The sequence below is a fragment of the Magnetococcales bacterium genome (assembly GCA_015232395.1).
GTDB lineage: Bacteria > Pseudomonadota > Magnetococcia > Magnetococcales > JADFZT01 > JADFZT01.
On the sequence record JADFZT010000012.1, the window covers coordinates 1 to 57,671 of the forward strand.

Sequence of the window (57,671 nt, forward strand, 5' to 3'; positions counted from 1 at the left end):
GGCTCTCTCATGGGGGGGCTCACCACCACCTGGCCCAGCCCCTTTTCCTGGCGGCCCACTCCTTATCAAGTAGGGTTAACTTTTTATTGAAATACATTGTTCCGGCAATGACTGCAATAAAGCTGAAGATAGGCAGTCCATGGTTGAATATGTCACCAAATATTTGATTTATTTCAGTCATGACTAATTCCTTGTAGAGGAGAGGAGTCAGTGTGGTGGATGAGTGAGGTTATAATGATGCTGTGAATTCGTGCTAAAATCAAATGTTTGATTGTTTTCCGATTCACTCCTTCCGATGCATCTGACGAATCGCCTCACCATAAAGCTTCTGCTGATCCCCGAAAAATCCCATGTTGCCTTTAAACTCAATGGCATCATGGGGGCAAACGGAATAACAGTAGAGGCACTGGACGCAGTGTTCGCCCATTTTGGTGGTGTTGGTCAGATCCAGGGGGAGCGTCAGGTCTACCGGACAAAATGCCTCGCAGTTACCGCACTCCTGACACTTGTCTGTATGATATCCCAGCCCTTCGAATACCATATCTTCGTCGATAAAGTTGTCTTGCCTGAGGCCCGTCAGATAGAGCAGATGGCCAAACCATTTGGTGGAGGCGAGCCAAGTGAAAAACGGGGTGTTTCTAACCGCCAGGAAATATTTTTGCCGCTTGGGGCTATGGATATAAGTAGCGAGAAAGCCCGCTTTGGGGGGATCGTGGTTGAAGGTCTTTTCGAAGTGATAGTTTTCCACATACTGGATGTGTTCGTCGGTGATCAACCCCTGCCGCACCCCATCCACCAGGGTGGTGATTTTTTTCGGATCAAAACCGACAAATTTGGCCATCAACATATCGATCAGGAACGAATCGGTCCCGGCAAAAATCATGTTGGTGCCGACGGGATGACCCCTCGAAGGCCCCAGCCCCTCCATGGAGATCACCCCATCAATGATATGCAGATGGGGGGGAGCGGCTTTGTTGATGTTGATGATGTTGGCGGCCAACGATTTATGCACCAGCTTTTTGTTGGCCTGACCGATCATGCAGCCGATAAGATTTTTTTGGCAGACGCTCATCCCCACCTCAAAATGGGTCTTGAGCTTGGGGGCGTTGATGAAGAGATCCGCCTCGACACACTCTGAAGCCAGATCCGCCGTAATGCCATCTTCGAATTGCACCGTGTGGGGCTTGGATTGGTTGAGATCGAGAAATTTAACCCCATAGTAGCGGGTGAGCTGGTCGATTCGGAGCCGGGAGATGACATTGATGCCGCTGCGATAAAAGCCGCTGTTGGTCCCTTCCCCCAGGGTGATGTCGGAGTAGCCCAGATCCTTCAAGCTGCGGCTGATGGCGGCCAATATTCTCAAATCCGAGGTGTTGCCGGTCAGCGCATTCATGTTGGAGTTAAAGTTGGGCTTGATTAATATTTTCGCACCCTTCTCCTGAGGGAGGAGGTGTTTATATTCATTCCCCAGAATGGCTTGAACCGCTGCCAGGATTTCCTTGTTGGTATAAGCGGGGGTCGCCGTAAACTGAAACATCAGCTTTTTACCTCTTCCATCAGGTCAGTCACTGCCTCTTCCAGGCGCTCCACATGGAGTTCCTGAATGCAGTGGTGGACGTTCGAATCCAGACAAGTACCTTCGTCGCAAGTGGCCCGGCAGTGGGCATCGATCTCCACCACCCGATGGTGACTGCAAAAGGGGCCGGTCTCGATGCTGCTTGACGGTCCAAAGATCGCTACAATCGGGGTATCCATGGCCGCCGCCACATGCATGGGGGCGCTGTCGTTGCAGATCATCATGGTGGCCCGATCCAACACCGCCGCCAGCTCCATCAACCCAAACTGCCCCGCCAGATCCACCGGCTTGTTTTGCATGCGGCCAGCAATATCCCCCACCAGCTCCTTCTCTTCAGGGGATCCAACCACCACCACCGGCATCTGCCACTTCGCCATAATCCAATCGGAAAGTAAAGCAAAACGATCATTCGGCCAGCGTTTCAAAGCCATGCGCGAGCCGGGATGAATCGCCACAAAATCTCCGGTAATACCATGTTTTTTCAGGATATTGTCAGCGGCCTGTCGGTGGGTGTCGCTAGGGTTCAGGTTCCAGGTGACAGCCGTCGTGGGATCCTCTTCATTCGGGGTATTGCATCCCAAATGGCGCACCATATCCAGGTGATAGTGAATTTTATGGGAAAGTTTTTCGTAGGGCACCATATGGGTCAGAAGATAGTGCCCGCCACCCACCCCATAGCTCACCTTGTAGCGCGCCTTGATGGGCAACACCAGCATGGCGATATCCCGAATATCGGCTCTCGCTTCGATCACCAGATCAAAGTGGCGCTGGCGGATTGACTTCAGAAAGGGAAAAAGCTGATTTTTGGGCGCATCATGAAACCAAAAGGCGTCATACCCCAGCACCTCATCCACATGGGGGTTTTGCTCCAGGATTCCCCGAGCCGAGTGGGAGGAGAGAAAGCTGATTTTGGCGTTGGGAAAGCGATCCCTGATGGGCTTTAAAATCGGAATCGTCATGATCACATCGCCGATATAGGCGGTGCGGATGACGAGGATCGATTGGATTTTGGCAGGGTCTATCTCTTTTTGGCCCCGCATGAGAATACGCGGGAAAAACAGCAGGGAGCCCAGCAAGTCTCCCAGGATGGTCACCCAGCGTTTTTTTTTGTTGATGATTTTATAGTAGGGAACCAATCGGATCGATCCTTGGCTGGCAAGCCCGGCAATAAGAGGATTTTAAGTCCGGAGAGTCACCGAATCAGCGCCCGAACCCCATCCTTGGCCATCAGGAGCAGGTTGAAAAAATGCTCGATGTAGGCGGTTGGCTTGTAGATGTAGGTTTTGGGGTGGAGCAGATTTTCACCAGGTTGCACGATCCCTTCCTCCACGGCTCGGTCGTAGAGGGCGGTGTGGGGCTCCACCCGCATGGAGTTCAGGTTAAAACTCATGCGCCTGCCAAAGGTACGCTTGGCCTTGATCAGGAAGCGGAGCATGGCGAAGGCTCCCGAAAGGGTCTGTCCCGGGGGATTTTTGAAAAAATTGTAGCTGAAGGTCATCCCTTTGGTTTCGCAAAAAAGATCGTAGGCGTCGAGGATATCCTGGTTGGAAAGATTTTTTCCCAGCTTTTCCAGGGTTTCGTCGCTGAAGCCATCCGGGGAGAGGATGACGTTGTCACACCCCGCCTGTTGGCAAAGATCCAGAAGCTTGCGGGTGACTTGTTTTTCGTTAAACCAGGCAGACCATTTAACCTTCACCCCCCGTTTGATGATCTCCTCGCAGATCGCCTCGGCGTGGCGGATGGGGACGTTGAAGATGGAATCGACAAAGGTAAAGCGCTCAACCCCGTGATCGTTGACCAGGGATTCGATCTCATCCACCACCTTGGCCGGATCCCGCATGCGTAATTTTTTGCCGTTCAAAAATCCATAAATACAATAGATGCAGTCAAGCACGCAGCCCCGCTTGGATTCGACGCCGATGGCTTCGGGATTAACCTGATAAGGAGCGAAGGGGACGGGGCTGTTGGCAGCGAGAACAATTTCGTTCATGTCCACCTGCCGCTCCACCTTGCCGGTATAGTGGACGGTCTCCCCCTCACGATAGTAGATCGATTTGACCTGATCCGGGGTTTCCAGATTGTTGAGCAGATCGGGGAAAGTCAGCTCCCCCTCCAGATGCACCCCATATTCCAGTCGGGGCTCTTCCGCCATGATCTCTTCGGCGAACATGGAAAAACCTGAACCACCAATGACAATTTTGGCGTTGGTCAGGGGTTTGATCACATCCAGTGTGGTCTTCAGGTGGGCATAATAGAAGGTCACCGTGCGCTGGTGGGTGGAGTCAATGTTGCGCAGGGAGATGCCCACCACCTCCGGGTTGATTTCCCGAATCACCCGGGAGAGTTCATCGAAGGGCTCCGGCACCATGTTGAGGTCGAGCACTGTGACATCGTGGTCGGGGAGGGCGGTCTTGAGGCTGGCGAGCCCGATGGGATAGACCGGCGGCTCCTTGCCCCCGAGATAGGATTGAATCAGAAGAACTTTCATGCCCGGCGGTCACCCAGATGACGGCGTTGTAGGTATTCAGGCATCCGGTGTTTAAAAGGCCGCACTTTCAGTGATCGCGGCAGGCTGGAGGCCTGGTTTTATTGGTATGTTATTCAGGCCCGGCCCATGACCATTTTGACGGAATGGTTGGCGCTTTTGAGCATCATATAAAAAGCCCGGATGAAGGGTTCCATGGCGCGGTTGTTGAAAATGGCGAGCACCATGGGGCTGACGAGAAATTTAAGCAGGCCTCCCGGAAATTTCCCCCCTTTGGAGAGAGTGATCAGGAGGTTGAGATAGTTATACTCTCGCATGGTGTAGCTTTTGTTGTAGATCTCTTTGTTTTCATCCTGGATCAGCCCCTGCTCTTTGGACATGTCGTAAAGCTTGGTGCCGGGATAGAGCACCATGGCAAAAGGTTGCAGCTTGAAGGGCTTGGGCAGATCAGCAATCAGGCGCAGGGACTCCACCACATCGTCGGTGGTTTCGTTGGGGGCATCGAGGATGAAATCGTAGCTGGGTGGGACCATTTTATCTTTATATTTGTTGATGATATGGGTCGCTTTGAGCACCAGCCGGTTGGACATTTTTTTGCGGTTGTAGAGATCCTGCATCTTGGCGCTGCCGCTCTGGATGCCCATCTGCACATAGACCAGCCCCGCATCCACCAACATTTCCATTTTTTCTTCGGAGATGGTCAGGGGGCTTGCGAGACAGGAGAAGGGCAGCCCGATGCGTTTTTTATACTCATCACAAAATTCCCGCAAATTTTTGCGATTGCGGGCAAAAAAAGCGTCGTCCGAAATCCAGACGAATCCCACAAAGGGCATGTTTTCCTTCACCCACTCCAGCTCCTGCATGATCGACTCGGTGGAGCGCCAACGCAGATAGACCTGGCCTTCATAGAGGCCTTTGATCTTGTCGTTAAAGCAGTAGCTGCATTTATGGGGGCAGCCGCGCCCGGTCATCATCTGGTAGCCGATGGCGCCGATATAGCCGGAAACGGTGCCGCATTGGAGGAAATGTTTCATCAAATCCAGGGTCATGGGAATCACCTGACCCTCGTGGATGATAAAATGATCTTTCACCCCATAGTCCGGCATGGGGAAGGTGTCGAGATCTTTGGTGAGGGCGCGGATGCCGTTTTTAACGACGGTATCGCCATTTTTGATATGGATGTTGGGGACGCTGGTATAGTCCTCCCCTTTTTCCATTCGGTCAGCCAACTCCAGCAGGCTCTCTTCACCATCTCCCACACACACCATGTCGCAATATTCCAGGCACTCTTCCGGGCGGCTGGTGGGGTGGACCCCTCCCCAGATGATGGGTGCTTTGACTTGGCTCGCTTTGAGCTGCCGGGTAATCTGCTGGGCGGGATCAAAGTGATTGGTCATCAGGGTGATGCCGATGAGATCTTCATCCTGGCAGAGTTCCGCTACCTGCTTGAGAACTTCCGGGGTGTAGCGCTCAATGCCGAACTGGAGGTCGTCCCCCAGGGGATCAGGCAAAAAGAGAATCCGTGCCCGGTGGCCGTTTTCCCGCAGATAAGCCGAGAGAATACGCAATCCGTAGGCGGTGATATCCGGATAGGGGGATATGAGAGTGATCTTCATGGCTTCAGATCCTTGGTGCTAGACATGCCAACAGGAGATGGGCGAGGGGGGATAGGTGGCATGATAAAGCCCGAAACGGTCCCCCCCGAGTATCGCCACTTAGGACCAGTTGAACGACCGGAAAGTTCAGAATAACAAAACCAACAGGTCCGCGTCAATGCATTCAACGTATTGAAAACCCAATCAAAATTTATTTTTTGCTGCTCTTTGCCCTGGGAGATGATTTCGTATCAAAGGCTGGATTTTATAGAGTGGCTCATGCATCATGGGATAGGATGGTGTTGGCTTTTTTTGAATGACGGGGCTGATAATCATTGAACAGGTGGTTTTTTACACTTCCTTTAACTCCCCAATTTGACTGGCAAACATGGCTTCAAACTCTTTTTCGACCCCTCTTGATGTCATCGTTGGTGGTGGCGTTTCCGGTCTCACTGCGGCAGCCCGGCTGGCCCGCAGTGGTGTCCCCTCGGTGATCATTGAACGCTCCCCCCATCTGGGTGGTTTTTGCCGTTCGTTGGTGTTGGACGATGTGGTGTTCGATCAAGGCCCCCACATGTTTTTTCCGGGTATGGGGGGGCCGGGGGAAAATTTGATCCAGGAGTTGCTGGCCGATGAGGAGGTTTTCAGGCTTCCCGGACGCTACGCGATTCACGCCGACGGACGCCTCTGGACCTTTCCGCCTCAGTTTAAGGATATTTTGGGTTATCCTCTTTCCTACCAGTTGGATATTCTGAAGGCTTTTTTTAGAAAAAAGAAACCGTTACACCTGCAAAAAACGGTGTGGGAGAGTGTCGCCGCCAAGAGCGGGCAGAAACTTTACGACAAGGTGGTCGGGCCAATGATGCGCTCCAAAACCCTTCATGAAGGGACTGAGGTGCATGCCGACTGGGCCAGGAAGGTGGATCGTACCGTGAGGAACATCAAGGAGCCTCCCCACAAACGCCCCCGGCCGCCATCGTTTTTAAGACGCTTGAAGCAGCCCCAGGCTGATTGTTTCTACCCCAAGGGGGGATTCCAGCGGATTCCCGATCTGCTCTGGGCTGATTATCAAAAAAATGGCGGTGAAGCCCTGCTTGAAACCACGATTGGGAGCATCAACCGCGAGGGCAAGCGGGTCCAGTCGGTCACTTTGGTGGATGGGCGGGAAATACCGGTTAAAAATCTGATCTGGACCGCCAACGTCAATAGTTTGAGCGCTCTCTTGGGCTCCCAGGTCGAAAAGCTCACCTATATCAAAACCATTCTGGTTTTTCTCACCTACGACCAGCCCGAAAACAAAACGCGCCCCTTCAACTACGTCTACTATCCCGACGACCACCTGCTCTTCAATCGCCTTTATCTGCCCCGAAACCTCTATGGACCCTCGGAGCCCGCGGGCAAGGAGGGGGTGTGTGCCGAGATCACCTATACCACAGGGCTCGACGAGCAATCCGACCAGGAAATTATCGACCGCATCATCCAGGATATCGATGGCTTGGGGCTTTTTCCAAAATCATCCCTCAGAAAAACCGGGATCATGCGTCTGGGGGATTGCATGCCCATCTATCCCATCGACTATGAAGAGCAGCTGGCCGGTTTCTATCGAGAAATCCATGAACTGGAAAATCTTTATGCTGTCGGAAGAATGGGGGGCTACTATTTTTGCATGACCCCGGCGGCCATCAATCAGGGGCTCAAAATGGCCCAACACCTGACCGATTCGTCCCCCTGACCAAACGGTAGAGCGATGGTCAGCTGGAGATAACAGGGGCTGACCCAATGGTGCTGCCAACTTTGACCAAGACCCTTGAGCCTGTATGAATCGGCTTACATATCGGAGAGAATGAATCATGGGACTGATGGATTTTGCCCTGGCCACCAAGGGTGCTGACAAAGCCTCTCGCCTGACCATCATCGGGCGGCATGTGTCGGCTGTGGTGCGGCATATGACCTTTAAAAAGGCGATGAATCTGTTCCGGGTGGAGCTGGCCCGCTTTCGGGGGGCCGAGGTGGTAGGTGGTCGCCCCTATATCCTCAAGATCGAATCCACCAACGTCTGCAACCTGAAATGCGCCTATTGTTACGATAATCGCCGCCAACCTGAAGAGGGGGAGCGGGCTTACGGGCGCATGAGTTTTGCTGATTTCCAGAAAATTTTCGATGAGGTGGGGGAATATCTCTTCAAAATCAACCTGTATGGTTTTGGGGAGCCGTTTTTGTTTCCGGAAACCTACGAGATGATTCGCTACGCGACCGATCATAATGTGGGAATGGGGGTTTCATCCAATTTGAACCTCAAGGATGAAGACGCTCCCCGCAAGATTGTCGAGTCGGGTTTGGAGGTGTTGATTTTTTCCTGCCACGGCGTGAGTCAGGAAGCCTATAGCCAGTTTATGGTCAAGGGTGATCGGGATTTGGCATTTTCCACCCTGGCCAAGGTGATGGAGGAGAAAAAGCGTCTGGGATCGAATACCCCGGTGATCGACTGGCAATATTGCGTCACCAGTTTCAACCAAAAAGAGATCCCACTGGCCAAGGAAAAGGCTCGGGAGTTGGGAGTGGATGTGCGTTTTATCCAACCCTTCCTACCGGAGGGCGCTCGGGCGGAGTGGTATCCCAAAGGCCAATCTCCCAAGCCCCCCCCCCCCAGAATGGGCTGCTCCTGGCCCTACCGCTCCGCTTATATCAACTATGATGGCGGCCTGCTGCCCTGCTGCAAGGATACCCGCTTTTTGAAAAACGACTTCGGCAATGTGATTTCAGAGGGATTTGCTGCGGTGTGGAACAACGACGACTATCAATCCAGCCGCCGCCTGATCAAAAGCCCTGGGGATACTTCCATTGAATGCGACACCATGTGCCTGGAGTGCCCGGTGGTGAAGCCGTTTCGTGACAAGCCGAATGCGTGAGGAAGAGGTTGCCTTTATAGGTTATCTATCCAGAAACTCAGTTGAATCAATACTATACGTACAACGGCAACCATAATCAGAGCTGCATTCTGGGTGAGGAATTTCTGGCACACTCCGAATTGAAAATATTTTTCCGTCCAATTGCCGGCAGGTTTCACAAGAGGAGTCACCAGCCCCATTCCATTCGACACGCTTTAAGTTCATTTCTTTGAGTTTTGAGAGATCCATTTTATTTTTTGCATGAAAATGAAGCATTCTAGCGGCAGTATCTGCATCAAATTTAAATTCTAATTTTAAATTTGCAGGGATCCATTTGTTAGGATGGCCTGTTCCAAACAGGAAGTTCATCGCAGCAGGCGCTCTCAGAATATTAATGGTTTTTTTGTCCAATCCTTTCAGGATTTTAGGGTGGCCTTTCATAATGTGATGGAGGATTTCTTTCCCCTGATTTTTGTAGAAATCAAGTGCCCCATCACCTAAACTTCGTTGAAATATTTGTTGTCTCTCAAACTCAATTAGAGTCTTTATGGCGACATCATATTTATGTTTACTTAAAAGGGCGATTATTTTATTTTCTGTTTCAAGAGTTTTTTGTTTTTCATTTTCCAAGTAGTCGCTAACATGACGGTTGGCCTCTGCTGTCATTATATATTTGGCTTTTTCTCCAGTGAGTGCCTTGACTTTTGGCTGGTCAGCCTCAATAAGCCTTATGACAAGCTCTGCCTTTTTTCCCTCTGAGTTTAAATTTCTGGATTGCAGTTCTTTTCGAAGTTCGGCCACCTTGAGAGCTGCTGATAGAGTCGCTTCAAGTCCGATTTGTTCAAGCGCATTTTTTGATTCAAAGTGTAAAAGTAGTTTTGTTGGATTTGTTTTGAAATGATCCAACCAATATTTTCGAATGCTTTTTGCCGTTTTTGGTTTGTTGAATTTGCTTAGGAAAACAAGTTGGTCAGGAGATTCTCTCCAATTGTTTTTCATCCATAATAGTCGAGAAACTTGTCTCTTAGGCGTGTTTTTTTGTGGTGCTGGTTTTTTAAAGAATGTTTTGAATAATTTGAGGAGCATAATAGTTCCAGCTGATCCTTCTTGCCTAAACCCATATTAATAGGGGGGCTGGAATTCAATCCAACCCCCCCATCATCTCACTCAGCCCCATCATCTCACCCGGCGGAAAACCGGGGCGTTGTCATCAGCCGATCAGAAGCTTTCAAACTCGTCATCAGCTCCCATATCCAGAGCAGCCCCCCCTGAAGCAGGTGCTGGAAGGGCTTTGGGTGCTGCCTGGGCAATCCGAGCGGTTGGCTTTTTCCCTTGGGTCTGTCGCCTGGGAGCTGCGGCCTGCTGACCTGTGCGGAAGAAAGAGACCGCCTGGGTCATCATATCCGCCTGGGAGCTCAACTCTTCCGCTGTCGCTGCCATCTCTTCCGAAGCACCCGCATTGCGTTGAATGACCTGATCAAGCTGCTGGATGGCTTGGTTGACTTGGCTGGCACCCTGGTTTTGCTCTTGACTGGCCGCAGCGATTTCCTCAATCAATTCCGCTGTTTTTTGAATATCCGGAACCAGCTGGTTGATAATGCCGCCAGCTCTTTCAGCAACCTCTACGCTGGAGGCTGAGAGTTGGCTGATTTCGCCAGCGGCTGTCTGGCTGCGTTCTGCCAGCTTGCGCACTTCTGCAGCGACCACCGCAAACCCCTTGCCGTGCTCACCAGCTCTAGCCGCTTCGATGGCGGCATTGAGAGCCAGGAGGTTGGTCTGCCTGGCAATCTCTTCGATGATGGAGATTTTTTCGGCAATTTGTTTCATGGCCTGAACGGCCTCTTCAACCGCTTTACCACCCTCTTCACCATCCTTGGCCGCCTTGCTGGCGATGGTCTGGGTGGTGTTGGCATTGTCGGTATTTTGCTGAATATTCGAGGCCATTTCCTCCATGGCCGAAGAGGTCTCCTCAATGGAAGCCGCCTGTTCGGTAGCGCCTTGAGAGAGGCTTTGTGCGGCATCGGAAATTTCGTTGCTGCCGGTTGAGACCTGTCCTGCGGAGTTGGAGACATCCCCAACCACCTGGCGCAGATTTTCCACCATGTTTTTGACCGCCAGGAAGATACCGGTGTCTTCTCCGGCTGTATCCAGCTGAACAGTCAGGTCACCGTCTGCCACCTTTCGGGTGAGTTCGGCAATGTAGGGGGGTTCACCGCCAACTTGGCGCAAAACGATCCGGCTTAAATACCAGGCAATGGCGATGCTGATGAGGATGGCGATTCCGATGGCGATATAGATGGTGGTGAAGGTGTTGGAGACCGTCGCTAGATTGGATTGTTTACGCACCTCCATGAGACTGGCTTCTTCCGCTTTGAAGTCGGTCATGATCTGGCGGAATTTGTCAAAGTAGACCTTGCCCCGGGCTTCCCCTACCAAGTCAGCCATGTCATCCATGGTTTTGGCGTTGCCGATTTTGCGGCGTAGTTCGATGGTCGGCTCGGTAACGTTACTTTTCCAATCACGAATGGTCTGTTCGATCTCGTTGAGTAGCTGCACTTGGGCAGAGTTGTCGCTCACAGTCTGTTTGAGATCTGCGGTGAGACGGAAAAATTTTTCCGATCCCCCTTTATAGGGATCCAAAAAACCTTCCTTCCCAGCCAGCAGATAGCCCCGCATACCGGTTTCCATATCCACGGCAGAGGCCAGAATGTCATTGGCCTGGGCGATCACCTTGTTGGTGTGGGCAACCCACCCTTCATTTTTCCGCATCACTTCCAGGAGAGAAAGATCCGTCTGGCCTTCACTCGCCATCTTTTTCAGCTGCTCGAAGGCCGTCTCGAAATCATTCCGGCGTTGGCCAAGAAGAGAAGCCTCCCGGTCAATGAACGTTTTGATCTGCCCCCGAAATTTGTCGAAGTAGACCTTGCCCCGGGCTTCTCCCACCAAAGCGGCCATGTCGTTCATGGTTTTGGCGTCACCGATATTCCGACGCAGGCCGATGGTTGGCTCAGTGACGTTGGCTTGCCACTCTTTCAGAGTTTTTTCCACTTCCGAAAGGCGGCCCACCTGTTTGGGATTGTCGCTCACCGTCCCTTGAAGTGACGAAATTTGCGAATAGGTGGCCGTCTCACCGCCTCTATAGGGATCCAGGAAACCATCCTGACCAGCCAGCAGATAACCCCGCATGCCGGTTTCCATGTCCACAGCAGACCCAACGATGGCCGAAGCCTCTGCCAGAACCTTATAGGTGTGTTCCACCTGTTTGTTGGTTTCAGAAATTTGGCCGATGTTACTGATGGCCACCATCCCAAGAATGAATAGCAGTGTCACAGGCACAGCCATTCCAGCCAAAATTTTCCCTCTGAGCCCTAAGTCCATTTTATAGGTCCTCTCTAGCTAAGTTCCATTTGAGTTGGGATTGTTGGCGAGATTGGAAGATGAAGCGTGGATGTTGTCAGTAAACACATAAATGATGGTAATTGTATGTCAAATTATCCTGACATTCTATTCATAATGATAGAAATTTTCCAAAGAGTGATGGTTTGATTTGGCGGATAATTTGGCTGGGTATTGCGGTTTGGTGCTGGGGCAGGGGGCGATTGCCCCTCTCTTCATTCAACAACAACCCAGACACAAATATCAAACAAAACAATGTCTTTTGTAAAATTGGCTGAGTCACGAATCGGTTTGTACAGGGGAGGCAATCATGAGAGGGGCCGGGGTAAAAATGCAGGCGCTGAAGAAAGGGGACAGATCGCTCTAATATAGCCATTTCATACAAGAGTTTGACATGCGCCGCTGCTCTTTTTTCGCTATTTCTGCGAATGCGGGAACCCCGGGTGTCTGGCATGAATTTTCCAAATTTTGCACCATTTTCAGCAAAATTGTGGATTTCCTGAAGGTCTGGTTATTTCTTGAGAGCTGTCATAACCTTCTTGGATCCCAGCTTTTGCGGGGATGACGAGTCAGGGAAGGGAGTCCAATTTTCAGGTAAGGCCTGCCATGGTCATCAATTCTCAACGGGTGCACCTTGACGGGGGGACCCAATAAACTTTCAAGTAGAGATATTTTTGACCAAAAAAAAGGTGAACACACCGTAGTGTATCCACCCTTTTCAGCTATCATGCTGCTATCTGCAAGAGCTTCCCCTTGACGGGGAGTTTCCCTCAGATAGTCAGACAAACCCTGATTCAAACAGGGATCAATCTTCGCCGCCAAACTTCATCCGCATGAAGGTGACGAGAGACCAGATCTGCTCTTCGCTCAGGCTGACATCAGAGCCGGGACCAAAGGCTTTCATCTCGGTATCCTTGGAGCCGTCACGGATGATCCAAAAGAGTTGTCCGTCCGCCCGCTTAAAATAGCCGTCTGTCGTGAAGTCGGTGGGTTTCAGGACCATGTCACCGGCAGCGGAGCCTTGCCCGTCACCATCCTCACCATGACATTTTTTGCATTTGGATTTGTACAGACGAGCGGCCTTCTTATAAGGGCGGGTACCCTCTTCCAACTCGTCAATGGGGTTTTCCATGCTAAGAAATTTGCTGGGGGCCTTGGGGGTTACATGGGCCATGGCCACAGCGCCACTCAGAACAATGGCACCGAAGAGAGTCAACGCAGTGATTTTTTTCATGCTTTACAACTCCTTGGTAAGTAAAAAAGGGGCTGAGGAAGTCCCCAGCCCCTTTCTTTGTTTCATCATCTAAACCTGTCGTTTGTCAGCCCACCCGCCTGTCGTCAGGTGACCCGTCGTGCGTCAGGTGATCACTGGGTCTGATCAATAGATGTCGTGCGTGGTGTTGTACACGTTGAACTTACCCGTGGGGGTGTTCAAGCCTTTGATGCGGGCTTTCTCTTTGAGGGTCTTGTCATCCAGGACGACGATTTCGCCTTCCTTGTCCCAGAGGGAAATCCAAACTTCGTCGCCAGCCTTGTTGAACTCCATGTGGACAACCGTCTTCTTAAAGGCGATCTCCTTGGGAGCAGCTTCGGGGTTGTTGATGTCAAAGATGGTCAACGTATTGGACTTGTTCTTGTTGATGGTGTTGTCGCAATAGACGTTGGAACTCTTCGGATGTGTTTTTACGAAGAGGGAGTTACCATCCAGTTCCCACTCACGAACGACGGTCCAGGCGTGAGGCTTGGAAGCGTCGGTGGAGATCATGGAAACGAGGCCTTCGCCCAGATGGACAGTGGCCCAGACGGCACCGTACTCAGGATCGATCCAGTTGGCGCCACGACCAGGATGGGGCTTGGTTCCGGTCTTGATGTTTTTGACCAGCTTGCGCTCTTTGGTGTCGATGACGGAGATGGTATCACGAGCGTTGGCAGCCACCAGGAAGTAACGCTTGGTGGAATCCCAACCGCCGTCGTGCAGGAAGCGCTCGGCGTTGATTTTGGTCTCGGTGATGGTGCCTTCTTCGAGCTTGGAATAGTCAACCAGCAGAACAACACCGGTTTCCTTCAGGTTCAGCACCCACTCAGGAGCGTTGTGGGAAGCAACGATGGAGGCCACGCGGGGCTCAGGATGATACTCGTTGGTGTCGTAGGTGTACCCACGGGTACCGATCACCTTGAGGGGCTCCAGAGTGTCGCCATCCATGATCACATAGTGGGGAGGCCAGTAGTCACCGACAACGGCATACTTGTCTTCAAAGCCCTTGTACTTGGAGGTGTCGATGGAGCGAGCGTCCAAGCCGGTACGAACCTCGGCAACGATGTCCGGGGGGCTGGCCCACATGTCCATCATGGTGGCTTTACCGTCACGACCGATGGCATACATGTAGCGACCGGAAGCGGAGGTACGCAGAATGTGGGTAGCGAAACCTGAGGGGATGATGTTCAGGATCTTCTTGGTGTCGCCGTCGATGATGGCGATTTTACCCACGTCACGCAGCACGACGCCGAAATAGTTCTGCCAGTTGGATTTCGGGGGGGTCTTGGGGCGCTTGGCAACAGGCACATGCACTTTCCAGGACTTTTTCATCTCCTTCATGCCCCACTCGGGCGGCAGAGGGGGATCAATCTGCACATATTTGGCCATCAACTGCGTGTCTTCACGAGTCATGAAACCGGACTTACCCCAACCGGGCATGCCGCCTTCAGTTCCCTCATAAAGAATTTTGTCCAGAGCGGCCAAGGTTTTCATGCGGGTCTTGGAGGGGGTGATGTTAGGGCCGGTGGCGCCTTTACGCAAAGCACCGTGGCAGCCGGAACACCGGTCAAAATACATCTGTTGACCCTTCGCAAAATCGGCCTCAGACAGGCTCGGTACGGGCTGCAGTTTTGCAGCTGCACTTGCGCCAGTGGCCATCCCCAGCATCACAATGCTGGCTGCGAGAGGCGGCAGAATGCCAGACAGCTTCCTCATAGGTAGTCCCCTTTCTCGATGATCGTTGCTGTTTAAAAGTCTTGACCGGATTTTCCGGATTCCACGCTTACTTAATGTTGAGTAACTCTTTACCTCGGAAGGTTCGCCTCCATGACCCTTTCGTTCGAGGGGGAGGGAGGGCAGACATTTCTGAGGCTATCCTTTATAACACAATCAATTGTGTTGTTTTGGTCGTTTGTTTAGATGAAAGGTCCACTCGCAAGATTCTGCCTGATCTTTTGGCCTAGGGAAAGGGCCTTTGAATCACTCGGTGGAGAATATCAGTCTTATGTTGCCGTTCCTTGACCGAAGTTAAAAAAATGGGGAAAAAAGAGCTTCCCGGTTTTTCGTGGCCGATCGTTTTGGAAAGTTCATCCCATACTTTGGAGAAAATACCTTGGAAATCGTGTATTTCACCCTAACCGCCATGATGCTCTATCTGGTCTCCGATTGGATTTTGAATCGCATTGAGGAGAGCCGGGGCGCACGTTTTGAATACCGCTCCATGATCTTCTTCGGCATTATATTAAGCCTCTCAATGATCGTGTTTCAAGGGGTTCAACGCTTTTTTCCCGGCTGATTTGGAAATCTATACCTCTCTATCCATCCGCCCCCCTGACGCCTTTTGAATGAGTCTGGATTGGGGGGGATTTCAGCCTGGGAACCCATGGAAAAAGTATTTCCAAAACAGCTGGTTATATAGGGCTGGCGCACGTTTTGATCAACTCAGGCGAGCGGCCAGGCACGGGAAGTGGCTGCCTGGCTCCAAAGGATATTTCTGTCAGCATGGTCTAGCCTGGGGCGGCTTTTGAGTGGGGTGGGTGAAATGTATTCGGGGGAAGAGGGGGAGGGGGACGATCAGTAACTGGGTGTGAAGCAGTCTCGGGGAGGGAGAGTGAGAGCCAAAGGGGAGCCGATGGGAGAAGGAATGCCCCCCCTTCCTTACCAGGGGGGCTGGTGAGAAGGGGGGCATTCCTTAAATGGAGAGGGTTGGCTGGAAATCAATAGAAAAGGAAACGAGCATTATCCTCATCAAATCCCACCACAAATCCCTGGCCCGGAGCGAGGCTCACCCTCTTCTTGGCGTGAAAGCTGAATTCTGGCTTCAGGGTGCTGTCCCAGAGTTCTACCTCCAACTCATGCTCACCAGCGGGAATGGCATATTTGCCGTAAACAAAGGCTGCCCCATCGGAATGGATGCCCGGGGGATTGTAGATATCCCGAGCCAGAGGTTTCCCATCTATGCGGATTTCTACAATCAGAGGCGAACGTTCCCGGGAGCAGTCCATGGGTTTACGCATGTTGGGGGGCAGTTTGCGTAGCTCCTCAGGGGTTCGTTTGCGGCACTCTTCCACCCGTTGTCCGGCATGGTTGAAGGCCACCTTCAGTTCCGCCTGGCCTTCAGCCAGATAGGTATAAGCTGGCGAAGTGGAAAGATAGTAGATCAGGGCGCAAAAAATGGTATAGGTCAGCCCCTGTCCCAGATACCGGAAAATCTTGTCCATGATGCTACGCCTCCTTCCGGTTTTTAGGGGACTTGGGCTTATCCTTGATTTTATCCAGCCGCTGGCGGAATTCTGCCAATCGATCCGTCAACTGGGAGCTTTCCTGCTGGGCCGCCCAAAAAACATCGATACGTTCTTGATCCGTCCTACCAAAGAGGCGGGGCTCCCGTAGCCCGGAAATCCGATCCAGGGTGATGTGGTTGCCAAAGCGGAAATAACAATCCCCATCCCGACAGCCGGTAACCAGCACACCGTCAATTCCTTTGCGAATTGAAAAGTCGAGGAACGATGGCGGCAACATGGCCGTACACGGCAGCCGTACCACAGCAACTTCTGATGTCTCCAGAGGCATGGGATCCGCCGCAAAATCACAACCGACGACGAGAATCCGATCTTTTCCGCTCAAGGCTGCAATCTTGTCAGTCACCTCCTTGCGCAACGCCTCAGCTGAATAGTGGGGCATCTCAATGCCGGTAAGCAGCCGACCTTTGGATTGACGATAGGGGTTGGAAGAGGTGCAGGCCCCCATGCAGATGCCGCAGGAGGTGCATAAGGAGGCACTGACTGTCGGTTCCAGGAGAAACTTGCGACCATCGCTTCTGGGCTGCATCGTCACCGCACCATAGGGACAGTCCACTCCGCATTGACCGCAGCCGTTACAATAATCCAAATCCACTTCAGCGATCGGTTCGGGTTTTTTCCGTGGCATCCAGGGAAGCATCATCAGGAAGAAAGTGACTCCAGTGGGGATTCCCCAAGCCCAGGCTGGGCCCAGAATGTCAGAAACCGGGTAAATGTTGAGATAAAACCAGTCGAGTTGCAAGACCGTCGGAGCCAGAGAAAGATCTGCTGGACCGTGGCTCACAGCGGGTTTGACCAGGGACAAAACCAACAAGGCCACCATCGATCCCCAAGCAAGTACCTTGGGGGGGTTGAAATCGATGTGGCTGATACGACTGACGTGGGTCCAGAGGAGAAATACCAGAGCCACCGGAAAGCCCAGAAGATGCAGGAAGGCCATGAGGGTGAAAAAGCGGTCGGAAACCTGGTCGCCGATAAAATTGAGGGCCATGGAGCCCAGGGTGATGGGCAGCCAGTCAATCATCTCCGCTGTGACGACGGCAATATATTGGGCCAACATGTCCCACACCAGCCAGTAGCCGGAAATCCCCAACAGCACCACCAACCACAAGGTCGGCACACCGGTAATCCAGGAAAACCAGCGCACACCCCGGTAGCGATCCCGGAAAAATTCTCGGAACATGTGCAAAAAGATGGTAATGACCGCCGCATCCGAGGCATACCGATGCAGGCTACGCATGATCCCCGCCAGCCACCACTGGTCGTGGGTCATATACTCCACAGAATTGAAAGCGTGATCCACACGGGTTTCAAAAAAGATAAAAACGTAGATCCCGCTGACAAGTACGACCCAAAAAAAGAAAAATGTCAGGGATCCAAGGTGATAGAAGGGATTAAGATGATTGCCGAAGGTGCGGTTGAACCACCCTTCCAGCCGGAGAAAGAGGGCATCGCCCGCTTTGCGAATGGGTCTCAAGAATTGGGTCTCCTCGGGGGTGGCTTCCGTTCCGTGTTATGCTTCCAGACTTTTATGGACAGGTTATAAATGAAACAGTTTCAGCTTTTTCTAAAATAGTTGGCCCGGCGCACTTCACGAAAGAGCCAAATGCCAGTAATCAGGATGATGGTGCCACCGATAAACATGCCCACAAAAAATGAATATTCAAATTTGTAGGCGTCCAGGGTGGGGTCGTAGACGGTGCAAAAAAAACGAAAACGCCGAATCATGTCATCCAGAATCGGTTCATCTTCCGAAACCGGGCGACCCAGGATCAATCCCTTCAGGGGTTCCACCAGGCTGGGAACGTCAAAGATCTCCCCGTAGACCTGACGGAAAATGATGCCTTCCTGGTCTACAACGGTCGCTTGAACAATGTGGTCGAATCCCCTGGGGCTGCGTATATAGGAAAATCCCAGCTCCCGGGTGAGGTTTTTGATGGTTTCAGCATCGGTGGAGAGAAAATGCCAACGGGGATCGGAGATCTGCTGCTGACGGGCAAAGGTGGTCATGGCCGCTGGGGTATCAACACGGGTATCGAAACCGATGGTGACGACGCTAAAGGTCTCTTCACCCAAGGCCTCCCGGGCGTTTTGCACCACTTCATCCAGATAGCGGGAGGTCACCGAGCAGACATGGTAGCAGCTGGAATAGACCAGACTGATAATGAGGGGTTTGCCCCGGAAAGAGGCCAAGGCGCGCTTACGTCCCTTGCGATCCTTGAATATATGGTTGGAAACTTTGCTTCCAATCACCTCCCGGCTCAGACGAAAGGCCTCTTTGGCGTCGAAATCGGGCGCGGCTGGTTGGAACAGAGGTGGAAAAACGGTTTTTTCACCGGGGACTGTATTCGTTGACCCAGGGGCTTGCTCAATCCCCGCCCAAGCGTCGTCCGGTGGCAGAAGCCAGATAAAAACAGCCCACACGACAAACAGCGTCGTCAGGCCAAAAAGCCGACCGGATCGCTGTAAGGAGTGGAGGCTGGAGGGATGATTGGGGTGTGCTGTGGTTGTCAAATAGGAAGCCACTGATCCGCCAGGACCGCGCTCAACAGTAACATGAGTTGTACCAGAGAGGCGCGAAAGTTGGACATCGCCAAGGCAGGTCCCGGGTTAAAGGCGAGCTGCAGGCTTTTGGCCAGAAAATATCCCCCCCCCAAAAGCGCACCAGCCAGATAGATCCAGCCCATACCGTAGTAGAAGGGAACCACCGAAGCAGCTACCAAGAGAGCTGTGTTGGAGAGGATGGCCCGGGAGGCGACCTTCTCTCCAGCCACCACCGGCAGCATGGGGATGTGGGCCGAGACATACTGGGGCTTGAGTGCAATGGCCAAGCTCCAGAAATGGGATGGCGTCCAGAGAAAGAGCACAAAGGCGAGTGCAATGGGGAGCGGTGAAAAAACCGGGTCCACCACCGCAGCACCAGCCAAAACCGCAAAGCTGCCTGCCAAACCGCCGATGACGATGTTGAGCCAAGTACGGCGTTTGAGCCATATGGTGTAGACCACACCGTAGAAAAAGGCCCCGAGAAAGACATGTAGTGCTGAGGTTGCATTGATGTAGTACCACACCAACCCAACCGGCATCACTGTCAGAAACAGAAAGAGCGCCAACCACCAGGGGGAGTAGGGTAGGGCACCCGTCACAAAGGGCCGTCCCTGGGTTCGATCCATGACGGAGTCGATATCCCGGTCGTAATAGTGGTTAAGGCCACCAGCTGCACCGGCAGAGAGAATGATCGCCATAGCAAGCAGCAGGGTTTGCCACGTTTCGGGCGCAGGTCCCGGTGTGATGGCAAGCCCCACAAGGGCTGTGAAAACCATGGCTACGCCGATACGTAGCTTAAAGAGGGTCAAGATATTTTTAGCCAAGGTACCCATCGCTCAAGGAAGTATGCCAGGCGAAAAAAAATGTTAAATAGATCAAAGGGTTCCAAACATAAAAAAGAAAAAAATCTATAAAAAGAGTGCCTGAGAAAAATCAGGGTGATGCCTTTAGGAGAAACCCCCATGTTGGGGTGGATCTGACGATCCACCCCAACATGGTGAAGAGGGTACCTTAGCCCATGGGCCAGAGGGAAGCCAGATATTTGGCGTTGATGAAGAAGTAGATGACAAAGCTGACCAGGAAGACCAGGGCCAGGACGAAGGTACCAGGGGCACCGTGGTCGCCGCTACCGTGGGTTTCCACCGGAGTCCGCTCCAGGAGGTCGGGCTTTTCAACAGTGTAGCTGGAGGTGTTCAGAGGCATGCCGAAGCTTTGCAGCAGACCAGCGTTGGGATCCAGCTTTTTACCGAAGACCAGGGAGCCCACTGCGATGAGGCAGAAAGCGCCGCCGCCAACCGCAGCCAGGATACCGCCGATGCCGGAGAGACCCATCATGGTGATGGCGGTTCCAGCAAACTCAAACTGCAGAGCTGCATCGGCAAAGCTTACATCCCAGTGCCGCCGGGGAAGACCCAGGGTACCTGCACCCAGCATGAAGAGAATCAGACCGAGCATGCCAGCAGTGAAAATGTAGGGCTGCCATTTGGCCAGACCAGGCAGGATCAGCTGACGACGGAAGAGCACCGGAATCAGGAAGTAGGTGATCGCCATGAAGGCCAGGGTGGTACCCACCGCAACCGTCGCATGGAAGTGACCCGGTACAAAGATGGTGTTGTGGATGATCAGGTTGATCTGCTCAGTCCCCATCACCACACCGGTGATGCCGCCAATGAAGCCGAAGACGATCAGGGAGAGGAACATGCCCGAAAAGACAGGGTTTTCCCAAGGGGCTTTGCGCAACCATTCAAACATGCCGTTGGTGTAGCCCTTCTTCCGTTGAGCCACCTCAATGGAGCCAGGAACCGTGAGGCCGTGGATCATGGAGGCGAGCACCGCCAGATACATGGCGTAGGAAGTGTTGAAAATCTTCCAGGTGGAGCTGACGCCCGGGTCAACCAGGAGATGGTGAGCCGAAGCGAGTTGCAGGAAGAGAATGTACAGCAGAAAGGCGGTACGGCTGACCTTCTCGGACATGGGCTTGGCGCCGAAAACGATGGCGGCAATGGCATACCAGACAGCCACGTGAGCTGACACGTTGATCTGCTGGGAAGAGTGGCCCAGAGCCCACCAGATGGTGCGATAGATCAGCGGATCAATGTTGGGAATGAGACCTATGGACCAGAGGAAGGTGGGAATCAGAATCACCGCGCCATGGAGAATGGTCATAATGGCGATGATGCAAGCCACCAGTGCGCCGAAAACCACCAGAGGAACCGATCCCTCATAGGTGTTTTCCCGCTTGGCGATCATCAGCGTCGCCAAGAAGATAAAACAGCCGATCAGTGCGCCCACGGCAAAGAGAATCAGACCCAGGTAGAAGATGGGTTCTGCCGGCATGGGCACGTAGGAGGTGAACATCACACTGGAGTTGCCCCGGAAAAAGGCGGCCGTGGTCAGGATCGACCCGCCCAGCATGAGAAGGAACCCCAACCAGCCGAAGCCGGGAGATGCCGGTCTCACCCTGAGAAGGGTGGTCGAGGCAAAATAGAGGACCGCAATCTCAAAAAAGATGATCCAGAATATGAGAATGTTGGTACCGTGAATCGACAGGGCCAGATAGAAGGTTTCCGCATCCAGCAGATGAACGGTGGGCATCCGGGTCAGCATGACCAAGAGACCGAAGATCCCGCCCATCAGCAGGAATACTACGCCCATGACCGCGTGAGCCTTCATCAAAGACTCTGCGCTCCGGTGAAAAAAGAGCCCGGAGTCCGGACACTTTCTGAACATGTTTGCCATGATTAATTCCTTAGCCTCCCCGACTTATTTGACAATGATCTTACCGAGCATGGTGTGATGTCCCACGCCGCAGTATTCGTTGCAGACAACCCCAAATTCTCCGGTTTCGTTCGGGGTGATGGTAATCACCGTCGAGTAGCCGGGAAGAATCTGCAGGTTCATGTTGATGGGCTGCAGGGAGAACCCATGCTGCCAGTCCAAGGAAGAGAGGTGCAGACGATAGCTCTGATCCTTTTGGAGTTCAAGAATGGGATACCACTCCCAGAGCCGGCCCAGCATGTAGATGTCGCTGCCGGGGGGGGGAGCTACCACGGGAATTTCAGCCGCAGACTCGGTGCGCACGGTGTGAGCTTGCACCATCTCTTCGGTCTTGGCTTCAAAGGCTTCAGCAGTGATTTTGTAAGCTTCGTTGGAAAGATTTTGCTTACCAACAATGTGCCAGTAGGGCATCCACAGGAAGAGAATCAGACACCAGACAAGTGAGATTCCAATCCACACGGCTTCGACCTTGTCGATCGGTTGATGCCACCAGATTTTTTGTGAGGGAGGTGTGATTGCCATTTTGTTTCTTTCCCCTTTCTCAACCCTTATTGGGCAACCGGAATCATGACGATTTCAATAATGCCCCAGATTGTATAGAACACTGTGGGCATCAGGACTCCCAGCAAGAGGAGAAGAATAGGATTGTCCAGCAGACGTTGCATGGCTGGGATCTCCTCTTCCGAGCCGGCGCCCGGGTTGTCCGTGTTTTGCATGTTTGCCTCCCTCGTTTCATTTCGTATGTGTGTGCTGATTTAGGATTAGGTCGATACGCATAGTATATTATATGGACACTGCTGCTAAAAAAATTGACATGGGTCAATTGCCCTGTCTTTTTTGTCGTAACTTGGGTCAAACGCCACAGTATATTGTGTTTTAGCATGACAGAAAGCCGGCCTTATAACACAATAAACAAGAGCAATTACGGTCGGCGACCGACCGTTCAACCAAAAGGCGACCCTGTCCAACAGCGGGATCATAACCGGACTCGAAACGGTTTTCCAGGGGGGGAGAGCAAGGCAGACAGAAGATTATCAGAATGAAGAATAATCAGCCTGATCCAACCTCACTCCCGATCAAGGCTTCCACCACCGCACACCAGCCATTGGCAATGTTTTCAGTGTTGTAGCCGCCACCGCCCACAGCCATTACCCGCCCATGACCGATTTTTTCAGCGATCCGACAGAGGCTGGCTGCGGCATGGGCATGGGCTGCCGGGGAAAAACGCATGTGGGTGATAGGGTCGCCAGCGATGGAATCCGCACCACACTGAAGCAGAAAAAATTCTGGCTGGGCCTCTTCCAGGTATCGTTCCACCTTGGGCCACTCTTGAAAAAAAACCGAGTCGTCAGCATCAGGTGGCAGGGGAATGTTGAGCTTGGTCCCCTGGGCAGCCCCCTGGCCGGTCTCATAGGCGTGGCCGGTACCGGGGTAGAGAAAGCGACCATCCGCGTGGAGGTCGGCAAAGATCAGGTCGGGATCGGATTCAAAGGCATAAAAAACCCCGTCCCCGTGGTGGGCGTCGATATCAATATAGGCCACTCGCCGAATATCGTGACGCTCTCTCAAAGCGGCAATGGTGACACCGCAGTCGTTGAAAACACAAAACCCTCCCGCTCGTTCCGGGCGGGCGTGGTGGAGACCGGCAATGGGGATAAACGCCCGCCGACAGGTTCCAGACAGAATGGATTCCATGGCATCCAGGGCAGAGCCGACCACATGGGCCGTGGCTTCATAGACCCCCTGAAAGGCCGGGGTGTCGCCATAATCCAAAAAGCCGTCGCCGGTGAGGGACTGGCGACGCACTTGATCCACATATTCGGGCGTGTGAAAGAGTTCGATGATATCCTGAAGAGCCATGACCGGATCGCATACCTTGACCCGGTTGGGGATGCCGCGGCGGATGGCTTCATCCCAAAAAGCACCCATGCGATGGGGGCCGAAGGGATGACCGTTACCAAAACCGTAGCGGGCGATCTCCTCTCCCACATAGACGCGAACCGTATCATTCATGGCTGATTGTCGGTCAACGAATCATGACCACCTTCTGATAGAGACCGCCGAAATAGGTGACCTTGTCGACACTTTGCAGCTCGACGCCATCAGGTACCCACTCGGTGATTTCGTGATTCCAAACATCCATGGCAAACGGTTCCAGAGACTTCAGAATCGGCACCATGAGGTAACGGAACGGACTCGTTCCTTTGGGGCGATGATAATCGACAAAGATGATCTTGCCACCGGGACGGGTCACCCGCAGGGCTTCGGATATGCTCTTGACCCGGGCGGCGGTGGGTTGTTCGTGGAGCAGAAAAAAGAGCACCACCTGATCGAAGGTGCCATCTTCGAATTCCAGTTGAGTGGAATCCTGGTGGTTGAGAAAAATATTGCGGGAGCCCTGAATTTTGCAGCTCAGATTTTTAAGCTGTACCGGGGCGACATCCACTACATCCAGGCGTCCATCCCGACCCAGGCACTGGCCCAGAAGCGGTGTGAAGTCACCGTAGACACAGGCTACCTGCAAGGTGCGTCCAGAGGCCCGTTCTTTGGCTTCAGTCAGGGCTGCGTCCCTCAGACGGGAATAGTTGCCCCATAAAATCAGGTTGACGAGCCACTGCCGCTCAAAAAAACGAACCCCTTTCGGGTGCAAATAGGCCCACCAATAGGTCTGTTCCAGATAGTCGGGAACACCAAGCTCTGGAGAGATCCGGATAGTCGGAAAGCCTGGCTCCGTCGTGCCGTCGGACTCCTTGTTCACAGGAGCGTAAGAGGCGGACGAATCAACCGTGGTGAGTTTATCCATAGAGGTAACCCCGTTTCCATTTTAGTGCCGAAATTCCATCCATGAATTCCAGGGAAAAAAGCCGAACCACGGTAATGGAGTTGATTGGACGTCACAAGTGAAAATGTGCCACAAACAAAGGCTGATGGCGGGAATAATACGCCTTATTTAGCCGTTTTTGTATGGATAAAACGCGACTTGCAATAATTATTGGACCTGATAATGCCCCGGAGAAAAGGGGGATTCACCCCTGTTTTTTGTCAAAAAGGGGTGTTCTTCTTTTGATGATTGGGTATTTCAAGGTGAGGGTAGGGATGAGGCTTGGAAGAGAGAGAAGGGCAAAAGAGGCGCTTGATAGGCGCTGAAAAAGATAAAAAAAGCCTGCCATCAACCCCGCTCTTGGCCCCCGGCCTGCCAACCCTCATCCAAAATCCCGATCCCTGTGATAGGGGACGACAATTCGTCAGAAGTTGGCCCATGACGGTCCAAAACAGGTGGTTGACGGCAGGCTCCGGATAGCTGATCCGTCCGCCTTCATCCAAAGGGCTTATTTGCCCGCCGCTTCCTTGGCAAACATACCGACGGCCTTGTTCATGTTTTTGAGCAGGGGCAGGTTGGTGTTGGCCAGTTTTTTGAGCTTATCGGCGGAAAAGGAAGTGGTTTTGGGGTCAGCTCCTTCAGCCACGACCGGTTTGAAATCATCCCACAGGCCCTGCACCACGCCCAGCTGACCGCGAATCTCCTGATTTTTGGTTCCAGGCAGATCCAGAGTGGAATCACCATCCTGGAGTCCCTTAAGGGTCCGCTCAAAGAGGGAATAGGTTTCCAGCAGGTTGAGCTTGTTGTTTTCCGTCTCATGGCCGTAGGCCACCATGAGATATTCCTTGCTCATTTTTTGGGTGAGCATCCGCTGCTTACCCGCCAGGTTGATGGTGACAGCCAAGCTCGGGTCGGCTTTGAGACCGGCTTTGGCGGCATCTTTTTCATAGAGCTTGACGCACTTGTTCATGTTTTTGAGCAGAGGGAGATTTTGGGCGGCGATGGCGGCTACCTGATCCTTGGAGACGGTGCCGGAGCTGATGATTTCTTGAACAGGCTTGTTGAACTCTTTCCAGAGCTTTTCAACTTTGCCCAACTGCTTGAGAATGCGCTTGCTCTCAGTGGGAGGAAGCTTGAGTTCAGCGCTGCCATCACGGAGCCCCTTCAGGGTTTTGTCAAACAGGTCGGCCGTGCCCTTGAGGTTTTTGAGGTTGGCATCGGTATCCACTCCCAACGCCACCAGCATCACCTCCTTGCTCATTTTTTGGGTCAGCATCCGCTGCTTGCCCGAGAGGTTGAGAACGGTGCCGTACTGAGCTGCTGTGGGGCCTCCGGCCTGGGAAACAGCAGGCAGAAGCAGGAGGGTGGTCAGGAAGAGCGCGACCAAGGTCACGATCCGGCTGGTGGGGAATGGCTTTGCTACCATAATAAATGCTCCCTTCTTTGGGTGATGGAACGGACCCTCAGGCCCGAATAGACAAACAGTTTCCCCTCTTTGGATGGTTCCCAGAGCCACACCCTTCCCAGGAGGTTTCCCGTGGCCTGCTTCCAGCCGCCGCAACGCTTTTTCAAGCGGAATAAACGGATTGATTCAGCACCTGGGCGTTTTTGTTCCCAAGGTGAATAAAACAGGAGATGATTTTAAGCCAATCACACCCTTGTGCTTTTCTGGTCAGTGGTGTCAGGGGGTGGCTGGGATCTCCTTAAAAACTTTTGAATTCAGCGTCATCCCTACCATCATCCCTACCACTGCTCCCATCATCCTGCCACTCATCTTCAGGTGGTGGGCGTTGTGCGGGTGTATCCGGCTGGTCGAGGGGAACGGGTAAAAAATCGGCGTCGGTATCACCTCCCCCTTGGGCCTGGGCAAAGGGAATCAACCCTTCGGCTTTCAGGTCTTCCATCTCCCCAAAGCAGTCCACGCAGAAGAGATCCACGGTCTCTTTGAGGCGGGAGGATTGGTCGGCCAGTTCATTGCCGGTGTTGGCCATGGAATCGGAGGCGATGGTGTTTTTCTGAATCACCTGATCCAGCTCCTGAAGGGCCTTGTTGATCTGCTGAGTTCCGGTATTTTGTTCGCTGCTGGCCGCAGCAATCTCTTGCACCAATCCCGAGGTTTTTTGGATATCCGGGACCAGTTCCGCCAGTTGCGTGCCTGCTGTTTCGGCGATATTGACGCTGGAGGCGGAGAGCTGGGTGATCTCTCCGGCGGCCACCTGACTGCGTTCGGCAAGCTTGCGCACTTCCGCAGCGACCACAGCGAACCCTTTGCCGTGTTCCCCGGCCCGGGCGGCCTCAATGGCGGCGTTCAAGGCGAGGAGATTGGTTTGGCGGGCGATCTCTTCAATGATGGAAATCTTGCCAGCGATCTCCTTCATCGCATCCACGGCTTTAGCCACGGCTTCACCACAGGATTCGGCGGATTTGGCAGCCTTGGCGGCGATCACTTCAGTCTGCTGGGCGTTGTCGGTGTTGTGTCGAATGGAGTCGCTCATCTCCTCCATGGCTGAGGAGGTCTCTTCCACTGAGGCGGACTGTTGGGAGGCATCCTTGAGGATTCCCTGGGCAGCCGTTTGCACCTCAAAGCTTCCCTGGACGACGGGGGTGGAGGCTTGGGAGACGTTGCGGATGATGTCGCGGATTCTGCCCACAGCGGAGTTGAGGCTGCGAGCCATGTGACCGATTTCATCCTGGCGGCCTTCCATATCCAAGACATAGGTAAAATTGCCTTCCCCCAGCACCTTGGCAAAGGTGACCGACTGTTCCAGGGGTTTGGTAATCATTCGGGCAAAAAGCAGGGCAGTGCCGAGGATGATCAGGATGAACACCCCCAGGATCGAGGCGATGATGTTGCGATTGTTGCCGATGGTTGCGCCGAAGCCGCTGGAGAGATCCTGAATTTGGGTGTTGGCCTGGCTCATCTCCTGGCTGAGTGCCTTGCCTTCATTCAGCTCTGAGGAGAGATTTTTCAGGCCATCCACTTCCAGGGCGATCCCTTCGGTGAATGATTTCATCTCCTTGACGGCTGCGGAGAGACCGATCAACGCCTCCCGTTTCATCCCCTCCTGGACATCGCTTACCTCGTCGGCGATCTCCTCCATCATTTCTTGGGGTTCCCCCTCGGGAAGCTCATCATAGAACTCTTCGACCGTCTCGGTCAGCTCGGTGAGGGTTTCGGAAAGATTTTTGATTTTCCGCTCGGTAATTTTCAACCGCTGATTGGTCTGGGTGATCCCTTCGGCAATATTGGCAAACCGAATCGACGTTTCCGAAAGTCCGCTGTCTGCTGCGCTGATACGGCTTTCGGCCTGTTGGGCATTTTGTACTCCGCTGGCCGCTTGGTTGAGAATCATCTCAAAGCCGGCATCCAGGCGGTTGAAAAAATAGACGGTAAGTGCCAGAACGAGTCCCAGTAGCAGGCTCATCAGCACTCCGTTGCCAATGAGTTTGTGCTTGATGGTCATAATTGATCCCCAGAGGAGCTGAGCGGCTGGAAGGGTGGTGGTGAGGCCCTTCTTCTGTTTTGTTTTTGAGGCCACCAAAATGAATGCCTCAACCGCTAGAGTGCTACAATCTAGACCACCAGCCAAGCCCAATAATTTGATCGGGGTTAATTTTTATGACAACGTGACAATTATCTCAATCACTCCTCTTGAAAGGATACCGCTTCAGCCATCTTCCCAGCTGTTTCCAGGCCGCTTTTTGATATCATTCCTTCCAGACAGGGTTTCGTTATTTCATGGATCCGGATTTTTTTTCAACCTGAATCCGCCCAAGCTACCCTCTTCCAAACCCACCCCCTTTTCCTGGCTCCTCTCTTTCGATACCCTCCCTCCTAAACATCAAGCTGATTTGGACAGGATGCTCCGACGATATGTTTACCAAGGGTTATCTCACCATCCCTGATCTTCTCACCCGGGAGAGCGAAACGCTTTTGATCGACACCCGGGGGGTCGAGGATTTTGAACCGGCCATTCCCGGCTCCAAAACCATCTATATCCTGAAATTATTGGATCGGGTGAAGGAGTTTGAGAAGCGCTATGATCAGGTGCTCCGAAATCGAATGCTGCTCCTCTACTGTAGCAACGAAAATGGCAGCAAAATGGTCCGGGATAAATTTTCCCGGCGCTATGAAGTCCGCTATCTCAAGGGGGGGATGGTGGGTTATCTGGAGGCCGTCACCCGGCTGTTGGGGGAGCATCCCTATGAGAACCCCCAAACCCGGGAGGAGACACAGCTCAAACTTCTCCAGGCCCTCACCAACCGAAAAACCCCCTTCAAAACCTTTCGCAACATTGCCACCCATCTCATCCGATCCAACCCCGGCTTTTTAAAATCATAGGGTTGCACGATGGGGCCTCCTTTGCGGCCTGATGTTTTTGCTTCGGGGAGGGGTTATCCCCGGCAGCTGCCTGAGTTGCTGGGAAAGGCGATGACGCCGGGTATCGACCGGCCATCTGCCAGAACCCCTTTGACCACCACTTGGGATCCCTGCATCACATAGTGGGCTTCGATATGACGGGATTTGGAAAAAGAGTCCCCCACCAAAGCTGATAATCCTCCCAGCAGAGCTGCATCAAAAATTCGCGGAAAGATTCGCACCACTCTCCCCGCTGAAATCCCGTGGCGGTTGCGGATTGTCCGGGCTTCGGAGCGCTCCCCAGGTGCCAGCCCGTTGAGGGATTGGCGGATAAAGGCGCTGTAGCGGTCCGGATCGATCTGCCAGGGGGTGCCCGATGTCGAGCCTTGTTTGGTATAGAGCCCGCTGCCGGTCATCACCGCGATGCGCATGCCGTAGCAGCGGCCCAGTATCTGCCCCAGACGTTCTTTTTGGGTGGAGCTGTTGGGCCAGGCGATCTCGATGGCGGGTCCGGAACCGTGTTCCAGGAGTCGCAACAGGGTGCGTCCAGCGACTGTTTCAGCTGAGCGGTGGGTCACCTGAATGGTTCGGGTGGGGGGGGATGGGGTCGGTTTTGGCGGTGAGGAGTGCACCTCTCTGGGTTGAACGGGTGTGAGGGGCTTGAGGGGCTGGGTAGTTGGGGTGGTGTCGGCCCGGGTAGCGGCTGATTTCCGAGGAGCAAGGGGCTCCCGTTCTTTTAATGCTGGTGGGGTTGATGGCGTGGATTTTACCTTTAGAGGGGTGAGGGGTGCCCTCTGATAGGGTGGCGGGGGCTCTTGGGTTGCCAATGGTTTTTTTGCAGCAGCCAGGGGGGTGATGGTGCTGGTGGTGGCGGTCGTGGGGGTGGGGATCTCCTCCCGGGGTTTCAAGGCGGTGATCTCCAGGTGTTTTTCTGCTTTGAGGCTCACCTTGGCTTGGCGCGGCTTGAGGGGGGCGATTTTTTCCACGGTAGCGGTTTGGGTTTCAGGGGTAGCAGCCCTTTCGGTTGCACGCAGGGGTTGGATCTCCTGCACCGGTGGCGAGGCTGGCTCCGAAGGCTTGGGAGCATCCAGGGTGGCGGCATTGGCTCGGCTTGGCTGGGCGTGATCAATCGGCTTGGCACGTTCAGCCGGGGGAGGGGGAAGAGAGACCATCTCCATGCGGGCGGGATCCATCATTGGATTTGGGGTGGATTCCTGCTGGCGTGTGGCGCTGGGCTCCAGGGTGGCTGGGGGGGTGATATTCTTCGCGGGCTCTGTCACCGAAGGGGTGGGCTCTGCTATTGGCTCGGGCCGTTTTGGCGCAGTTTGGGATTGAATCAGGATCATCAGACCGATCAGCAATGGAGCCAGGGGGGCCAGACGATTGATCATGGGGGTGGCGGTCATGGCTTGCTCGCTCCAGGGTGAATGAATGGTCGTGATGTGATCAGGAGGAATTCTCTAAGGAGATCATGAGAGGCCGAAGGGGATTCCTCCTATGTAATGGGTGCGCTTTGGGAAACCGTGAGAAAAAAGCATTGAAGACTTACTCAATGGTATTTTTCAGATAGAGCAGCTCCATCTCCTGAGCCAGGGCATAAAGCTCCTGACGCCGCTCCCGGGGGGTCATGAAACTTTCCCCTTCAGCGATGCCGATCACGGGCTGGGTGGGGGTGGGAGAGACATATTCAGCGATCACCCCATTGTCAGCAATCAACTGTTCAACCTCCCTTTCCCCCAGCACTTCCGCCCGGCGTTGGGTCACCGCCGGATCCATATCGTCCATGGGCAAGGCGGCCTTGGCGGTGGGAGGAGGGCGACGGGTACGGGGTTGGCTTCGAGGTTGAGTGCGGGGCTTGGCGCGGATTTGGGGCGTGGGCGTGGGGATGGCTTCCGCTTCCATCAGCGCCGGGCTCTCTTCTTGCGTCTCATCAGTCAGGGCTGTTTCTTCCACCATTGTCGGTTTGGGATCAGCCATCCCACCATGGGATTCTTTGCTGGAGAGAGGCTCGCCAAAACCCTCGGTCGGTTTGGTCAGCGTACGGGAATAGGCCGGGTTTCCAGCCAGCACCGGCTGGGGCGTGACATCCCGCTCTTCAAAGTGATGGGGGGTCGCTTCAGGCTCTTGCCCCTGATCAAAACTTGAGAAAGCATCTCCGGAGTTAGTTTGATCTGCTTCGGGGAAGGTGCGAGAGAGATTTTCCAGCACCTCCTGCTCGACACTTTCAGCCATTTTTTGGACCTGGGTCACGGTGGCTTTGGCTTGATCGGGGCGACCGGTCATCTCTGGATGGTTGGTGAAGAGATAAAAAATGGCATAGCCGACGATGGCGTTGAAGAGAATGAATCTCATGAGAGTTCCCCTTGCCGGGCTTCTTGGGGCACCCGGAAGTGTCGTTGATTATGGGCGTGGGTGACCATCAGCAAGGCTCGGAGTACCGCTGAGACCGGTAGTCCCACCACGGTGGTCATGAAGGCCATGGAAAAATGATCGGTCAGCTCCGAGATGATCCCCTGAACGGTTTGAGGGGTGAGTTCCTGCCCCGCCAGGGAGCCGATACCGAGGCTGATGCCGAGCAGGGTATAGGTCAGCGCCAGGGTGGTGATGCCGTTGGCCGCCTGCAATCCCGCTTCCACCCACACCTGATCGTTACGCGCCTCTTCACTCGTGGGCAAAATCCGCACCCAGCAAAAGAGGGTGATGAAGATCAGGGTGGCCATCAGCACGATAAACAGGGAGCCGAATACCCGCTGCAACCAGCCGGTGATTTCTGCCACCCCCATGGAGGAGACCATGGTCGTTGCGGCCAGGAGCACGATGCCCCCTCCCAGGAGATAGCTCAGGGTGGCGCTTCCGGTGTGCAGGGTCTTCAGGGTTTGGGGTTGCAGTGGCAGGCGCATTACCGTCTCCCGGAGCGGGCGTTCATGATGGCGTGGCTGGAGAGGCCCAGCTGCTCCATCCAGTGGTCGATGATCAGCCGATCCTTTTCCAGAGCGGCGTGAACCAGAAAGGTGAGATCATAATTTTCAAAGGCGGTGCGTACTGTCGGCGTGCTGGCGCTGGCGGCACCTTTATCCCGCCACACCAGCCGCTCCAAGCTCGCCAGGCGTCGGGCTGATTCATCCGCCTTGTCCCGACGCTCCTGGGCGGTCATATCCGGGGCGAGCCAGGTGGTGATCAACATCGACCGTTCCCGCTCCATGTTTTCCAGAGTACCGGATTTTGCAGGGGTGGCGGTGGTGATGAATCCCATTGCCAGGAAGGCTGCGATCAATAAATGTCGTTTGCTTTTCATGGTTCGATTCCTTGTCCTGTCCGGTCTGAGAAGGGCTCGCTGAAGGAGCTTTCCCTACTGACGGTTTTAATGATCAGTGGCTGATGAAGAGATCCACCATGGAGGTGACACTTTCCGATTCGATGACATCGCTGTCGGCGAATTCGGCATCGTTGACCTCTTCGGCCAGGGACATGGCATCCAGTGCCACGAGTTTGGCCATGTAGCCGAGAATGGTCTCTTCCTGATCCACCAGGGCATTTTCGGTTTCGCTGTCGGCGATCAGCTGACGGAGATAGCCTTTTTTATCCATCCCCTGACCGTTGATGTCGCTCTCGGAGCCCATGGGGTGGTCGTTGATGGCGGTGACCAGGCGTTCGATGGCGGTTATGTTTTTTTGATATTCCCGACCATAGCGCCCCTGTTCGGCTTGTGGGTTGGGGCCAAACAGCTTGAGGTCCACTTTGGTGACCGAATTTTCAAACCGCTCCCGGACCTCTTTTTGCCGCTCGGCGATGTCAAACCCGATTTCGCCATTTTGGTTCGCCTTGCGGTTGACCTTTTTCAGGACATCCTCATAGACGCGGATGGCGGTTCGGACCCGCTTGCGGCGTAGATCCAGGCGGCTGTTCATCATGCCCAGAAAGGCCCGTTTTTCCGCCAGGAGTTGATGTTTGAGTTCGGTGCGAACCTCCCCCTCGGACTGCTCGACGGCGGCTTTGAGGTCGTTCAGGGTTTGGTTTTTCAGCCTGATCTGGGAATCCATGTCGCTGATGGCCAGGGCCAGCTTGGAGCCGCTGAAATCCTGATCCACCGCCTTTTTGAGATAATTGGCCGGGAGCTTGATCAGACGTTCGCTCAGGTTTGGCCGCCAACTCGATTCATTGAGTGGCTTGTTGCTGGCGGCAGCTGGTGTGGCCTGGCAGAGAGTCAGGCTCAACAAGGCGGCGGCTGCCAGGCGTGTCAGAGGCCGATGGAAACGGTCCCCGGTAGTGGCGTTCTTCATGGTGATGCCCTTTCCTTCGGCTGGGGGTCAGTTCCGGGACCAGTAGTCCACCCGACGGATTTCGTCTTTCAACGGCTCCGGGGCGTTCAACAGGGTATAGTTGGGAAACTCATTGGGTTTGGTCTGGCTGATGAGGATTTTCATGCTGTCGGTGAAGGAGGAGCCGTCGGTAAAGTAAAGATCATTACCGTCGAAGGCCTCTTCAAAGCGCTGCACATTGGCGGCGGCGGTGGCCAGATCCCCCCCCTTGATATAGTTGACGATACCCAGCGCATAGGCCCGCATGCGCTCTTCCTGGCTCAAACCCGCCACCTGGGGCCCCAAATCCGCTTCACACCGCTCCAGCAGTCGGGCACTGGCCAGCCAGCGGGCCTGGGAGCCGGTGGTTCGGGCTTGGCTATCCAGATCAAGGGCCTGATCCCGGCAATCCCGGAACGACTGCATCGCCCCGATTTCGGCAAAGCGGGCTTGTCGATAGCCGATCCCTTCCGGGGGAGATTCAGCCAGCAGATTGGCGTTGCATCCGGTCAACACCATCAAAGCCGCAGCCATGAGCGTACGGCGACCCCAGTGATGGGGGGAAAAACGGGTTTTGGTTGTCTTGTTCATTCCAGCCTCCTTTGGTGATTCGTTAGGGAGGGCTATGAAAGGGGTGGGGCGTTTTTTTGCGAAGGAAGCCGAAAAAAAGTGGGAGAGGAGAAAAAAATGGGTTTGGGTGATCAGAAATTTCCAAATGATGGCAGGGTGTTAGGGTTTTTGGAATAGCATGGCAAAGGGATGAACCTGTAGGATGCGGTGAGCAACGCGAACCGCATCAATTAAGACGGATGTGCCATTCTAATCTGGAATGAGTATAAAGATATGGCTTGGTTCCAGGGAGGAAAATAGGGGGACAACATCAGCCCAGTAGAATCAGCCCAGCAGAAAACTGGCAATAACCTTACGGCCAGATGGGGCGGGGAGGGGGGCGCTCCTGCTGACGCCGGGGAGGACGGTTGTTGCCTCGGGGGCGGTTGAAGGCTGGATCCCTGGAGGGGGGATCGAAGTGGGAGTGGTTGCGACCATATTCTGAGCTGAAATCAGGCTCCGGGGTGGGTTCGGGGGTGATATGGATGTGCAAGGGGGCCTCCTCCCCATCCTCTCCATCCTGCCAATCCCCATCGTGATCATCCTCTTCCCAGCCATCCTCATCACCGCTCCCCCAGTCGTTGTGGTCGTCCCACCCGCCAGCATCATCACCAGGCCATGCACCCTCGTTTTCCACTTCCGGATCCAACAAAGCCATGGCCGAGGTCTCTTCATTTTCCGGATCGAAACGGTCTGAATAAACCGATGCAGCACGCTTCAGATCTGTTTCGGGGTCGAAGCCGTTGGCCGTGGCATAGACCATATAAGCCCTCTCCAGATAGGACTCCGCATCTCCAAATCGCTGCTCATCCTGGGCCTTTTCAGCCATGGCGATATAACGATCCACTATTTGGGCCATGCCCAGCTTGGCAGTCGCTTGGTTGGGATCCAGGGCCAACACCTCCTGGAAACGGTCGAAGGCGCTGCCCCCGACCGGCTTGGTCAAGCGCTTGGCAGCCATATCCGCTTCGGCTTGGCTGAGGAGTTGGGCGATTTGTTGAGCGGGCTTAAGGGTAGCGCCAGAGACTGGTTCAGGGAGTAGAATCACAGCTTGGCTGGATGACTCCGGTGAGTCTGGTGGGGCTATCTCAATTGGTGCAATGGCTGCTGCAATGGCCGCCAGATTGGTTGGGCTCGTTTGTTCCGAAGGGAGAGGGGCAGGTGTTGATGGTTCTGTTTGTTGGGAGGCTGTGGTAACGGTTTCAGCTGACTCTTCTGCCTGCCTGTTCGGGGATTGGGCAGGAGGATTTTCGGTAGCTGTCACCGGTTGGGGTTCAGGCAGGGTGTTGGCCGGGGGTGGGGGCAGCGTGGATTTGGCCAGGGCCATCGAAGGGGGCTCTATCGTCAGGGTGTGGGGGGCCCAGACAATGGTGACCCCTGCCTTTTCAGCTTGAGCGCGAATGTCATTCCAGCCGGGGGTGCCGGGTTGGATGTCGTTTTGGCGCATCTCTCCAGAAAGCCACTCCAGCACTTCGGTGACGGGTTGATGGGCTGCGGCCACCAAAATGGCTTGGGATTTGGTTTGGGCATCTTCAACAGGAGGTGACAACGCCAGGGGGAGAGTAGCTTCCTCTTGGTTGGCAATCAGCTGATCAGCGGAAAAGTGGGGGGGATCAAGCTGACTGGCAGCCTCTGCAACCTCTCCAAAGAGCCCCACCCGCAGATGCACGGGCGCTCCGGATTGGCTGACCTGATAGGTGATGCCGCAGAGCCCTGCCTGGGGGGAGTCCTGAAAGCGCCCCGCTTCGGTCACCCCGATGGGATGTTGTTGGGTTTTCTCCAAAGAATCCGGGCAGGGATTGTCGGGGGAAATGCGCTTTTCGGTGGCGGTCAATGCCAAACGATTGGGTTGGGGGCGAAATCGAGCGAGAACAGTTTGATAGCTCGTCAAAAGCAGCTGGCAGGATTGGCAGGAGCCCTGCTCTACACTCTTGAAAGCAGCCTGAAGCGTAAGGAATTGCCCGGAGCGGCGCAGGCTTTCCCATTCCCCCACTCCTCCCATCCAGGAAGCTCCGGAGAGGGTGGCCAGCACCGCCATCCAAGCAGCTGCCTTCCATAATCCCAGTTTTTGTCCAGTCGCCGGGATTTTATTCGGCGTGTCGATATCAGCAGAAGGGCTTGGTGGCTGGATCGGGGGTGGTGGACTCTGGGAAGCCTTCTCCAGGGGCTCGGAGATTCCAGAAAGAGTTTCGTCACCCTCAAAAATCGGTTCGGTTCGTTGTGAAAGGAATGCGTTGGCATCTGTAAGCGCCTGACTCGATTCGGCCAGCGGTTCGATGGTCTCATCCAGAGGGCCGTTGGCCGCGGCTGCGGGGGTGGTGGCGAGTAGAGAAGCGGGCAACACCCCAGCCGCTACCGTAGGAGCTACCGAAGGCGCTTCCCCCGGCAAGGTCATATCCAGCACGCCCAACGCTTCGGATACGTGGTTGACGCCCACCACCTGATCCCGGCCAACCCCCATCTCAGCCAATAGATTCCAGTCGAGTTCCCGGGCATTGGCTTCCGGCAGGATCAACAGGCTTTGGATGCCGGTTTCCTGCCACTCCTGGAAGAGTTGCCGGGAGGCGGCGAGTTTTTCCGGGATATGGCTGACCGGGCGTACTTCCAGATCCCGATCCACCTCACCGCTCATCCAGACAGCTCGCTGAGCGCTCTCCCGGGGGCTGGCCAGAAGCTTTTTTTCATGCAGGGCGTGGGCGGTGAAAATTCCCAACTGCCAGCTGGCTCCCCCGGTGATGCGGGTGGTGAGATCCACCCGAAAGGTGGGGTGACCGAACTGTTTTTCGATGATTCCCGTAGGCTTGCGGACAAAGGCATCATATCCACCACTGATGGGCAGGGCTTCCGTGGTGCGGTTGAGGCACACCACCGAGCGGACCAGGGGATCCTCTTCGGCAATGCGCTCCACCTGGGAGGGGCCGTCCGTAGTGGGGATATGGACCTGGGTCGGTTTCAATGGAGAAAAATCTCCGTTTCTATTCGCCGTATGGCTTGCACCAGGGGCGAGTCGCTATCGGCCAGCAGCTGCACCACCCCCCCCAACGCTTCGGGCAGGGCTTGTTTGATCACCCCCAGCTCCGGGTGAATCAGGGTGATCGATTCCGGGTGGCGCAAAATGTGTTCCTCCAGGTGGATCAGGATATAGACTTGGCTCGATTCCACCCGGGAAGATTTGATCTCAATGACAAATCCTTTTTCCTTGCGCTTCGTCAATTCTCCCAGGGAGCTGGCAGCTGCCACACTGGGAAAATGACACACGGCTCGTTTTTGCAACAGTCGTTTCAGATCTTCCCGCAGGCGAGGGTTTTGCAGCAGCATCCGCGCCATTTTGGCATTTGGCCTGACTGTGGGAGTGGCCGCCAGCCGGTAGAGTTCCTGGAAAGTGACGGTTTCGTCACTGGCTGACTCCAGAGCCTGGCGGAGGTGATCCCTGTTGGAGAGGGCATCGAAGGCCCGCGTGAGCGCCGGATGACGATGAGAAGGCTCGGCTTGTCGGGCGTTGTTCATGAAGCGTCTCCGTATAGTAGGTGAAACTGGGCGCGAAAAAGTTTCAAATCATTTTTGAAGGGGGTTTCCCAACCCGATTGGGCCAGTTTTTGTAGCCGGTCGAGAAATTCACCCAGGGTGCGGTCGAGATCATTCAAGGCGGCAAGCCCTTGGGTAAATCCCTCAACCCGATCGGGTTGGTTCATCCCCGCCCCATCAAACCCCTGCCGGTTGAGGCTGCCGAAGGCTTTTTTGGCTGCAGAAGCCAGCTGGGCAGGCTCTTTTCCCACCTTATCCGTTTGGTCGAGAATGCTGAGAAAACGATTAACCACAAAAACCTGCCCTGAGGATTCGCCATCGCGGTCGGTCAATCCAGAAAAATCAAGCGCCAGGCTCGACCAGTCAAAATCAGGCAGCAGGGGGAGCAGATGATCGATGGCAGCCGGGCTTCTGTTTTGAATCAGGACGTGCAGCCCGGCCAGGCGTACCTTTTGGAGCTGATCACGCAGTTTTTTCAGCCGCTGATGCCGCTCTTCATAGGATTCCACCGGGCCGGTATCGATCAACCGTTGGCGCTCATCCCCACTGATTTTGCGCCGCAGGGCTTGGGTCAGGCGGGATTGAACCTCTTTGAATACCCCATCCCGGATCACCGAGAGGGGCACTTGGCGGCTCGCTTCGGTGACCTCCAGAAGGGCGGATAAAAAATCGTGTTCCCGCTGGGTGAAAAATTTGATCTCATCAGCCGGGGCTTCGTTCAGTAGCTCCAAGGGGTTGGGACGGGAGGTGAGGCCATCCAGCCAGCGGTCGAGATTTTCGGTATCGGGCTCCACCTCCCCCAGTTCGTGGTTTTGACCGATGGCGTTGGCATGATCAAAACCCTGCCAGCTTTTGGCCCACACCAGGGATTGGATCAGGTTGGCGAAGGCTATGAAGACGGCATGGAAGGTCTTGAAATCTACTCCATCGTCACTTTTGGCGGTGGATTCACCCAGCCAAAAATCGACAATCGCCTGATCCGTTACCTCCTCCACAGCAAAATGCTCACCAGCAATCTCTTCCATGAAGGCTATGAGCCGGCGCAACTTGCGCTGATTTTGTGCCGAAGGGAGGTGCTCTCCCAGATAGGCGTAGAGCTTACGGGAGAGGGCGTCGGCGGTTTGGGAAACCCCTTTGCGGCTGGGGGGGGCGGAAAGCATTTTGCCAAACAGATCATCCAGCTCGCCATAGCCCAGAGCGGTCAATGAAAACTCCAACAGCGCCGAAAGCACCGGCATCCGCCCAAAGGTGACCGTAAAAGCGCCATCGGGGTAGGTCAGCGCCAAGCCGTTGGGGAGGAAGGTGACCTCAAGCCCTGGCGGGGTGTTGAACAATCGTGATGTCAAATAGTGCTTGAAGTGGCCGGGGCGGGCGGAACCGCTTTCCCAAAAGAGCCCTTCATAACGCGTTCCCCCTTCCACCAGCCGAGCGATTTGGATCAAATGGCCAAGTTCCAAAATGGCTGAGGCGTAGATGCGGCAGGTGATGAGTCGACCCAACTCCCGACAGGCAGCCGGGGTGAATTTGGGGCCGTCGGCAGCTTCCAGCTCTTCGATCCCCTTGAGCACGTTTCCCAGCTCTTGGGAGCGTCCGGATCGCAGCAGCAAGGATTCGGAGGAGGCAGCGTTCATGATTTATCGGCTCGCTGTGAGCAGCCGGCCCTGATAGCGACTTTGCAGAGAGCGTACTTTTTGTACGTATCTGCGGGTAGCGGGGATGATCCGTGCGTTGGGCAGATCCCCCACCCGTGAACCGCCATTATAATAGGATAGCGCCAAGTTCACACGACCCTTGTAACGTTTCAGTAGTCGCGCCATAAAATGCAGCCCCAGGCGAATATTGATGCGGGGGTTCCAAAGGTCATCCGGGTGGATGCCATATTCGCTGGTGGAGGTGGCGGGCATGATCTGCATCACCCCTCGGGCTCCCTTGTGGCTTTCGCATTTGGGATTGAAGTCCGACTCGGTTTGAGCCATGGCCAGCGCCAGAGAGACCGGCACCCCCATCTTGACCGCTTCCCGGGCCACCATATTCATGATGCGTTCCCGCTCCTTGTTGGCAGCTTCGGCCTGATTGAGGGGTGAAAAAATTCCCAGCAGGAGAAAGCCGGTCAGGATGATCTGGATGGTTTTGTTAGGCATGATCCGCTCCTTGTTTCACCCTGATCAGAAAAAATAGCGCCGGTGTGGGGGGGGAGGCGGGGGCCGACGGCGAAAACGTGGTCTCTTTGGTGGGGGCTCCCAGCGCTCTTCGTAGACCACGGGGATTTCCACTTCGTCGTCATAAGGGGCAATCCAGATCTGCAGCACCTCTTCCCAGTCGCCATCATCCCGAGAGTCACGCCGTTTGCGGGCCTGCCAGCCGGTTTCATCCTCATCGCCGCTAAAGTGCTCCCCATCCGCGTCATCATTCCCCTCGTCGGGATCGATCCATTCTTGTGAATGATCCTGATAGCGATCTTCTTCATCCGATCTGTCCCAGTCGTTGGTATCGTCAGAGCGACTGGCGAGGGTATTGGATGATTTGGAGGGAATGGGGGGATTGTCGGAAGCCCACCAGGTGTCGCTGATGCCTTGCATGCCCTTCCAGACCCGCTGCTGTTCCAGATAGCGCATCTCCCAGCGGAGTACGGATTGGACAAATTTTTCGGTCTCGGGGAGGGTGGCGGGATCGGCTGCGAGTTTCAGATCCTGGGATTCGGCATAATAGTCAGCCAGGGCCGCTTCCCGCTCTCCCTGGTGAAGCTCCAGGAGCTGCTTGAGCCGATCGATACCCAGCTCGACATTTTTTTGTGGATCCCAGAGAATTTCGTCATCCACCTGATAGTGACGCTGGGCGGTTTCCGGGCGAATCTGCATCACACCCCGGGCGCCGTTTTGGCTGACGGTTTTTTCCTGAAAGTCCGACTCCACCTTGGCGAGCGCCAATCCCAGCGCCGGGGGAAGACCAGCCCGATGAGCCTCTTCCACCACCATCCGTTTGATCTCCACCCGGCTGGCGGAATAGGCCGTGGCAGTGGTGAGCAGGAGGGCCATCATGCCCATCAAGAGAATAAACCCCAAACCCCTTGCCAGGGTGATCTGCTTCTGATCTCCATTCATTGTGATTTCTCCTTCAAAACAGCCAGCCACTCCGGGGTCAACGCCGAAACAATCAGATCTCCCACCGGCACCTGACTACGTACAGCCAGGGCTTCGGACATGGGAATCTCGGGATCCAGAGCCAACACCACCCGCTCTCCTTCGGCGGGAACAACCTGAGCCGGGTCCACCGGTTGCAGCTCTTTATCCATGAACTGTCCGCTGTGATAGATGATCATCCGATCGATGGGTTTGACCCCGGAGCGTGATTGATTGGCGGGAGAGGCTGAGGCCTGAGCCAAAGCCGCCCCATCAGCAACCGTACCGTTGCCAGCCCCCATGGAGACCAGAGTCAATATCATGATGCTGAAAAATCCCATGGCCAGTGCCAGGGCGATTTCAGTCATGGCGTTGTTGGAGTGGTCCATGTCCATTGCTTTCCTTCCAGATGGGTGTGACTCGTCAGATGGTGAGACTCGATGTTTGGGGCTATGGAAGGGGGTGGGGGATTTTTGGTTGCACAAAATCTTGCATTCAGCGTTAATAATAATTTGTTTAAGAAGTTAATTTTTTGTACTATAATCCAGGTTCTTTGGGATTGTTTTGTTGTTATGGAATTTGTCTTTGTTTGGGGAAAGTTCTGTCTGAAGGTGTTTTGCATTAGGCGTCTGCATGTTTTGAGAAAGTTACAACTAAAGATGCGGAGAGTGCCGTGAGCATTCTAAGTAGGTGCGAAGCTTTTATTCGGTGTTGCAAAAAATATTTTGGTTTATTGATGCGTCTTCTTTGTCAGGAGTGGTTGGAAATATCGTTTGCCAGAAAGTATGCGGACGCTATGTCAGATAAAGGTAACCGTATGGTAAGTAATTATAAACTAATTGAAAATCTTTTTAGGAAAGCATAAAAGTCTCTCTCTAAGCGCAGGACTGTCACATTTTAAAGGTTATAATTTTTCTGCGAATGGAGCTGTTCGTTCAAGCACGATATTGGCAACAAAAGCAATTGGCAGGTGATTGAAATCAAGTCATGATGTTTTTTTTGCTGAGATTTTTTTATCTTCTCTCCCAGGGGCTGTAGTAATGCAGGAAAGTGTTCTTGCAGTTGGTAGTCTGATGAGTGATCCTATCTCTCGATCTGCATTAGAGTATTCCGGTAAAAAGGAGTCTCTCTCACGTAGGCAGGATCCGATGATTCCACTGCCGATTGTTTATATATTTAATCCTGATGAAACCGGGCCTTCCCAAACGTGTGAGCGCTGTTTTGCTGAAAAACAATATAAATTTCATGTAAAGGAGTGGAATATGATGGTCAAGTTCTGGTTCCTGAATATAATGATCGTGGTTGGCTAAAGAAGATTACTTGCTCATCACAAAAATACCCAATATTTCATCAAGAGATGCTTTGAGAGACAAGGAAATAGTGATTATTGGTGGCGCGCATGGAACCGGAACGGAGGCGATTGAACTGTTGCTTGACGATAATGATGTTTGCATGATCTATATGTAGAGACTGTTGGAAGAAATTTTTTTTAAGTTTTGATTCCGATCATTGAAATTGATCATGGCTTGGATTATAGGGTAGATAATCTCACGGGTCTTAACAGTTAACCGCAGTCCAGAAATTCTTGAAGCCCATAAAGACATGCATGTATATCAGGCAACAAAAGAATCACTGCTTGGCACAAAAAGACCATCTGTAAAAAAACATGAATCTGAAAGTAATTGATGCAGCACGTTTTGAAAAGATTCTGGAAGGTGAGGAGTTTGTATGCTTTGAGTCTTCAACTGAAAAGAAAAATAAATGGCTGCACATGATAGTGTTGCAGAGAAATATGGTATTGCAGGGAAAGAATACAATAACTAAACTCTAGACGCCAAAAACAACCCATAAAATCATTTTCTAGAGATGGTAGAGTTAAAGAGAGAGGTTGGAAAGCTAGAAAAAAATGATGAATAATTAAAAGATGAAAACAGTATTCTCCAAGAGCTTTACGCTGGTGAAGTGGAAGAGCGAATCATAACGGAAATAGCATTACACAAGAATATGGCCATCAATGAGAAATATGAAAAAGTCATTAAATAGGCTGCGGAGGTGTAACCGCACTATGACTGTGGCTCTTTACGCTACAGTCTTGCCCACCATTTTAAAAAATAGAAGCGACACGGCAAAACGCCCCAACTAATATACAAAAGTTGGGGTGGTAGGAGTGACAGAGAATTATATTCACATAGTAACAAGAAAGTGAACACCCTGGATTCAAAGAGTGATACATTCCGAAACGAACTCAGCTACAAAGTGTTGTGAGTTATGGCAAAATGAGGACAGAGTCCTGAACCAAGCTTACGAAATCAAGGGAATAGCAAGAAAAATGAAAGAAGAGAAATCATCCAACAATGGTCAAACACAACTCACAGTTGATGCGGCATATGCACAGGCTATCGACCATTTTAACGCTGAACGTTATACCGAGTCAGACAAGCTATGCACAGCGATTATCCAAGTGGTTCCTGTCCACATTGATGCAATAAATTTATTAGGTGTTATTGCTCAAAAACTTGATCGCTACGACTTGGCTGTCGATCAGTTTCAAAAAGCTATAAACATTGATAATAACAGAGCATTATTATACTACAATTTAGGGGCTTCATATTATCAACTGGGACGAATTGAAGAGGCTATCAAAGCTCTGAATACAGCTTTGGAAAGGGAACCTGGAAACAGCCAAATAATTAATTTTTTAAACGGCATAATCAGCAAGCAATGCCCTGATATTGGAATCAGTAATCAACAATATATAGAACAGACCACGAAATTCAGTTTTGACGGCAAAGAAACCAACCTATATGCAATCTTATCATACTCACGCTCTAATAATGTGGATGCTTATTTGATTTTGGATGCTGCTTTCAAGCAAGACGTATTAATGGCTAAAGAAAAAAGTTTGCTTTGTGGGTTTGTTGGTTTCGTCAAAGGCAAATCTAAATTGATCAAATCTCAACTTTACCAAGATGTTTTTGCTGCATATATCATAGGAGATAATTTCAAAAAGACTTTTCTTGAATTTGGAGCTACAGATGGGGTGTCTTTATCGAATACTTATTTGTTAGACATGCATATGGGATGGGATGGTATATTATGTGAGCCCAGCCCGCAATGGCATTCAGGATTAAAGAATAATAGAGCAAAAACAAAAATATTAACAGACTGCATTTGGACAAAAACTGGAGAGACTCTTGATTTCTTTATGTCAGATGTGGGAGTTCTATCAACTCTAGATTCTTTTAAGTATAGCGATATAAATTCTATGCCTGGGAATGCTTCAGCTCGTAATAAGGTCGGGAAAAAAATAAAAGTAAAAACAATTTCTTTGAATGATGTTGTAAGCCAGTATTATGAAGGAGTGGCTCCATCATATATTTCAGTCGATACAGAGGGGAGTGAATTTGATATAATTAGCTCGTTTGATTTTACTAATTATCGTCCAATCGTTTGGACTGTTGAGCATAATTTCACAACGCATCAGAAAAAAATTGATGAAATCATGTTGAAGAATGGTTATAAGAGGGTGTTTGAAAATATTACCTCATTCGATGCATGGTATGTTGATCAAGAGCACTACAATTATCTAAATCTACCAAAAGACCTGCCGTAGCTGTCTGGTCGTGTGTTGGTATATAGATAGAATGCGATCAGAAAGAAATGGCTTGAGCGAATGTTGTCAATTTTCAGCGACTATACTCTTGTGGTGACTACCGATATTTGGTTGAAGCAACTCGAGTAGATTGACTTTGATCTGTAAACGCCGCAGAGTGTTGTATTGCACATGAAATTCTGTATAATACTCCCGCTTGGTTTTGCTTGTGTCTGAAGCAGTTGATCTGAAATTGTTTTGTTTTTAGAGTAGATGTGTAGGATGGATTTCTGGAAAGAAATTATCCGACAGATTTTTTTGTTCAAAATATTGTGAGTGGTTTTTTTGATGTGTGTATAGAAGTGCGTATTGTATACAGCAGAATGAAATGAGCTGACCATGGGCGGATGGGGTTGTCCACACGAAGTGAACGGGCTGTGCAACAAGCTCGATAAGATACCTTGCGAGCCGGGGATCGTTGGCTGTGTGCTGGCGGGGCGGTTTCTTTTTAGCGAGGCCGATAAAAATCGCTCCCCCAGGCAAAAGCGCAAGAGAGAGCAGTTTGATTCATCGGATTCCAAACGGAAAAAGAGACGGCGGGATTAATTTTGGTAGCCGTTTTTTCCCAGCCACTCTCCCAAATGCTCCTGGAGCTGGGCTTGCTGCTCAGAGGATAAAATGCGCTGCCAATCCCCAGGCTGATTGTCAGAAACGTGCCCCGATTGAAAGCCGGTCTCCAGATCAAAGGCTCTGACCGTTTTATCGGTGTTCGCAGTCAACTCCTGCTGATCGATCTTTTCCCCCCGTTCTATCCGCTCCTCAACACCGATTTCAGTTTGGTGAAACAGATCGGCTACCTTCTTTTTCTGAAAGCGGTTTTCGATCTCAGCGATAGCCTTCTTCCCCGGTGTCAATCCCAAAAATTGGGCGATAGTGGCGATGGCCTCTCTGGGTTGATCGGTGATGGTGGAATAGTCCAGGTGCAGAATGATGTTGGGGAGAAAACCGCGATAGTGATCCACGATGCCGGTCATTTCTTGAGCCGCTAGAAGCCCCCTGGCAAAATCACAGCCCATAAAATGCATGAAGGAAACCATGGCATCCCGGGGATCCCGGTGGGGGGTGATGAAGCGGGAGTAAGGGACGCCGGGATGAACGCGGGAGTGGCTTTTGGTCACGGCGACCGTGTTGTCGGGGCCATTTTGAATCACCTCATGGGCGGCATCGATCATCCCCTGATCATTTTGCGGCACCTGTTTGGGCACCACCTCCAAGCCCCCTTGTTGGAGTAGGGCACGGGTGACGTTAAAGGTCCACATGGAGCCACATCGGGGAATGCTCGCTACCCAAACACACCGGTAATCCATATTTGATTATCCCTTTGATCCGTAAGGTAAAATTTGGCTTAGCTGATGTTCATGAAGAAGGGCTGGCCTCTTATACCCCTGACCATGGAAGCTTGAGAGACGACTTTCACAGTTAAGCCCGAAGCCTGCCTGAATAAATCCATAAGTTTACGCTATTCCGGCCAAATGAACCATGGCTGGAGTTTTTTCGCACTTGAATCGACCGTTACCCCCGCCCCCCTTATCACGGGATCAAACCGGGAGAGGGGGGCACCAGAGGGCTTTGGGGCGTTGGTGTCGATTTTTCAACTCAAAGTTTTTCTGGGTAATTTTTTTTCCAGGCCATAAGGGGCAGGCATGATTCGCAAGGGCAAATAATCCTAAATCCGGCAGTTGGGCGTGTGTGGCTGGTGCAGGATATTGGTTCGCATAGTGAATTGGGAGAAATCGCCGTCACCTTATTGGTCACAAGATTTTCTCCCGGTTTGCTTGGTGGATCAAGAAGCTGGGACATGTGCGTACGCCCAACTGCCGGATTTAGGATAATCCCGTTCAGCCCCTTGAAAGCCCACCCCTCGAAAGTTGAGGCAAGCTTTCTCAAAAAAAAATCAAAACCCTTATGTCTGACTATATCATCGACGACCTCAAGCGTACCTTGGTTCGGTTGGCTTGGGGTAAGGGGGGGCAAATAGGCGGCTCAGCAGCGGGGCAGACGAAGCTTGGTTTCCACTGTAGTTTTAGTGTTTTTATCTGGGTGGAGGTTCTTTTCGTCTGATTCAGCCGTCCCAATTTTAGGGTTTCGGGAAGGAGGAGGGTAGATTGCTTGGCCACGGATGTTCTTTGGGATCGGGATTTTTGAATCGAGCTTGTTTTTCGAAAAACAGATGATCATTCTCAAGATCCGGCACGCCAGATAAAAGACCGCATCATCTGAACTGGATTTGATGTTTCGAGCTGTATGACGTGTGTTACGGAATGCGGAAAATGAATCACAAAACGCAATACTGGCAGTTCAGACAGCAGAACATAGAATCCGGCTATGCCACCAAGGGGCATAGAGTGTCCAGATGAAATGGTCGGTTTTTCAATGGTCGAAAGGCTTTTCAATACGCTCAGCTTATTTGCCCTGTTTAGCCGTTTTTATTCGCCACATCTCTTCGTAGGCCTCTTCCAGGCTTCGGGTCATGTCTTGTGGGTCACACAACGGGGATGCAGCCATCTGTTGACGAAGCGTTTGCCGTTCTTCACTGCTCCTGGGTCCCTGGGCTGCCATTTCAACCGCCAGCGCCATATAGGCCTCCAAATTTTCAGCGCACCACTCTGGATGTCCCACCGCCGACAACAGGCTCAGGCTCATGCGTTCGACAAAATGGTTTCCTGCCAGGGTCACCACCGGAACGCCCATCCACAAAGTATCCGCCGTAGTGGTGGCGCCGGTATAGGGAAAAGTATCCAGGGCGATATCTATTTCTGAATACATACCCATGTGGTCGTTGTAGGTGGGAACTTTGGCAACGATGCGAATCCGTTCCGGTTTGACCCCGTGGCGGGTGAAATTTTCCAGCATTTTCTTGGTCAGGTGTGGGTCGGAAAAATCATTACTTTTCATTAACAAACGGGATCCATTAACTCTAAGCAATATTTGGCTCCAGGCATCAAGTATCTTTGGCGTGATTTTGCTCATGTTGTTGAAGGATCCAAAAACTACGTTCCCATCCTTCCGGGGGCTTTGTACGGGCTTGGGCAGACCGGCACGGGGTTGATAGCACATATAACAACGTGGCAGACGATGAAGCGTCTCGGAAGCCCACTGCATGTCATCGTGGGGGTGGATGGCGGTATCGGTGATCCAGTAATCCATGTTTTTCAAACCGGTGGTGGCAAAATAGCCCAGATAGGTGGCTTGAATCGGGGCTGGCTTGTAAGTGAAAGCCACTAGGCGGTTGTCAGCTGAATGGCCAGCCAGATCAACCAGGATATCGATTTGGTCCTCATAGATGGTCCGGGCCAGTTGTTCGTTACTCAACCCGACCGTCGAACGCCAAGTGTCCACCCGTGATTGCAATTTATACGTTGTTGCATCTGGCTTGGGTACTTCGGCATAGGCAAATATTTCAAACCGATTCCGATCATGGTTTTGCAAGATGGGCTCGATAAAATAACTGACAGCATGGGTTCGAAAATCAGGGGATACATAGCCGATCCGCAAGCGGTTTTTCGTCTCTCTTCCGGCCAAGTCATGGGAGAAAATTTTTTCTCGACCGACTTTGCCATGGATTCGGTCCCATTTTGTGTGGCTGTCGATAATTTTTGTTGGATTGTCGATGTGAAGATAATTGAGCATAAACAGATAATAGTTATGATGTTTTGCAGAATTTGGCTGGCGTTCATGGCCTTTTTGATAACAGATGATTGCCTGTTCCGGTTGACCACAACTCGCAAGGGCACGACCGAGATTGTGTAAGGCTTGGGTATGGTCTGGATCGAGAGAGAGCGCATGTTTGAAATGAGTGACCGAGTCACTTAACATGCCGGTTTCCCAAAGAGCGATGCCTAGGTTGTTGAGTATATCCGGTATGCCGGGTTTCAGAGTCAGGGCTTTGCGGAAACAGGGTATGGCCTTTTTGTAGTTGTTTTGTAACAGAAAGAGTTTGCCAAGATTATAATGGGTTTCGGCATGGTTGGGGCGGAGTGCTAGAGCGCTTTGAAAACAGTCAGCAGCCTGGGTGTGATCACCCTCTTTTTGAAAAATATTTCCCAAATTGAAATGTGCTTGGGGAATATTGGGCTCAAGTGTCAAAATTTGCTGGAAACAGGTTTTGGCCTCCTGGTTTTTGGCATTTTTTGCCAATACCATTCCAAGATGGAGAAGTGCTTTGATATCTTTGGGGTTGAGGGCAAGGGATCTGTTGAAACAGGCAGTTGCCTCCTCAAGCTGTCCTGTTTCCTGAAGAGAGCGACCGAGAGCCAGGTGAAGTTCCGGCAGATCGGGGTGCAGGTGCAAGGCATTTTGTAAACTTTCAATAGCTTGGGGATGTTTGTTTAACTGTTGCCAAGTTGATCCCAGGTTGACGTGGGCCTCCAAATAATCCGGTTTGAGAAATATGGCTTGTTCAAAGCTGTTGACAGCCTGCTCCAGTTTTCCGGTGCTTACCAAGGCATTGCCCAGGTTTAGGTGGAGGTTGGGAACATTGGGGCGGACCTGGATGGCTTTGCTGATCAAGCTTACGGCCATTTCATGATGGCCCGTCTGTTGAGAAAGAATTCCGAGGAGGTGGTTGGCGTCGGGATGGTTGGGGCTGGCCTGCAATATTTGTCGATAAATGGTTTCAGCCTGTTGCAAACGACCTGATTTTTGATGGCCTAATGCCAAGTTTATGGCCTCAGGAAGAGTCAGAGTGTTTTGGTCGCTCACAGAAGATCCTTGTGTTTGATTGCTGATTTTAATCTGTTAACGGTGCCACACCCGCACATCTGGGGAAAGGCATTTTCCTGTCGGCAGATAAAATTATCCGGGTCACACAAGGAGAGCGACAGGGACTCGTCAAAGTCGGTGGCCTGACTCGATTCTCACAGCCCAAGCAGCCTGAGTGCTCGCCATGGCTGGGCGGCGAGATCCCTGGTAGCGGCAGCGATGTTGGAGGCTCCAGCCATTTTGAGGAGGCCGATGACGAAGTTTTGTAGGGCCGCCATTACCAAGGGGCCGTGACCGGTTCTGACCTGGGATCGGTCCTCGTCGAAAGTCACATCGCGGATGTAATGAAGGCTGTTCTCGATAGACCAATGACCACGATTGGCGGCCAGGAGACGTTGCGGAGATCCCTTCACCGGACTGAGGCTGGTAATGCCGTGACGGTCTCAGCGGTGGTATTGCCGGATTTGATGCGTCGCCCTCTGTGCCATGATAGCGAGACACTGAACCCCTGATGATTTAGTGTAGGGCGGGGAGGTGAAAAACTGTGAAGACCAAAACCGTACAATTGGTTTTGCCAACCGAAGATCGTCCTGATCCTGAAGTCCCTGGAAAAGTGCGTCGAAGAAGGTTTTCAGCAGCCTACAAACGCCAGATTCTGGACCAAGTCGACCGATGTGCCGAACCGGGTGGAATCGGCTCTTTGCTGCGTCGAGAGGGGTTGCATTCTTCGCATCTGACCAAATGGTGACAGCAGCGTGAAGAAGGCGTGTTGAACGGTTTATCCCCTCGGAAACGTGGAAGGAAATGGATCACCTTTAACAACTATACAAGTGAAAAATGATTGCACCTGTTTGGGTGGTTGCCACCTACACCATCATCGAATTTGGTCGGAAAAAGGCCGCCGGAGTGGCTCGGAAAAGGGTGCCAATCTGCTTTTTCTTTCCGGATGAAGGTTATTTCCAATCCTCATCGACTGTCAACAACGTCTCCCTCTCCACAGCGTCTTGATGGGGTTTGATCTGGGGGAGGTGACCAACTGAGTGATTGATTGAGTGAGGGGGGAAGGGTCTGTCCAGTCACCCGTGGGGAGCAACCGGATACGGACCAATAGTCCCCCATGTTGGTCTATCGCGATGGATTCAGGAATCCATCACGGCCACGCGAGTCAGTTCCTGAAAATCAATTTTTCCCTGCAACATTTTAATGAGGCCGTCTTGAGGCATCGTACGCTGTCCTTGCTTTGCAACTGCTTGACGTAACAAACCACTGCTCTCCTTGAGACGGATCATTTGACGCAGGCTGCTGGAGTTGACAAACAGTTCGTATAACGCGGTTCTTTTTTTGTAGCCACTGAAGTTGCATTGGTTGCATCCGGAAGCCTTATAGATCAATGGTGGCTTGGATTGTGGCAGCCCCATGGAAGTCAAAACCTCCTTCAGGCCGTTTTTGTTCATGAAACGGAATTCCAGAGGTGTTGGTGGGATGGATGTTTTGCAGTTGCTGCATAACAGGCGTACCAATCTCTGTGAAATAATCCCCAGCAGAGAATCGGCCAAAATATTGGAGTCCAGCCCCATATCCATCAGCCGGGTGATACTTTCCACCGCTGAATTGGCGTGCAGAGTGGAGAGTACCAGATGGCCGGTCAGCGAAGCTTTGACCGCCATCTGGGCGGTTTCCAGATCCCGCATTTCACCCACCATGACCACATCCGGGTCAGCGCGCAGCAGGGATCTTAATACCTTGGAAAAATCAAGACCCGTAGCTGAATTGGTCTGAACCTGGCGCAGGCCATCCTGGATGATTTCCACTGGATCTTCGACAGTCCAAATGACCTTGTCAGGTGAATTAAGGCGTTTTAACAGGGCGTGGAGAGTTGTTGTTTTTCCTGACCCCGTCGGACCTGCGGTAAGGATCAGTCCATGAGGGGTGCGGATGAGTTTTTCAAGGCTAGAAAAATTATCCGGCGTCAGATCCAGCATGTCCATATCGATGTGGTGAGCCGCTGTTGAAAAACGCAACACTGCTGATTCACCATGAACGGTTGGCAAAATGGCCACGCGCATTTCCACTGTAACTCCATTGATTTTTACAAATATTTTTCCATCCTGAGGAGTGCGGCGTTCAGTGATGTCAAGGCTCGCCAATACTTTTATTCGAGAAATGGTCGGTGACAACAAAATGGCTGGCAGTGTGGTCAAATGCTGGCAGACGCCGTCCACTCTTAATTTGACCGACATGGGTTTGGGAGAGGCCTGAGGTATCAGATGAAGGTCTGAGCCCCGGTTTTTTTTCGCCAAAATAATCAGTTGGTTGATGATGCGTGATACCAGAGATTCCTGACTGGCCTGATCGAGAGGGGATTCCTTTGGAAATTCCAGCGAAGCCACCTCCTTGGCAATCGATTTTTCCAGCTCTTGCAACTCATCCAGGAAGGATCTATCCAGCACCTGACCACTGGATAGGTAACGTTCGATATCCTCTTCCAGTCCGACCCGGAATATGTAGCTGTGTGCCCCAAGATGGCGCTCAATCTCCAAAATTCGTTCGACATCACTGGGGTCGTCAATCAAAATTTCAGCAAGTTTCCGGTTTCCCCCGATGGGAACAAAGCGATTGTGAGCCATCCATTTTTTATTGAGGCCCTGCACCAGATCCTGGGGAATATCCCGGTCTGGGTCGTAACCTACCCACGTCGTTTGATAAAACCGCTCCAAGGATCGCCCGACATCCCAGCTGGAGATGTCTTCTTGACCAGTCAAAAGGCGGCTTGGAGCCATTTCTTGCTGTTCCGCTTGCGTCAATACGGCAGCCAGTCGCTTTTTGTCGATTTTTTTGCTTAGAACGAGTTGTTCAAAGGGAGAGCTGGTCCCGGCCATTTCATATCTGAATTTTTGTCCTAAAAAATCGGCAATAATTTTGGCTTTCCAGGGGTCTGCATGGACAAAATCCCCGTCGAAGCGGTTGTATATCTGGATGATGCCCACCAGAATGGGGCCGCTGAGGATCGGAACGCATAAAATGGATTGAATTCTGACGTCCAGAATTTTCTCCAATATACTCTCATTCGGAAGATCCTCTTTGTGTTTACGCTGCTTTTTGTGGATTGAAAAGTCAGAGATAACAAGACGCTTTTGTGTTAAAGCGACATATCCTTCCAGGGATTTGGGGCCAGGATAGAACGATAGCTCTTTTTTTGTTTCGAGATCCTGTTTTTTGGCATGAAACTCCCCATTTTGACCACGTTTATAAATAAAACACCCCTCTGCTGGAATGATTTTCAGAATGTCTTCTTCTATTTTGTTTTGGATTTGGAAAAAACTACGTGCGTAGTGGAGCTTGATGAGGAGTTGGTGCAATAAAAAATGGGTATTGATGTCAACGGGGCCGTGATGCCCTTGAATCCGATTGTGAAAACCGTCACAAATCGGAGGGTTTCTGGTTTTCCCACAGGTACATAGAAACGATTCGGAGCTGGAAAGTCCATCCAGGTTTCCACACTCCGAAGTGGGGTGCAGGGTGGGGGGAGTGTCCGACTGTGGTCCAGGCATGGCCGTCAACTATCCTCGGCTAAAAGGTGTTTCAAGTAGATTTTTGCTATTATAGAATTAAAAATGAATAGAGAAGTCTGGTTGAAAACAGCATCTGATCGCTTTTAAAGTGGCATCATGACGTTATCATGATTGTTTGTATTGGGCCTCTTTTTTTTGTTCTCAGTCAATAATGGATTTAATTTTTTCCAGATCCGATTTGTACTTTTCCTGAAGTCTAATCAGTATTCTTTTTTGGTTCCTGTTTTTTTTCCCCATGTTATTAGCCCGTACCAGTTTAGGTGGTGGAGAGCCTGTTGGGAATGGTTGTTTCATGATTGATTCTTTTCTTGCCACAGGGTGCGATAGGCTTTTTCCATGTGGCGGGTTAGATCTACGGCGTCGTAGAGGGGGGAGGCGGCTACCTGATGGTGGAGTGCCAAACGGTCGGTATCGCTTCGGGGGCCTTTTTGAGCCAGCTGTTGGGCGATCTCCACATAGCGATCTTCATTTTCAGCAATGAGATCTACCCGACCGATGGCGGTTAGCATGCTGAGGCTCATGCGTTCGATAAAATGATCCCCGGCCAGGGTGACCACCGGCACCCCCATCCACAAGGTGTCCGTCGAGGTGGTACCACCGGTGCAGGGAAAGGGGGCCAGAGCGATATCCATCTCCCCATACAGAGCCATATGCTCGGCGTAGCCTGATACCGGAGAGGTGAGGGTCAGGCGCTCGGGGCCAATGCCGTGCTGGGCAAAGCGGGCGAGGAGGTTTTGTTGTTGATGGGGATCTTTCAGCTGTCTGGTTTTCAGAAGCAGCGTCGCTTCCGGCACCCCCTTGAGCAATCGACTCCAGAGGGCGACCACGGGCGGGGTGATTTTTCTGAGATTATTGAAGGAGCCAAACACCACGCCCCGTGGGTTATCCCTTCTTCGAAGATGCGGCTCGGGGCAATCAGGGTTGGGTAGATAGCTGATCCAGCAGCGGGGCAGGCGATGGATCTTTTCGGTGGTCTGCTCCGGGGTTGTTTCGGGGTGGAGGGCGTGGTCGGTGAGCCAATAGTCCATCGCTGAGAGGCCGGTGGTGGTAAAATAACCCAGATAGGTCACCTGTACCGGGGCTGGGCGATAGGTAAAAGTTCCCAGTCGATTGTGGGCGGTGTGGCCTGCCAGATCCACCAAAATGTCGATGCCATCCTTCCGGATCAATTGGGCCAGCTCCCGGTCACCAAGACCCACGGTAGAGCGCCATTGGTGGGTCAGGCCCTTGAGCCGTTCGGTAATCTCATCGTGCTTGGCCACTTCGGCATACCCCACCACCTGGAATACCTCCCGGTCGTGGGCTTTGAGAATCGGTTTGATAAAATGATGAACCGCGTGGTTGCGAAAATCCGGGGAGACATGGCCGATTCACAAGGGTTTTTTGTCTGGACTCCCAGGGGTATGGGGATGCAAAGGGGAGAGGCGGCCTGCTTCCCCATGGATCCGATCCCACTCCCGGTGGGCTTCGAAAACCTCAAGAGGTGTGCCCTGGCGCAGATAGCTCAACAAAAAAAGCAGATTGTTGCGGGCCTCCCCATGGTCGGGTTGTTGGGTGAGGGCCTGTTTAACCTAAATCCGGCAGTTGGGCGTGTGTGGCTGGTGCAGAATATTGGTTCGCATAGTGAATTGGGAGAAATCGCCGTCACCTTATTGGTCACAAGACTTTCTCCCGATTTGCTTGGTGGATCAAGAGGCTGGGGCATGTACGTACGCCCAACTGCCGGATTTAGGTTTAAAGCTGGCCGTGGCTGCTTGCAGATCTCCTTGATCCAGAAAAGCATTGCCGAGATTGTTCAACGCTTCAGGGTAGTGGGGTTTCAGGGAGAGGGCGGTCTGTAAGCTGGCCATAGCCTGATCGAGCTTGCCCTGATCCTGGAGGGCGCAGCCCAGGCTATAGTGGATCTCCCCCATGTGGGGGTTGGTTGGAGCGCCTGTTGGAAGCTCTCCACCGCCTTGGCCGGGCGTTTCAGCTCTCGATAGGCGCTGCCCAGATTGATGTGGGCTTCCAGGTGGTCAGGCTTGAGGTCGATCACCTTTTGAAAAGCGGTTACGGCCTCTTTGAATCGGCCCAGAGCGGTGAGGGCGTTGCCCAGATTATAGTGGGCATTGGCAAATTGGGGCTTGGATTGCAGGGTTTTTTGCAGCCATCCAACCGCAGCCGCGTTGTTGCTCATCTGAATGGCGAGGGAACCCATTAAAAAATTGGCGTCGGGATGGTTGGGCTTCGCCTTTAATATCTGTCGATAGATGCCTTCCGCCTGTTGCAGCCGTCCTGCCCGATGGTGGCTCTGGGCCAGTTTCAGGGCTTCGGGGAGGGTGAGAGAGCGTTGAGTCGCCACGGGTATTCCTTGGATGTAAAATTTTGACTGGGCCTTGGGATTCTCATGCTGATCTTTGATGGGTCTTGTATTATCTTGTTCGTATTATGAAGTTCCTGTTATGTACTGCGTGTTATCTGTTTCTTGGGATTTATTGCACCATTCCTGCCATAGAGAGCGGAACGTCTGTTCCAGATCCCGGGAAAACCCCTGCCCATCACAGAGGGGGGAGTTCCACATTTTTTCACGTAGTCCGGATCGCATCTCTTCCAGCTGGGTGGGATTGTTGGCAAGTTCTACCGCGATGTCGATATTCCCTTCGATGCTTGTCGCCACCAGGGAGGGTAGTCCCACCCGACCGATCAAGCTGCCAGCAACCCGCCCGGCATGGCATTCCCCCAGTAGAGTCACTACCGGAAGCCCCATCCACATCGCCTCACAGGTGGTAGTGACACCATTATAGGGGAAGGGGGCCAGAGCGATATCCCCTTCACCATATTGGCTCAGATGGGGAAAGGTGGATTCCGCCCAGGAGATCAACTGAATCCGCTCCCAGGCAACGCCTCCTTCTTCGAAGAGCTTTTGATAACGACTTCGTACCTCAGGACAAGTCGTCGCGCTGTTTTTTAAGATCAGATCAGCCGGGCAGTGGGAACCCGATTGAGAATGGTGCTCCAGGTTTGGATCACCCGGGGGGTGATTTTGGCCAGGCTGTTGAAACTGAGAAAGGTGATGCGGCCAACTCCTTTGGAGGGGGGGAGTGATATCCGGGGCTTCCCGGGGGGAGTGATAGCAGTGAAAGCCGTTGGGGAGGCGGATCAGTTTTTCACTGGCCCATTGATCGGACACCCCGGGAGGGTCGGCAATGGCGTCGGTGAAGCGATAGTCCATGGCATCAAGCCCTGTGGTATCAGGATAACCGAGCCAGTTTACCTGAACGGGGGCGGGCTTGGCGGCAAAGAGCTTCAGACGGGGGGTGCCGGTATGGCCGGATAGATCCACTAAAATATCAATACCGTCCCGTTGAATCAGCTCCCGGGCTTGGTGATCTGAAAGAGCAGCGATGTTCTGCCAGCTGGAGGTCATCGATTTAAGGTGTTGGGTGGTAGCGTCTTCCCCGGGGGCGGTGGCATAGGCGTGGATTTGAACTTGCTCCCCATCGAGAGCGGCCAGGGGGGCTGCCAAAAAATAGCTCACTGAATGGCCGCGCAAATCTCCGGAGACCAGCCCCACCCTGAGAAGTTTATCGGGGTGGGGATCATTGGGGTGGTGGCTCATGGGGAGGATATCAGGGCCGATCTGCTGTCGCTGCCACTGCCGATGTTCCTGAAAAAGTGGCTCGGGATCCGTGGTGTCGTAGTGAAGCACGTGGAGGAGATTGGAGTGGGCATCGGTAAAATCAGGCTGGAGCGCCAAGGCCTGGCGGTAGCTGGCCACCGCTTCTCCCGCCAGCCCCTGATCCTGGAGGGCGTTGCCCAGGTTATAGTGGGCTTTGGTATAGTCCGGCTTCAGCTTGATCGCCTGACGATAGCTGGTGGCCGCCTGGGCCAGCTCCCCTTTTTTCAGCAGGGCGTTGCCGAGATTGTTGTGGCTCTGGGCATGGTCGGGTTTCAGCATCAGGGCGTGGCGAATGCTGGCGATGGCGGCATCCACCATTCCTTGGGCCAAAAGGGTGTTGCCGAGATTGTTGTGAATTTCGGCAAAGCCCGGCTGCTACTGTAATATGCGCCGAAAGCAGCTGATCGCTTGATCAAATCGTAGCTGGTTTTTGCAGGTATTGCCCAGCTGCAAAAGGGCGTTGAGATGATTCGGCTGTTTGGTGAGAATGCGTTCATAGCATGCGGCCCCTTGATCCAACCGACCTTGGCTTTGATGGAAGGTTACCCAGTTTCATGAGGGTCTGGGGATGATCCGGGTCGAGGGCAAGCTCCTTTTGAAAACAGTCCGCTGCTTCGGTCATCTTTCCCTGGGCCAGCAACACTTCCCCCAGATGGCCGTTGGCTCCGGGGCGGTTCGGTTGTTGAGCCAGGGTTTTTTGAAGGCGCTCAGCTGCCAGGGTGTGGTGGCCCGACAGCAAGGCAGCTACCCCGGAGAGATGGTTGGCAGCGGGATGGTTGGGTTGGGCTGCCAACACTTGTGCATAGATGTTTTGGGCCTCTCCCAGACGACCGGCCCGCTGGTGTTCCAAGCCCTTTTTTAGAGCTTGGGGGATGGTCATGGTGGCGGGTTTGTTCAAAAAGTTTTTCCTTGTGCGCCGGTTGAAGGGCGGTTCGTTCAAATCGGTTTAAGAAGGGGGAGAAGCCCGGATCAAAAGAGAACGGTTTGGTGATGGATTCAAAAGAAACCGGGTGAGTGATCGGTGCGTTCGATTTTTTTTCCCAAATCCCCCCGGAAACTTTTTTGTTTTCCTTATTTTAGGGTTCAAGTAAACTTGATGAAACCTTTGATTCACTTGTTGATCAGCAAATGGCACGGGTGAAGAAGGGGTGGCTTGTGGGAACCACTGCCGGGGGGGCAGCCAGGGGATCGGCCATTCTCGGACAGATGGATAGATGACGGGCCATTCGTTATACCAATCAGGCCTATCAACCGTCGAAAGGGTCAGCCCCAGATGGAATTTATCTCGTTATTGAGCGATCACCTCAATCTGATCATTCTTCTCTTGGCCGGTTTTTTCGGCGTTCGTCTTTTTAATCGGCTGGTGCGACTCAACAACTATTGCAAGAATGCCTTTTCCCAAATCGATGTCCAGCTCAAAAGACGCCACGACCTGATTCCGAATTTGGTGGAGAGCGCCAAGGCCTATCTGAAACACGAGCAGAAGACTCTGGAAGCGGTGATTTCAGCCCGCAACAGGGCCAGCTCCGCCCTGAAA

The 57,671-nt window shown here is 52.8% G+C and carries 49 protein-coding genes and 1 pseudogene (1 of these 50 running past the window's edge); 9 read left to right on the top strand and 41 right to left on the bottom strand.

What is annotated here, in order from left to right; translation table 11 throughout:
- Window positions 1-283 precede the first annotated feature (283 nt).
- The 4 genes from HQL52_05385 to HQL52_05400 all read right to left on the bottom strand — a co-directional run bounded on the left by HQL52_05385 (window position 284) and on the right by HQL52_05400 (window position 5,677).
- Window positions 284-1,537 (bottom strand): DUF362 domain-containing protein, encoded by a 1,254-nt coding sequence (locus tag HQL52_05385; protein ID MBF0368876.1) that lies wholly within the window; start codon window positions 1,535-1,537, stop codon window positions 284-286.
- Entirely contained in the window at window positions 1,537-2,712 is a 1,176-nt protein-coding gene (locus HQL52_05390) for a glycosyltransferase family 9 protein (protein ID MBF0368877.1), read from the bottom strand. The genes HQL52_05385 and HQL52_05390 overlap by 1 nt, the downstream gene beginning before the upstream one ends.
- A gap of 56 nt (window positions 2,713-2,768) precedes the next feature.
- Complete coding sequence (locus tag HQL52_05395; GenBank protein ID MBF0368878.1) at window positions 2,769-4,064, bottom strand: cobalamin-dependent protein; 1,296 nt, start codon at window positions 4,062-4,064, stop codon at window positions 2,769-2,771.
- A gap of 113 nt (window positions 4,065-4,177) precedes the next feature.
- Window positions 4,178-5,677, bottom strand: coding sequence for a B12-binding domain-containing radical SAM protein (locus tag HQL52_05400; protein MBF0368879.1), 1,500 nt, complete (start codon window positions 5,675-5,677; stop codon window positions 4,178-4,180).
- A gap of 367 nt (window positions 5,678-6,044) precedes the next feature.
- On the opposite strand from HQL52_05400, the gene HQL52_05405 reads away from it, so the two are divergent.
- Both HQL52_05405 and HQL52_05410 read left to right on the top strand, forming a co-directional pair.
- Complete coding sequence (locus tag HQL52_05405; GenBank protein MBF0368880.1) at window positions 6,045-7,388, top strand: FAD-dependent oxidoreductase; 1,344 nt, start codon at window positions 6,045-6,047, stop codon at window positions 7,386-7,388.
- A gap of 118 nt (window positions 7,389-7,506) precedes the next feature.
- Window positions 7,507-8,565, top strand: coding sequence for an SPASM domain-containing protein (locus HQL52_05410; protein MBF0368881.1), 1,059 nt, complete (start codon window positions 7,507-7,509; stop codon window positions 8,563-8,565).
- A gap of 21 nt (window positions 8,566-8,586) precedes the next feature.
- On the opposite strand, the gene HQL52_05415 is transcribed toward HQL52_05410, so the two are convergent.
- The 4 genes from HQL52_05415 to HQL52_05430 all read right to left on the bottom strand — a co-directional run bounded on the left by HQL52_05415 (window position 8,587) and on the right by HQL52_05430 (window position 14,911).
- Window positions 8,587-9,630, bottom strand: a complete 1,044-nt coding sequence (locus HQL52_05415; protein ID MBF0368882.1) for a hypothetical protein — start codon at window positions 9,628-9,630, stop codon at window positions 8,587-8,589.
- A gap of 132 nt (window positions 9,631-9,762) precedes the next feature.
- On the bottom strand, window positions 9,763-11,850 hold the full coding sequence (locus HQL52_05420; GenBank protein ID MBF0368883.1) for a CHASE3 domain-containing protein: 2,088 nt from the start codon (window positions 11,848-11,850) through the stop codon (window positions 9,763-9,765).
- Window positions 11,851-12,745: 895 nt separating this feature from the next.
- Window positions 12,746-13,174, bottom strand: coding sequence for a cytochrome c (locus tag HQL52_05425; protein ID MBF0368884.1), 429 nt, complete (start codon window positions 13,172-13,174; stop codon window positions 12,746-12,748).
- 144 nt (window positions 13,175-13,318) lie between these two features.
- Window positions 13,319-14,911 carry a c-type cytochrome gene (locus HQL52_05430; GenBank protein ID MBF0368885.1) on the bottom strand — a complete coding sequence of 531 codons (1,593 nt, stop codon included), beginning with the start codon at window positions 14,909-14,911 and terminating at the stop codon, window positions 13,319-13,321.
- 406 nt (window positions 14,912-15,317) lie between these two features.
- Here HQL52_05430 and HQL52_05435 point away from each other — a divergent pair, with 406 nt between their 5' ends.
- On the top strand, window positions 15,318-15,491 hold the full coding sequence (locus HQL52_05435) for a hypothetical protein (protein ID MBF0368886.1): 174 nt from the start codon (window positions 15,318-15,320) through the stop codon (window positions 15,489-15,491).
- Between the two features lie 421 nt (window positions 15,492-15,912).
- On the opposite strand, the gene HQL52_05440 is transcribed toward HQL52_05435, so the two are convergent.
- From HQL52_05440 to HQL52_05490, 11 genes are all read right to left on the bottom strand, one after another.
- The gene (locus HQL52_05440; protein MBF0368887.1) at window positions 15,913-16,416 is read right to left on the bottom strand and encodes a hypothetical protein; all 504 of its coding nucleotides are present in this window, start codon (window positions 16,414-16,416) and stop codon (window positions 15,913-15,915) included.
- Between the two features lie 4 nt (window positions 16,417-16,420).
- Window positions 16,421-17,974, bottom strand: a complete 1,554-nt coding sequence (locus HQL52_05445; protein ID MBF0368888.1) for a hydrogenase iron-sulfur subunit — start codon at window positions 17,972-17,974, stop codon at window positions 16,421-16,423.
- Between the two features lie 80 nt (window positions 17,975-18,054).
- Entirely contained in the window at window positions 18,055-19,023 is a 969-nt protein-coding gene (locus HQL52_05450) for an SCO family protein (GenBank protein MBF0368889.1), read from the bottom strand.
- Complete coding sequence (gene cyoE / locus HQL52_05455) at window positions 19,008-19,874, bottom strand: protoheme IX farnesyltransferase (GenBank protein MBF0368890.1); 867 nt, start codon at window positions 19,872-19,874, stop codon at window positions 19,008-19,010. Before cyoE ends, HQL52_05450 begins: the two co-directional genes overlap by 16 nt.
- Window positions 19,875-20,052: 178 nt before the next feature.
- On the bottom strand, window positions 20,053-21,780 hold the full coding sequence (locus tag HQL52_05460; protein ID MBF0368891.1) for a cbb3-type cytochrome c oxidase subunit I: 1,728 nt from the start codon (window positions 21,778-21,780) through the stop codon (window positions 20,053-20,055).
- A gap of 24 nt (window positions 21,781-21,804) precedes the next feature.
- Window positions 21,805-22,341 (bottom strand): cytochrome C oxidase subunit II, encoded by a 537-nt coding sequence (locus HQL52_05465; GenBank protein ID MBF0368892.1) that lies wholly within the window; start codon window positions 22,339-22,341, stop codon window positions 21,805-21,807.
- Between the two features lie 26 nt (window positions 22,342-22,367).
- Window positions 22,368-22,535, bottom strand: coding sequence for a hypothetical protein (locus HQL52_05470; GenBank protein ID MBF0368893.1), 168 nt, complete (start codon window positions 22,533-22,535; stop codon window positions 22,368-22,370).
- A gap of 334 nt (window positions 22,536-22,869) precedes the next feature.
- The gene (locus tag HQL52_05475) at window positions 22,870-23,832 is read right to left on the bottom strand and encodes an acetoin utilization protein AcuC (GenBank protein MBF0368894.1); all 963 of its coding nucleotides are present in this window, start codon (window positions 23,830-23,832) and stop codon (window positions 22,870-22,872) included.
- 13 nt (window positions 23,833-23,845) lie between these two features.
- The gene (locus HQL52_05480; protein MBF0368895.1) at window positions 23,846-24,622 is read right to left on the bottom strand and encodes a class I SAM-dependent methyltransferase; all 777 of its coding nucleotides are present in this window, start codon (window positions 24,620-24,622) and stop codon (window positions 23,846-23,848) included.
- Window positions 24,623-25,148: 526 nt separating this feature from the next.
- Window positions 25,149-26,066: a type IV pili methyl-accepting chemotaxis transducer N-terminal domain-containing protein gene (locus tag HQL52_05485; GenBank protein MBF0368896.1), complete on the bottom strand. Its 918-nt coding sequence runs from the start codon at window positions 26,064-26,066 to the stop codon at window positions 25,149-25,151.
- 277 nt (window positions 26,067-26,343) lie between these two features.
- Entirely contained in the window at window positions 26,344-28,104 is a 1,761-nt protein-coding gene (locus HQL52_05490) for a HAMP domain-containing protein (protein MBF0368897.1), read from the bottom strand.
- A gap of 410 nt (window positions 28,105-28,514) precedes the next feature.
- Here HQL52_05490 and HQL52_05495 point away from each other — a divergent pair, with 410 nt between their 5' ends.
- The gene (locus HQL52_05495; GenBank protein MBF0368898.1) at window positions 28,515-28,982 is read left to right on the top strand and encodes a rhodanese-like domain-containing protein; all 468 of its coding nucleotides are present in this window, start codon (window positions 28,515-28,517) and stop codon (window positions 28,980-28,982) included.
- 53 nt (window positions 28,983-29,035) lie between these two features.
- Here HQL52_05495 and HQL52_05500 read toward each other — a convergent pair whose 3' ends face one another.
- The 12 genes from HQL52_05500 to HQL52_05555 all read right to left on the bottom strand — a co-directional run bounded on the left by HQL52_05500 (window position 29,036) and on the right by HQL52_05555 (window position 40,940).
- Window positions 29,036-30,406 (bottom strand): hypothetical protein, encoded by a 1,371-nt coding sequence (locus HQL52_05500; protein ID MBF0368899.1) that lies wholly within the window; start codon window positions 30,404-30,406, stop codon window positions 29,036-29,038.
- Between the two features lie 139 nt (window positions 30,407-30,545).
- Complete coding sequence (locus HQL52_05505) at window positions 30,546-31,352, bottom strand: hypothetical protein (GenBank protein ID MBF0368900.1); 807 nt, start codon at window positions 31,350-31,352, stop codon at window positions 30,546-30,548.
- Entirely contained in the window at window positions 31,349-31,873 is a 525-nt protein-coding gene (locus tag HQL52_05510) for a hypothetical protein (GenBank protein ID MBF0368901.1), read from the bottom strand. The genes HQL52_05505 and HQL52_05510 overlap by 4 nt, the downstream gene beginning before the upstream one ends.
- A gap of 26 nt (window positions 31,874-31,899) precedes the next feature.
- On the bottom strand, window positions 31,900-32,295 hold the full coding sequence (locus tag HQL52_05515) for a hypothetical protein (GenBank protein MBF0368902.1): 396 nt from the start codon (window positions 32,293-32,295) through the stop codon (window positions 31,900-31,902).
- A 73-nt stretch (window positions 32,296-32,368) separates the two neighbouring features.
- A complete protein-coding gene (locus HQL52_05520; protein ID MBF0368903.1) occupies window positions 32,369-33,280 on the bottom strand; it encodes a hypothetical protein in 912 nt (303 codons plus the stop codon).
- A 27-nt stretch (window positions 33,281-33,307) separates the two neighbouring features.
- Window positions 33,308-33,889 carry a hypothetical protein gene (locus tag HQL52_05525; protein ID MBF0368904.1) on the bottom strand — a complete coding sequence of 194 codons (582 nt, stop codon included), beginning with the start codon at window positions 33,887-33,889 and terminating at the stop codon, window positions 33,308-33,310.
- Window positions 33,890-34,220: 331 nt separating this feature from the next.
- A complete protein-coding gene (locus tag HQL52_05530; protein MBF0368905.1) occupies window positions 34,221-36,863 on the bottom strand; it encodes a hypothetical protein in 2,643 nt (880 codons plus the stop codon).
- Window positions 36,860-37,414 (bottom strand): hypothetical protein, encoded by a 555-nt coding sequence (locus HQL52_05535; GenBank protein MBF0368906.1) that lies wholly within the window; start codon window positions 37,412-37,414, stop codon window positions 36,860-36,862. Before HQL52_05535 ends, HQL52_05530 begins: the two co-directional genes overlap by 4 nt.
- On the bottom strand, window positions 37,411-39,063 hold the full coding sequence (locus HQL52_05540) for a hypothetical protein (protein ID MBF0368907.1): 1,653 nt from the start codon (window positions 39,061-39,063) through the stop codon (window positions 37,411-37,413). Before HQL52_05540 ends, HQL52_05535 begins: the two co-directional genes overlap by 4 nt.
- Window positions 39,064-39,066: 3 nt before the next feature.
- Complete coding sequence (locus HQL52_05545; GenBank protein MBF0368908.1) at window positions 39,067-39,573, bottom strand: lytic transglycosylase domain-containing protein; 507 nt, start codon at window positions 39,571-39,573, stop codon at window positions 39,067-39,069.
- A 24-nt stretch (window positions 39,574-39,597) separates the two neighbouring features.
- Entirely contained in the window at window positions 39,598-40,533 is a 936-nt protein-coding gene (locus HQL52_05550; GenBank protein MBF0368909.1) for a transglycosylase SLT domain-containing protein, read from the bottom strand.
- Window positions 40,530-40,940 carry a hypothetical protein gene (locus HQL52_05555; GenBank protein MBF0368910.1) on the bottom strand — a complete coding sequence of 137 codons (411 nt, stop codon included), beginning with the start codon at window positions 40,938-40,940 and terminating at the stop codon, window positions 40,530-40,532. The genes HQL52_05550 and HQL52_05555 overlap by 4 nt, the downstream gene beginning before the upstream one ends.
- A 585-nt stretch (window positions 40,941-41,525) precedes the next feature.
- Between HQL52_05555 and HQL52_05560 the strand changes: the two genes are divergently transcribed.
- From HQL52_05560 to HQL52_05570, 3 genes are all read left to right on the top strand, one after another.
- On the top strand, window positions 41,526-41,861 hold the full coding sequence (locus HQL52_05560) for a hypothetical protein (GenBank protein ID MBF0368911.1): 336 nt from the start codon (window positions 41,526-41,528) through the stop codon (window positions 41,859-41,861).
- Window positions 41,854-42,018 (top strand): hypothetical protein, encoded by a 165-nt coding sequence (locus tag HQL52_05565; GenBank protein ID MBF0368912.1) that lies wholly within the window; start codon window positions 41,854-41,856, stop codon window positions 42,016-42,018. Before HQL52_05560 ends, HQL52_05565 begins: the two co-directional genes overlap by 8 nt.
- Before the next feature lie 862 nt (window positions 42,019-42,880).
- Complete coding sequence (locus HQL52_05570; protein ID MBF0368913.1) at window positions 42,881-44,164, top strand: tetratricopeptide repeat protein; 1,284 nt, start codon at window positions 42,881-42,883, stop codon at window positions 44,162-44,164.
- Between the two features lie 581 nt (window positions 44,165-44,745).
- On the opposite strand, the gene HQL52_05575 is transcribed toward HQL52_05570, so the two are convergent.
- The 3 genes and pseudogenes from HQL52_05575 to HQL52_05585 form a co-directional block, all read right to left on the bottom strand.
- Window positions 44,746-45,462 carry a sulfotransferase domain-containing protein gene (locus tag HQL52_05575; GenBank protein MBF0368914.1) on the bottom strand — a complete coding sequence of 239 codons (717 nt, stop codon included), beginning with the start codon at window positions 45,460-45,462 and terminating at the stop codon, window positions 44,746-44,748.
- Between the two features lie 1,144 nt (window positions 45,463-46,606).
- Window positions 46,607-48,904, bottom strand: a complete 2,298-nt coding sequence (locus HQL52_05580) for a tetratricopeptide repeat protein (protein ID MBF0368915.1) — start codon at window positions 48,902-48,904, stop codon at window positions 46,607-46,609.
- A gap of 155 nt (window positions 48,905-49,059) precedes the next feature.
- Window positions 49,060-49,281 (bottom strand): annotated as a pseudogene (locus HQL52_05585) (transposase).
- A 460-nt stretch (window positions 49,282-49,741) separates the two neighbouring features.
- Between HQL52_05585 and HQL52_05590 the strand changes: the two are divergent.
- Window positions 49,742-49,912 (top strand): hypothetical protein, encoded by a 171-nt coding sequence (locus tag HQL52_05590; protein ID MBF0368916.1) that lies wholly within the window; start codon window positions 49,742-49,744, stop codon window positions 49,910-49,912.
- 131 nt (window positions 49,913-50,043) lie between these two features.
- Here the strand turns inward: HQL52_05590 and HQL52_05595 are convergent, their stop codons facing one another.
- The 7 genes from HQL52_05595 to HQL52_05625 all read right to left on the bottom strand — a co-directional run bounded on the left by HQL52_05595 (window position 50,044) and on the right by HQL52_05625 (window position 57,032).
- A complete protein-coding gene (locus HQL52_05595; GenBank protein ID MBF0368917.1) occupies window positions 50,044-51,960 on the bottom strand; it encodes a type II/IV secretion system protein in 1,917 nt (638 codons plus the stop codon).
- A gap of 806 nt (window positions 51,961-52,766) precedes the next feature.
- Entirely contained in the window at window positions 52,767-53,756 is a 990-nt protein-coding gene (locus HQL52_05600) for a hypothetical protein (protein MBF0368918.1), read from the bottom strand.
- 408 nt (window positions 53,757-54,164) lie between these two features.
- Window positions 54,165-54,389, bottom strand: a complete 225-nt coding sequence (locus HQL52_05605; protein MBF0368919.1) for a tetratricopeptide repeat protein — start codon at window positions 54,387-54,389, stop codon at window positions 54,165-54,167.
- Window positions 54,296-54,817, bottom strand: coding sequence for a tetratricopeptide repeat protein (locus HQL52_05610; protein ID MBF0368920.1), 522 nt, complete (start codon window positions 54,815-54,817; stop codon window positions 54,296-54,298). The genes HQL52_05605 and HQL52_05610 overlap by 94 nt, the downstream gene beginning before the upstream one ends.
- An 84-nt stretch (window positions 54,818-54,901) precedes the next feature.
- A complete protein-coding gene (locus tag HQL52_05615) occupies window positions 54,902-56,464 on the bottom strand; it encodes a tetratricopeptide repeat protein (protein MBF0368921.1) in 1,563 nt (520 codons plus the stop codon).
- Between the two features lie 45 nt (window positions 56,465-56,509).
- Complete coding sequence (locus HQL52_05620; GenBank protein ID MBF0368922.1) at window positions 56,510-56,653, bottom strand: hypothetical protein; 144 nt, start codon at window positions 56,651-56,653, stop codon at window positions 56,510-56,512.
- Window positions 56,628-57,032, bottom strand: coding sequence for a tetratricopeptide repeat protein (locus HQL52_05625; protein MBF0368923.1), 405 nt, complete (start codon window positions 57,030-57,032; stop codon window positions 56,628-56,630). Before HQL52_05625 ends, HQL52_05620 begins: the two co-directional genes overlap by 26 nt.
- A 375-nt stretch (window positions 57,033-57,407) precedes the next feature.
- Between HQL52_05625 and HQL52_05630 the strand changes: the two genes are divergently transcribed.
- Window positions 57,408-57,671, top strand: partial view of a LemA family protein gene (locus HQL52_05630; GenBank protein ID MBF0368924.1) — the start only. The gene runs 342 nt beyond the window's last position; 264 of the gene's 606 nt are visible here — the first part of the coding sequence; it begins with the start codon at window positions 57,408-57,410; its stop codon lies off the right edge, out of view.

Excerpts from the sequence above, each read along its gene's own strand:
- HQL52_05540 (MBF0368907.1), bottom strand. The coding sequence starts at position 39,063 with ATGAACGCTGCCTCCTCCGAATCCTTGCTGCTGCGATCCGGACGCTCC.
- HQL52_05465 (MBF0368892.1), bottom strand. The coding sequence starts at position 22,341 with ATGGCAATCACACCTCCCTCACAAAAAATCTGGTGGCATCAACCGATC.
- HQL52_05520 (MBF0368903.1), bottom strand. The coding sequence starts at position 33,280 with ATGAAGAACGCCACTACCGGGGACCGTTTCCATCGGCCTCTGACACGC.
- HQL52_05535 (MBF0368906.1), bottom strand. The coding sequence starts at position 37,414 with ATGAACAACGCCCGACAAGCCGAGCCTTCTCATCGTCATCCGGCGCTC.
- HQL52_05545 (MBF0368908.1), bottom strand. The coding sequence starts at position 39,573 with ATGCCTAACAAAACCATCCAGATCATCCTGACCGGCTTTCTCCTGCTG.
- HQL52_05590 (MBF0368916.1), top strand. The coding sequence starts at position 49,742 with ATGATTGCACCTGTTTGGGTGGTTGCCACCTACACCATCATCGAATTT.
- HQL52_05410 (MBF0368881.1), top strand. The coding sequence starts at position 7,507 with ATGGGACTGATGGATTTTGCCCTGGCCACCAAGGGTGCTGACAAAGCC.
- HQL52_05420 (MBF0368883.1), bottom strand. The coding sequence starts at position 11,850 with ATGGTGGCCATCAGTAACATCGGCCAAATTTCTGAAACCAACAAACAG.
- HQL52_05400 (MBF0368879.1), bottom strand. The coding sequence starts at position 5,677 with ATGAAGATCACTCTCATATCCCCCTATCCGGATATCACCGCCTACGGA.
- HQL52_05515 (MBF0368902.1), bottom strand. The coding sequence starts at position 32,295 with ATGAAAAGCAAACGACATTTATTGATCGCAGCCTTCCTGGCAATGGGA.
- HQL52_05490 (MBF0368897.1), bottom strand. The coding sequence starts at position 28,104 with ATGACCATCAAGCACAAACTCATTGGCAACGGAGTGCTGATGAGCCTG.
- HQL52_05505 (MBF0368900.1), bottom strand. The coding sequence starts at position 31,352 with ATGAGATTCATTCTCTTCAACGCCATCGTCGGCTATGCCATTTTTTAT.
- cyoE (MBF0368890.1), bottom strand. The coding sequence starts at position 19,874 with ATGGGTACCTTGGCTAAAAATATCTTGACCCTCTTTAAGCTACGTATC.
- HQL52_05470 (MBF0368893.1), bottom strand. The coding sequence starts at position 22,535 with ATGCAAAACACGGACAACCCGGGCGCCGGCTCGGAAGAGGAGATCCCA.
- HQL52_05575 (MBF0368914.1), bottom strand. The coding sequence starts at position 45,462 with ATGTGGACCTTTAACGTCACCCGTGCCCTACTCCAACAAGGGGGCTTG.
- HQL52_05460 (MBF0368891.1), bottom strand. The coding sequence starts at position 21,780 with ATGGCAAACATGTTCAGAAAGTGTCCGGACTCCGGGCTCTTTTTTCAC.
- HQL52_05385 (MBF0368876.1), bottom strand. The coding sequence starts at position 1,537 with ATGTTTCAGTTTACGGCGACCCCCGCTTATACCAACAAGGAAATCCTG.
- HQL52_05475 (MBF0368894.1), bottom strand. The coding sequence starts at position 23,832 with ATGAATGATACGGTTCGCGTCTATGTGGGAGAGGAGATCGCCCGCTAC.
- HQL52_05430 (MBF0368885.1), bottom strand. The coding sequence starts at position 14,911 with ATGAGGAAGCTGTCTGGCATTCTGCCGCCTCTCGCAGCCAGCATTGTG.
- HQL52_05500 (MBF0368899.1), bottom strand. The coding sequence starts at position 30,406 with ATGACCGCCACCCCCATGATCAATCGTCTGGCCCCCCTGGCTCCATTG.
- HQL52_05395 (MBF0368878.1), bottom strand. The coding sequence starts at position 4,064 with ATGAAAGTTCTTCTGATTCAATCCTATCTCGGGGGCAAGGAGCCGCCG.
- HQL52_05440 (MBF0368887.1), bottom strand. The coding sequence starts at position 16,416 with ATGGACAAGATTTTCCGGTATCTGGGACAGGGGCTGACCTATACCATT.
- HQL52_05550 (MBF0368909.1), bottom strand. The coding sequence starts at position 40,533 with ATGAATGGAGATCAGAAGCAGATCACCCTGGCAAGGGGTTTGGGGTTT.
- HQL52_05425 (MBF0368884.1), bottom strand. The coding sequence starts at position 13,174 with ATGAAAAAAATCACTGCGTTGACTCTCTTCGGTGCCATTGTTCTGAGT.
- HQL52_05415 (MBF0368882.1), bottom strand. The coding sequence starts at position 9,630 with ATGCTCCTCAAATTATTCAAAACATTCTTTAAAAAACCAGCACCACAA.
- HQL52_05525 (MBF0368904.1), bottom strand. The coding sequence starts at position 33,889 with ATGAACAAGACAACCAAAACCCGTTTTTCCCCCCATCACTGGGGTCGC.
- HQL52_05570 (MBF0368913.1), top strand. The coding sequence starts at position 42,881 with ATGAAAGAAGAGAAATCATCCAACAATGGTCAAACACAACTCACAGTT.
- HQL52_05555 (MBF0368910.1), bottom strand. The coding sequence starts at position 40,940 with ATGGACCACTCCAACAACGCCATGACTGAAATCGCCCTGGCACTGGCC.
- HQL52_05495 (MBF0368898.1), top strand. The coding sequence starts at position 28,515 with ATGTTTACCAAGGGTTATCTCACCATCCCTGATCTTCTCACCCGGGAG.
- HQL52_05605 (MBF0368919.1), bottom strand. The coding sequence starts at position 54,389 with ATGGGGGAGATCCACTATAGCCTGGGCTGCGCCCTCCAGGATCAGGGC.
- HQL52_05485 (MBF0368896.1), bottom strand. The coding sequence starts at position 26,066 with ATGGTAGCAAAGCCATTCCCCACCAGCCGGATCGTGACCTTGGTCGCG.
- HQL52_05405 (MBF0368880.1), top strand. The coding sequence starts at position 6,045 with ATGGCTTCAAACTCTTTTTCGACCCCTCTTGATGTCATCGTTGGTGGT.
- HQL52_05480 (MBF0368895.1), bottom strand. The coding sequence starts at position 24,622 with ATGGATAAACTCACCACGGTTGATTCGTCCGCCTCTTACGCTCCTGTG.